The 46,710-nt window shown below is 64.3% G+C and carries 43 protein-coding genes and 1 pseudogene; 22 read left to right on the forward strand and 22 right to left on the reverse strand.

Annotated elements, in window-relative coordinates; all coding sequences use genetic code 11:
* Positions 1 to 435 precede the first annotated feature (435 nt).
* Positions 436 to 1,227, reverse strand: a complete 792-nt coding sequence (locus tag AC6LJ2_RS21550) for an AraC family transcriptional regulator (RefSeq protein WP_498152143.1) — start codon at positions 1,225 to 1,227, stop codon at positions 436 to 438.
* Positions 1,228 to 1,322: 95 nt separating this feature from the next.
* On the opposite strand from AC6LJ2_RS21550, the gene AC6LJ2_RS21555 reads away from it, so the two are divergent.
* The 3 genes and pseudogenes from AC6LJ2_RS21555 (at position 1,323) to AC6LJ2_RS21565 (ending at position 2,622) form a co-directional block, all read left to right on the forward strand.
* Complete coding sequence (locus AC6LJ2_RS21555) at positions 1,323 to 1,574, forward strand: hypothetical protein (RefSeq protein ID WP_263913121.1); 252 nt, start codon at positions 1,323 to 1,325, stop codon at positions 1,572 to 1,574.
* Between the two features lie 141 nt (positions 1,575 to 1,715).
* Positions 1,716 to 2,210, forward strand: a pseudogene (locus AC6LJ2_RS21560) (2-thiouracil desulfurase family protein); the annotation flags it as partial.
* Positions 2,211 to 2,295: 85 nt separating this feature from the next.
* Positions 2,296 to 2,622, forward strand: coding sequence for a hypothetical protein (locus AC6LJ2_RS21565; RefSeq protein WP_263913122.1), 327 nt, complete (start codon positions 2,296 to 2,298; stop codon positions 2,620 to 2,622).
* A 98-nt stretch (positions 2,623 to 2,720) separates the two neighbouring features.
* Here the strand turns inward: AC6LJ2_RS21565 and AC6LJ2_RS21570 are convergent, their stop codons facing one another.
* Both AC6LJ2_RS21570 and AC6LJ2_RS21575 read right to left on the reverse strand, forming a co-directional pair.
* Positions 2,721 to 3,275: a hypothetical protein gene (locus AC6LJ2_RS21570; RefSeq protein WP_263913123.1), complete on the reverse strand. Its 555-nt coding sequence runs from the start codon at positions 3,273 to 3,275 to the stop codon at positions 2,721 to 2,723.
* 114 nt (positions 3,276 to 3,389) lie between these two features.
* The gene (locus AC6LJ2_RS21575; RefSeq protein WP_498152144.1) at positions 3,390 to 3,959 is read right to left on the reverse strand and encodes a carboxypeptidase regulatory-like domain-containing protein; all 570 of its coding nucleotides are present in this window, start codon (positions 3,957 to 3,959) and stop codon (positions 3,390 to 3,392) included.
* Positions 3,960 to 4,064: 105 nt separating this feature from the next.
* Here AC6LJ2_RS21575 and AC6LJ2_RS21580 point away from each other — a divergent pair, with 105 nt between their 5' ends.
* Positions 4,065 to 4,628 carry a TetR/AcrR family transcriptional regulator gene (locus tag AC6LJ2_RS21580; protein WP_263913125.1) on the forward strand — a complete coding sequence of 188 codons (564 nt, stop codon included), beginning with the start codon at positions 4,065 to 4,067 and terminating at the stop codon, positions 4,626 to 4,628.
* Between the two features lie 53 nt (positions 4,629 to 4,681).
* Here the strand turns inward: AC6LJ2_RS21580 and AC6LJ2_RS21585 are convergent, their stop codons facing one another.
* Together AC6LJ2_RS21585 and AC6LJ2_RS21590 are read right to left on the reverse strand one after the other, a co-directional pair.
* Entirely contained in the window at positions 4,682 to 5,758 is a 1,077-nt protein-coding gene (locus AC6LJ2_RS21585; protein WP_498152145.1) for a tripartite tricarboxylate transporter substrate-binding protein, read from the reverse strand.
* A gap of 68 nt (positions 5,759 to 5,826) precedes the next feature.
* Positions 5,827 to 6,264, reverse strand: coding sequence for a hypothetical protein (locus tag AC6LJ2_RS21590; protein WP_445656573.1), 438 nt, complete (start codon positions 6,262 to 6,264; stop codon positions 5,827 to 5,829).
* Between the two features lie 246 nt (positions 6,265 to 6,510).
* Here AC6LJ2_RS21590 and AC6LJ2_RS21595 point away from each other — a divergent pair, with 246 nt between their 5' ends.
* Positions 6,511 to 7,395, forward strand: coding sequence for a LysR family transcriptional regulator (locus tag AC6LJ2_RS21595; protein WP_498152146.1), 885 nt, complete (start codon positions 6,511 to 6,513; stop codon positions 7,393 to 7,395).
* A 75-nt stretch (positions 7,396 to 7,470) separates the two neighbouring features.
* Here AC6LJ2_RS21595 and AC6LJ2_RS21600 read toward each other — a convergent pair whose 3' ends face one another.
* The 6 genes from AC6LJ2_RS21600 to AC6LJ2_RS21625 all read right to left on the reverse strand — a co-directional run bounded on the left by AC6LJ2_RS21600 (position 7,471) and on the right by AC6LJ2_RS21625 (position 14,001).
* Entirely contained in the window at positions 7,471 to 8,403 is a 933-nt protein-coding gene (locus AC6LJ2_RS21600) for an ABC transporter ATP-binding protein (protein ID WP_445659174.1), read from the reverse strand.
* Between the two features lie 220 nt (positions 8,404 to 8,623).
* Entirely contained in the window at positions 8,624 to 9,610 is a 987-nt protein-coding gene (locus tag AC6LJ2_RS21605; RefSeq protein ID WP_498152147.1) for an ABC transporter ATP-binding protein, read from the reverse strand.
* Between the two features lies 1 nt (position 9,611).
* The gene (locus tag AC6LJ2_RS21610) at positions 9,612 to 10,505 is read right to left on the reverse strand and encodes an ABC transporter permease (RefSeq protein ID WP_263913130.1); all 894 of its coding nucleotides are present in this window, start codon (positions 10,503 to 10,505) and stop codon (positions 9,612 to 9,614) included.
* 1 nt (position 10,506) lies between these two features.
* Positions 10,507 to 11,424: an ABC transporter permease gene (locus tag AC6LJ2_RS21615; protein WP_025138347.1), complete on the reverse strand. Its 918-nt coding sequence runs from the start codon at positions 11,422 to 11,424 to the stop codon at positions 10,507 to 10,509.
* A gap of 27 nt (positions 11,425 to 11,451) precedes the next feature.
* Positions 11,452 to 13,047: an ABC transporter substrate-binding protein gene (locus AC6LJ2_RS21620; protein ID WP_498152148.1), complete on the reverse strand. Its 1,596-nt coding sequence runs from the start codon at positions 13,045 to 13,047 to the stop codon at positions 11,452 to 11,454.
* A gap of 183 nt (positions 13,048 to 13,230) precedes the next feature.
* Entirely contained in the window at positions 13,231 to 14,001 is a 771-nt protein-coding gene (locus AC6LJ2_RS21625) for an FCD domain-containing protein (RefSeq protein WP_263913133.1), read from the reverse strand.
* 200 nt (positions 14,002 to 14,201) lie between these two features.
* Between AC6LJ2_RS21625 and AC6LJ2_RS21630 the strand changes: the two genes are divergently transcribed.
* From AC6LJ2_RS21630 to AC6LJ2_RS21640, 3 genes are all read left to right on the forward strand, one after another.
* Positions 14,202 to 15,383 (forward strand): pyridoxal-phosphate-dependent aminotransferase family protein, encoded by a 1,182-nt coding sequence (locus tag AC6LJ2_RS21630; RefSeq protein ID WP_498152149.1) that lies wholly within the window; start codon positions 14,202 to 14,204, stop codon positions 15,381 to 15,383.
* A gap of 71 nt (positions 15,384 to 15,454) precedes the next feature.
* A complete protein-coding gene (locus AC6LJ2_RS21635) occupies positions 15,455 to 16,513 on the forward strand; it encodes a serine hydrolase domain-containing protein (protein ID WP_498152150.1) in 1,059 nt (352 codons plus the stop codon).
* A 140-nt stretch (positions 16,514 to 16,653) separates the two neighbouring features.
* Positions 16,654 to 17,664 carry an aldo/keto reductase gene (locus AC6LJ2_RS21640; RefSeq protein ID WP_498152151.1) on the forward strand — a complete coding sequence of 337 codons (1,011 nt, stop codon included), beginning with the start codon at positions 16,654 to 16,656 and terminating at the stop codon, positions 17,662 to 17,664.
* Between the two features lie 90 nt (positions 17,665 to 17,754).
* Here the strand turns inward: AC6LJ2_RS21640 and AC6LJ2_RS21645 are convergent, their stop codons facing one another.
* Positions 17,755 to 19,086: an MFS transporter gene (locus AC6LJ2_RS21645; RefSeq protein ID WP_498152152.1), complete on the reverse strand. Its 1,332-nt coding sequence runs from the start codon at positions 19,084 to 19,086 to the stop codon at positions 17,755 to 17,757.
* Between the two features lie 107 nt (positions 19,087 to 19,193).
* Positions 19,194 to 20,861 (reverse strand): GMC family oxidoreductase, encoded by a 1,668-nt coding sequence (locus AC6LJ2_RS21650; RefSeq protein WP_498152153.1) that lies wholly within the window; start codon positions 20,859 to 20,861, stop codon positions 19,194 to 19,196.
* A 205-nt stretch (positions 20,862 to 21,066) separates the two neighbouring features.
* On the opposite strand from AC6LJ2_RS21650, the gene AC6LJ2_RS21655 reads away from it, so the two are divergent.
* Entirely contained in the window at positions 21,067 to 21,909 is an 843-nt protein-coding gene (locus AC6LJ2_RS21655; RefSeq protein WP_263913139.1) for an IclR family transcriptional regulator domain-containing protein, read from the forward strand.
* A gap of 25 nt (positions 21,910 to 21,934) precedes the next feature.
* Here AC6LJ2_RS21655 and AC6LJ2_RS21660 read toward each other — a convergent pair whose 3' ends face one another.
* The 3 genes from AC6LJ2_RS21660 to AC6LJ2_RS21670 form a co-directional block, all read right to left on the reverse strand.
* Positions 21,935 to 23,116, reverse strand: a complete 1,182-nt coding sequence (locus AC6LJ2_RS21660) for a low temperature requirement protein A (RefSeq protein WP_263913140.1) — start codon at positions 23,114 to 23,116, stop codon at positions 21,935 to 21,937.
* Between the two features lie 69 nt (positions 23,117 to 23,185).
* Entirely contained in the window at positions 23,186 to 24,616 is a 1,431-nt protein-coding gene (locus AC6LJ2_RS21665) for an MFS transporter (RefSeq protein ID WP_263913141.1), read from the reverse strand.
* 43 nt (positions 24,617 to 24,659) lie between these two features.
* Positions 24,660 to 25,088 (reverse strand): VOC family protein, encoded by a 429-nt coding sequence (locus AC6LJ2_RS21670; RefSeq protein WP_263913142.1) that lies wholly within the window; start codon positions 25,086 to 25,088, stop codon positions 24,660 to 24,662.
* Between the two features lie 291 nt (positions 25,089 to 25,379).
* On the opposite strand from AC6LJ2_RS21670, the gene AC6LJ2_RS21675 reads away from it, so the two are divergent.
* From AC6LJ2_RS21675 to AC6LJ2_RS21735, 13 genes are all read left to right on the forward strand, one after another.
* Positions 25,380 to 26,270, forward strand: a complete 891-nt coding sequence (locus AC6LJ2_RS21675) for a nitrilase family protein (protein ID WP_263913143.1) — start codon at positions 25,380 to 25,382, stop codon at positions 26,268 to 26,270.
* Positions 26,271 to 26,331: 61 nt separating this feature from the next.
* Positions 26,332 to 27,510 carry a substrate-binding protein gene (locus AC6LJ2_RS21680; protein WP_498152154.1) on the forward strand — a complete coding sequence of 393 codons (1,179 nt, stop codon included), beginning with the start codon at positions 26,332 to 26,334 and terminating at the stop codon, positions 27,508 to 27,510.
* A gap of 59 nt (positions 27,511 to 27,569) precedes the next feature.
* Positions 27,570 to 28,403: a branched-chain amino acid ABC transporter permease gene (locus AC6LJ2_RS21685; RefSeq protein WP_025138367.1), complete on the forward strand. Its 834-nt coding sequence runs from the start codon at positions 27,570 to 27,572 to the stop codon at positions 28,401 to 28,403.
* Positions 28,396 to 30,219, forward strand: coding sequence for an ABC transporter permease subunit (locus tag AC6LJ2_RS21690; protein WP_498152155.1), 1,824 nt, complete (start codon positions 28,396 to 28,398; stop codon positions 30,217 to 30,219). The genes AC6LJ2_RS21685 and AC6LJ2_RS21690 overlap by 8 nt, the downstream gene beginning before the upstream one ends.
* Complete coding sequence (locus AC6LJ2_RS21695) at positions 30,216 to 30,929, forward strand: ABC transporter ATP-binding protein (protein WP_263913146.1); 714 nt, start codon at positions 30,216 to 30,218, stop codon at positions 30,927 to 30,929. The genes AC6LJ2_RS21690 and AC6LJ2_RS21695 overlap by 4 nt, the downstream gene beginning before the upstream one ends.
* An 87-nt stretch (positions 30,930 to 31,016) precedes the next feature.
* Positions 31,017 to 32,177, forward strand: a complete 1,161-nt coding sequence (locus AC6LJ2_RS21700) for a transporter substrate-binding protein (RefSeq protein ID WP_263913147.1) — start codon at positions 31,017 to 31,019, stop codon at positions 32,175 to 32,177.
* A gap of 2 nt (positions 32,178 to 32,179) precedes the next feature.
* Positions 32,180 to 32,827, forward strand: coding sequence for an ANTAR domain-containing response regulator (locus tag AC6LJ2_RS21705; protein WP_025138371.1), 648 nt, complete (start codon positions 32,180 to 32,182; stop codon positions 32,825 to 32,827).
* Positions 32,824 to 34,317, forward strand: coding sequence for a M81 family metallopeptidase (locus tag AC6LJ2_RS21710; RefSeq protein WP_498152156.1), 1,494 nt, complete (start codon positions 32,824 to 32,826; stop codon positions 34,315 to 34,317). The genes AC6LJ2_RS21705 and AC6LJ2_RS21710 overlap by 4 nt, the downstream gene beginning before the upstream one ends.
* A gap of 253 nt (positions 34,318 to 34,570) precedes the next feature.
* Complete coding sequence (locus AC6LJ2_RS21715) at positions 34,571 to 34,978, forward strand: carboxymuconolactone decarboxylase family protein (RefSeq protein ID WP_498152157.1); 408 nt, start codon at positions 34,571 to 34,573, stop codon at positions 34,976 to 34,978.
* Positions 34,979 to 34,987: 9 nt separating this feature from the next.
* Complete coding sequence (locus tag AC6LJ2_RS21720; RefSeq protein ID WP_498152158.1) at positions 34,988 to 35,596, forward strand: LON peptidase substrate-binding domain-containing protein; 609 nt, start codon at positions 34,988 to 34,990, stop codon at positions 35,594 to 35,596.
* 124 nt (positions 35,597 to 35,720) lie between these two features.
* Entirely contained in the window at positions 35,721 to 36,542 is an 822-nt protein-coding gene (locus tag AC6LJ2_RS21725; RefSeq protein ID WP_498152159.1) for a ParB N-terminal domain-containing protein, read from the forward strand.
* Positions 36,543 to 36,558: 16 nt separating this feature from the next.
* Entirely contained in the window at positions 36,559 to 36,732 is a 174-nt protein-coding gene (locus AC6LJ2_RS21730) for a hypothetical protein (protein WP_498152160.1), read from the forward strand.
* A 127-nt stretch (positions 36,733 to 36,859) separates the two neighbouring features.
* Positions 36,860 to 37,423 (forward strand): hypothetical protein, encoded by a 564-nt coding sequence (locus AC6LJ2_RS21735; RefSeq protein ID WP_498152161.1) that lies wholly within the window; start codon positions 36,860 to 36,862, stop codon positions 37,421 to 37,423.
* Between the two features lie 203 nt (positions 37,424 to 37,626).
* Here the strand turns inward: AC6LJ2_RS21735 and AC6LJ2_RS21740 are convergent, their stop codons facing one another.
* From AC6LJ2_RS21740 to AC6LJ2_RS21765, 6 genes are all read right to left on the reverse strand, one after another.
* Positions 37,627 to 38,544, reverse strand: a complete 918-nt coding sequence (locus tag AC6LJ2_RS21740; RefSeq protein WP_498152162.1) for an HNH endonuclease — start codon at positions 38,542 to 38,544, stop codon at positions 37,627 to 37,629.
* Positions 38,545 to 38,935: 391 nt separating this feature from the next.
* Positions 38,936 to 39,538: a DUF4145 domain-containing protein gene (locus AC6LJ2_RS21745; RefSeq protein ID WP_498152163.1), complete on the reverse strand. Its 603-nt coding sequence runs from the start codon at positions 39,536 to 39,538 to the stop codon at positions 38,936 to 38,938.
* Positions 39,539 to 39,997: 459 nt separating this feature from the next.
* The gene (locus tag AC6LJ2_RS21750) at positions 39,998 to 40,969 is read right to left on the reverse strand and encodes a hypothetical protein (RefSeq protein WP_498152164.1); all 972 of its coding nucleotides are present in this window, start codon (positions 40,967 to 40,969) and stop codon (positions 39,998 to 40,000) included.
* Positions 40,970 to 41,054: 85 nt separating this feature from the next.
* Positions 41,055 to 42,215, reverse strand: a complete 1,161-nt coding sequence (locus tag AC6LJ2_RS21755; protein WP_498152165.1) for a hypothetical protein — start codon at positions 42,213 to 42,215, stop codon at positions 41,055 to 41,057.
* 141 nt (positions 42,216 to 42,356) lie between these two features.
* Entirely contained in the window at positions 42,357 to 44,078 is a 1,722-nt protein-coding gene (locus AC6LJ2_RS21760; protein WP_498152166.1) for a UvrD-helicase domain-containing protein, read from the reverse strand.
* The gene (locus tag AC6LJ2_RS21765) at positions 44,075 to 45,796 is read right to left on the reverse strand and encodes an ATP-dependent nuclease (RefSeq protein ID WP_498152167.1); all 1,722 of its coding nucleotides are present in this window, start codon (positions 45,794 to 45,796) and stop codon (positions 44,075 to 44,077) included. Before AC6LJ2_RS21765 ends, AC6LJ2_RS21760 begins: the two co-directional genes overlap by 4 nt.
* Positions 45,797 to 46,710: the final 914 nt, after the last annotated feature.

Raw genomic sequence — 46,710 nt, forward strand, 5'->3', positions numbered from 1 at the left:
TTGATAGTGCTCAGTTCTGATGTTTTTTAACAGGAAAGAGCACACCCAGCACAGTACAGTAGCCCGTTTGCGCGAGAGGGACAGGTGTGTAAAAAGAGAGAGGACGCGGCGCGGCCCCTCCAGCCCGCGGGGCGGGGGTGGGCCCCGCCCAGCGCCGCTCCCGCCGCGGCAGCGTCTGCCCCGGAAACCGGCCGCAAGCCGGCGCGCGCCGCGAAGTCCGGCCGTCGCACGTCCGCGGGGGCGTCAAAGCCAGCGGATGCCTCGGCCTCGGAACCGGCCGCCGAACCCGCGGCCAAGCCCGCCCGCAAGACGGCGCCGCGCGCCCGTCGCCCGCGCAAGGCGGCCGACGCCGAGTGATCGGGGTGCCGTGACAGGCAACGAGGCCTGGCGCATGCGCCAGGCCTCGGTCATTCCTGCCGCGACGGTGGGTCTGGTTCAGTCGCCGCCGGAGCGCCCCGGCGTCACGCCATATTCACGCTTGAACATCGCGATGAACGCGCTCACGTTGTCGTAGCCGGATTCCAGCGCGGCGGCCGTCACGCTGTGGCCGGCGGCCAGCATTTCCTGGGCGCGCATCAGCCGCGCCTGCTGGCGCCAGGCGCCCAGGGTCAAGCCGGTTTCTTCCAGGAAACGCCGCGCCAGCGTGCGCGGCGCCATGCCGACTTCCACGGCCCAGGCGGCCAGCGGGCGGGTGTCGTCGGGGGTATCCGACCAGGCCAGCGCCAGTCGCTGCAGGCGAGGGTCGCGCGGCAGCGTCAACCCGTCGCCGGCGCGCGGCAGGGTGCGGATTTCATCGCGGATGAGTTCCACGATGCGGGTGCGGGCGGCGTCCGGGGCCTCGGCCATGTCGCTCCAGGTGGCCGCGCGTTCCACCGCGGCCAGCAGCAACGCCGATGCCTGCAAGGCGCACGGGTTTTCCGGCAGGCCGGCGCAGGCGGCGGGGCTGAGGTAGGCGCTGTAACCCGCATACGGGCCATGCGAGCGCAATCCGTGCGGGCAATCGGGCGGAATCCAGAGGGCATGCGCCGGGGGCGCCACCCATTGGCGGTCGCCGGCAACCACCGTCAACAAGCCGCGAAACGCGCCGAACAATTGGCCGCGCGCGTGATGATGCAGGGCGGTGTGCCGCAGCGTCGTTTCGTGTCGCCGCACCGCCAGCAGGCGGGGGCCGCGGGGCGAGCCGGCCAGATCGGGGGCGATCAAGGGGGGCGAGGCGGGGTCGGTCATATGGCATAAATGCGGTATCGATTGACCAAATTACCGCAGATTTGCCGCCGCTGCCCGACTATCGTGATGCCTGTGCCCCTCAACAGGAGAAAACCATGAAAGCACAGGACGTCTTGCCCGACGACCAGAACGTCGGCAGTTTCCAGGGTGTGGCCGTGCGCAAAGGCACGGTGGGCGCCTTCCTGGCCAACGCGCGGGTCTGGACCGACCCCGCCGCCACGCCGCAGGCACGCGACGACGCACAGCGGGACATGCGCGACGCCTTGCCCGCGTTGCGTGCGCTGGGCCTGTTCGACGTACTGCAGGTGCGCGACCCGGTGTTGCGCCAGTGGCTGGACGCGGCCTGACGCGTCCGCCTGGCGTGCCCCCGCACCGCGCCGTGTCGCGCCGGCCGGTGTTCTAATCGGGCATTCACGGGCGTCAGCCCCTTGATGCGCCACGGGCCGCGGGTCGTCGCGGCCGCTGGCGCATCGCTTGCCGGATTTTTCATGCAATACGTTCTTGTCAGCGCCTGTCTCCTGGGCAAGCCCGTGCGGTACGACGGGCGCGCCGTGCCCAACGACCATGCCGTGTTGGCGGGTTGGCTGGCGGGCGGCCGGGTGGTGCCCGTCTGTCCGGAAGTCGCGGGCGGCATGCCGATTCCGCGTCCCCCCGCCGAAATCGAACCCGGCGCCACGGCGGCCGCCGTGCTGGCCGGCCGCGCCCGGGTGGTGGCGGTGTCTGGCGACGACGCGACCCTGCCGTTCGTGACCGGCGCCCGCGAAGCGCTGGCGGCGGCCCGCAAGCACGGTATCCGCGTGGCCGTGCTCAAGGAAGGCAGCCCGTCCTGCGGCAGCGGCTATGTCTACGATGGCCATTTTTCGGGCGTGAAGCAGCCGGGGGTGGGCGTCACCGCGCAGTTGTTGGCCGATGCCGGCGTGCGCGTCTTCAGCGAACATCAGTGGGCCCAGGCCCAGGCCTGCCTGGCGCAGATGGAGGCGCAGGCCAATGGCCTGCCGCCGTCGTCGGCCGCCAGCCACGACCCGACATCGCCACCCGACCAGGCCCGTTCGTCAGCGGAGACGGGCGATGGGATTTAACGTCGGCGACTGGCTGATCCTGGTGGCCGTGGCGGCCGGCGTGGTGTCGGCCTGGCGCCTGGTGACCGGCATGGCGCGCGGGCGCTTGCTGGCGCGGGTCGGCGCGGGCCTGTCGGCGGTGTTTTCGGCGTTTTTCTTCTGGCTCTGGTACGCCATGTACCTGAAATGGGACTTCAACGAGCTGGGCCGCTACTACGATCCGGACGATGGCGTGGTGTACACGGATTCAGGTTTCGTCTGGGTGCTGCCGGCAGCGCTGGCCTTGTTGGCGGCAATTTTCTTTGCCTGGCGCGGCTGGGGCGGCCGGCGCGGCTGACGGTCGCCTGATGCACCGCCCTGTGGCGGCGGTCAGCCAGACGACGGCGCCGGACCGACGGATCGGCCGGCCCGGCGCAAGGGGGCGTGACGGAAGCTTCAGTTGGCCCGATAGCCCCGGCTGTTCATGCAGGAATCCAGCGCCCGGTTGTAGGTGTCCACCATGACCTGCGTGGTCCATTGCGAGATCGTGGCGGGGTCGTAACCGCTCTGGTTCATGGCCCAGCGATGGCATTCGTTGGACGCGCTGGCCTGGGCCTTGTCCACCGGTGCCGCGGCGGCGTACTGCACGGGCGCGTATTGCGGCTCGGGCGCGGCGTAGACGGGGGGCGCCGAATAGACCGGCGGGGCGTCATAGACGGGCGCCGTGTACACCGGCGGGCTGTAATAGGCCACGCCCGGCGCGTAGGTCGCCGTCTGCACGTAGGTGGGGCCGGAATTGGCGGCCAGGATCAAGCCGGTGGCGGCCAGCGCGAGGGCGCCGCCGACCCACCAGCCGCTGCTGCCGCCGCCATGGGAGTGGTGATGCCCGCCGCCGTGGTAACCGCCGTGATAGCCGCCGTGGCCACCCCGGTAACCGCCGGCGAGGGCGGGAGAACTTGCGACGGCCAATGCCAGCGCAACGCCGACCATCCGACCTGTGAACCGCTTCATGATCTTGCTCCTGATCCGCCAGACCGTGCCTGTTGCCGCAGCTGGCGATACCCGTACTGTAACGCCGCCGGCGCGCAATAGTTGTGTCAAGAACTACGGAGATTTCAAGTGATTTCAGGGCCTTACGGCAGGAGCGGGGCCGTTCGTTGCGCGATCCGGCTCGGGGGCGGGCGCGGGTCGGGCGTCGGTCGGCGCGGCAGGCCGGGCGCCGGGCTGACCGGGTGCCGGCGGCTTGCGCATGAATGGCGATCCGCCCGGGTTGTTGCAAGAACGCGACTCTCCGGCCTTGAGATGAATGACGGCATTGTCGTCAAACGTGTCAGCGTTGCGGTCGTGGGTCTCGTAGGTTTCGTACCCGGGTTTTTCGACGCACCAGTTCCAGAAAAAGACTTCCGAGCCGTGGATCGCCAGGACCTCGACGCGCCATTCGTGGTGCGCGTCGAAATGGGCGCGACCGTCCGCGGACGTGCGCGCTTCCTCGCGAAAACGGTCGTAACCGTAGGGGTAGGCGCCGGATATCAACACCACCCGCGCATCGCCAACGGGTTGCGCGGCGACATCCAGGACGGTGATGTTCGCGGCAGGTTGCAGGGTCTTGTGGGTGGGGTAGGGAATGCAGCCCGAAAGCGCCAGGATCAGCGCTGCGCCGCAACATATAAAGAGAGATCGCAACAATCGCAACATTACCCGCTTCTATGTATGTAGGAATGTATGGCAAAAATTTTGGAAGGATAGTAATTTCACGCGATGACGACGGCACCACCCCCCTCAACACCGCAAGACAAGCGTTTGACCAAAGGTGAACGCACGCGCCTGCATCTCCTGGAAGTCGCGGCGGCGGAGTTCGCGGAACGCGGTTTCCAGCATACCCGCATCAGCGACATCGTCGCCCGGGCGGGCGTGACGCAACCGGTGTTCTACCAGTACTTTGCCAGCAAGCAGGCGGCCTACGACGAGCTCGTGGGCATGTTTGCGCAGCGATTGCGGCAAGAGGTCTGCCACGCGCGGCTGGACGACGACCTGCAAGGCCTGCCGCAGGACGTGCGCGTGCGGCGCGGCGTCAGCAACTGGCTGGCGATCCTGCAGGAAGATCCCAACCTGACGCGCATCGGCTTTTTCCAGGTCGAGGCGGCCGAGGCCTTGAAGGACGAACTGGTGGTGATGATCGCCGAAAACGTCCGCATCGAGCAGCGCGCCGGCCTGTTCCGCCAGGACATCGCACCCGAATGGCTGGCCCATGCCTTCATGGGCGTGATCGAACGCTTCACCCGGCAGATGCCGGACGAGCAGCAACGCGAAGCGCTGGCCGACTTCATCACCAATATGTTCCTGGAAGGCGTGCGGCAGCGCTGAAGCGGCCGGCGCCACGGCGCCGCCCGGGCGCCGTTCCCCGGACGACCCGTCGTCTATTCGACCCGGGCGCCCGATGCGCTGACCAGCTTGCCCGCCGCGTCCCAGTCCGCCTTGAGCAGGTCCTGGAATTGCGCGGGCGCCCTGGCGTCGGCTTCGACGCCCAGCGACGCCAGGCGCGTCTGCACCTTCGGGTCGGCCAGCACCTTGTTCACCGCGGCGTTGATCTTGTCGCGTTCGGCGGGCGCAATGCCGGCCGGCGCCAGCAGGCCCAGCCACGAATCGAAGGCATAGCCGGGCAGGCCGCTTTCGGCCACGGTCGGCAGGTCCGGCGCAAAGCGCGAACGCTGCTTGCCGGTGTAGGCCAGGAACACCACGCGCGGGTCGTTGCGGTAGCCGGTCACGCCGATCGTCGCGGCCGTCACGGCGGCCACCCGGCCGGCCAGCAATTCGGTCACGGCATCGCCGGTCGACTTCATGGGAATGTGCTGCATCTGCGCGCCCGCGGCGGTCAGGAACGACGCCATGCCCAGGTGCGAGGCGCTGCCGTTGCCGGCCGACGCGTAGTCATAGGCGCCGGGCTTGGCCTTGACTGCCTGGATGAACTCGGCGGTGTTGGCGGCCTTCAGCGCGGCGGATGCCAGGATGATGTAGCCGGTGTTGCCCAGGTAGGCCACGCCGGTGAAGTCCTTGTAGGGATCGTAGTTCAGGTTCTTGTACAGGTAGCCCGCGATATGGTGGCTGGCCGCGGCCAGCACCAGCGTATTGCCGTCGGGCGCGGCGCGCGCCACCTGGGCGGTGCCCACGGTGCCGCCGGCGCCCGCGCGGTTTTCCACCACGATCGACGCGTTCAGCGCCTGGCCCAGCTCGTCGCTGATGGCGCGGGCAATGGTGTCCTGCACGGCGCCGGTGCCGTACGGCACCACGATGCGGATGACGCGCTGCTGGGCGTGGGCGGTGCCCAGGCCGGCGCCGGCCAGGGCGGCAGCCAGGGCCAGCACGACGGCGCGGCGGGCGGGGAAGCGGGTCCGGTCGGAAGTCGTGGGGCGGGCAGGGGCGGTGCGGGAAGGGGCGAGGCCGGACGGAATGAGGCGGGAAAGAATGAGGCGGGGCGGGATGCGGCGGGTAGGCATGGAACGGGCAGCTCGTGGAGTGATATGCGGCGTCGGACTCTACCGGTCCGGTCCGCCAGCACCAACGATTAATTCCCCGCTTGCTTATTCCCGTGCGTTATTGGGGCGGTCGCCACCCAGGTTTCGTGCAGGTGCCGCCATCGGGGGTGGCCGTCCGCATCAGCGATGAAGGCCGCGGTGGCCCGTCGCACCGTCGCGCCGCCGTGCCAGGCGTGCGACTCGCGATAGGTCAACACCGCGGAACCTGCGCTGGCGTGCAGCACCGCGAACTCGTCTATGCGGATGGAAAGCCCGGGCCGGCTGCCGGCCAGGCGCGCGAACAGGCCGGGCAGGGCGCCGTCGGGCAGGCGCTGCCCGTCGGTCGTGACCATGCTGAAGTCGTCGGAAAAATACGCCAGCAGGCGCGGCAAGGTATCGGACGGCAGGGCCGTCTGGCCGATCCATTGTTCGATCAGGGCGTGGGCGGCATGCGCCGCATCGCGGCAACGGTCGGAAAAATCAGGCATCAATGGGGGCTCCGGCGGGGCGCCTGCTGCCAGGGCGTGCGCCGCAATGGGGAAGGGGCTGTGGGGCCGCCCGCGCGGGCGGGATGGCCGGTGTCCGTGGGGGTCGCGTCGCCTGACGCGCGGTGAGGGGCAAGGCGACCCGGCGGCAGGATCACGGAGCGCCATTCTAGAAAGCCGATTGTTCGATAAGAAGCCCCGTTCCATAGATATACTGTTCGTATTTATTTGACAATTGACGGGGCGCCCATGATCAACCTGAACCGACTGGCAATGCTCGTCGCGGTGGTCGACGCCGGCTCGTTCACGGCCGCAGCCCTGGCGCTGGGCACGACCAAGGCCGTCGTCAGCTTCAATATCAAACAGCTGGAACACGAATTGGGGGTGGCCTTGCTGGTGCGCAGCACCCGGCGGCTGGCCCTGACCGAAGCGGGGGAAGGGTTCTACGCCGATTGCGCCAGGCTGCTGCGCCAGGCCGATGCCGCCGTCGACCAGGCGCGCGCCGGGCAGGGCGACCTGTCAGGCAGCCTGCGCGTGACGGCCAGTGTCGACTACGGCAACCGCGTCGTGGCACCCGCGCTGGCGGCGTTCGCGCGGCAGCACCCGGGCTTGCGCATCCACTATCAGGCGGGGTCGGCGCACGCCGACCTGATATCCGAACGGCTGGACCTGGCCATCCGCGTGGGGGCGCAGGAAGACTCGAACCACCGCGCCACGCGCATCGGGGCATTCAAGCTGTGGCTGGTGGCCGCGCCGGACCTGCTGGCCCGTCATGGCATGCCGCGCACGGCCCCGGCGCTGGCCGCGCTGCCGTGGCTGGCCAACCGCCCGGGGCGCAGCGATCATTGGCGGTTGACCGACGGCAAAGGACGCGAACACGACCTGCGCGTCGAGCCGGTGGCGCAGGCGGATACGGCGTCCGCGCTGCTGGCGTTTGCCCTGGCAGGCTGCGGCGTGGCGGCGCTGCCGGACTGGCTGCTGCAAGAACCGCTGGCGCGCGGTGAATTGCAGCGGGTGCTGCCGTCGTACACCCTGCCGCCGCAGCCGGTATACGCGGTGTACCCGGACACGCGCCACGTCAGCGCCAAGGTACGGCAGTTCATTGATTTCCTGCGCGAACGCAGCGGGGGCTGACGCGATCGGCGCAATTCCAGCCATCAGCCCCACCCGCGCAGTCGCTGCAATCTGCAACCCGCGACGCAGGGCGGACTACGCCACCGCGACCCCGCCATGGTTCGCAGCGCGCACTTCATCCACCGGATAAAGATGGCACGCCACCACCGCCCCGTCGCGCGGCGTCAGCGCCGGCCGGTCCTGGCGGCATTGCGGCATCGCATGGCGGCAGCGCGGATGGAACGGGCAGCCGGAAGGCGGATGCAGCGGATCAGGAAACGATAGCCCCAGCCCGGTATCGGGAATGCCCAACCCGGGCTCGGGCGTCAGCACCGACGCCAGCAATGCCTGGGTGTAGGGATGGCGCGGGTCGTGGAACAGGCGTTCGGTCGGCGCGGATTCGACCACCCGGCCCAGGTACATCACCGCGACATGGGTGGCAATGTGTTCCACCACCGCCAGGTTGTGGCTGATGAAGACATAGGTCAGGTTGAATTCCCGCCGCAGGTCCATCAGCAGGTTCATGATCTGCGCCTGCACGGACACGTCCAGCGCGGATGTCGGCTCGTCGCAGATGACCAGTTCGGGGTGCATGACCAGGGCGCGGGCAATCGCCACGCGCTGGCGCTGCCCGCCGGACAGCTGCCCGGGCGTGTTGTGGGCCAGCCGCGCCGGCAGGCCCACGCGTTCGAGCATCTCGATGGCGCGGCGCATGCCGGGGTTGGGAATGCCGTGCACTTCCAGCGGCAGCGACACGATGGACGCAATCGAGCGGCGCGGGTTCAAGGACGAATACGGGTCCTGGAAGATGGGCTGCACCCGCCGGGCCAGCGCGCGTCGGCTCAGTTGGCGGATGTCCTGGCCGCCCAGGTGAATGGCGCCCTGGGTGGGCGGAATCAACCCCAGCAGCACGCGCGCCAGGGTGGACTTGCCGCAGCCCGATTCGCCCACGATGCCCAGCACCGAGCCGCGCGGCACGTCCAGGTCTACGCCATTGACGGCCTGCAAGGTGGTGCGCGGGCGGAACATGCCGGTGCGGATCGAAAATTGCCGGCTGACTGCCCGGGCTTGCAAGAGCGGCACGGCGTCTGCCGGCGCGGGGGCGGCCGCGTCGAGCACGCCGGCGGGCGAGGCGGCGTGATCTTCCGTGGCGGATCGATTCAAGGGCGTGTTCATGCCAAGCCTCTGTGCGTGCGGATCATGGGCGCATTCGTACCCAGGCTTTGTTCGTGCGGATCAAGGGCGCCGTTCATGCCGTGCCCCCCTCCGTGCGGATGCAGCGCCATTGCGGCCCGGGCGCATGCCCATGCACCGGCACCGTGTCGCGGCATTGCGGCTGGGCGTGGGGGCAGCGGTCGATGAAGGCGCAGCCGCGCAATTCGCCCACCAGCGACGGCACCACGCCGGGAATGGTGCCCAGCGGCTGGCCCGGCGCGGTGCGCCCGGGCACGGGTATACAGCCCAACAGGCCCTGCGTATAGGGATGCCGCGGCGCGGCGAACAGGCCGGCCACCGGGCCTTCTTCGACGATCTGGCCGGCGTACATCACGGCCACCTGCCGGGCGATGCGGGCGACTACGCCCAGGTCGTGCGTGATAAGCACCATGGCGATGCCCAGCTCGGCCTGCAGGTCGGCCAGCAAGCGCAGGATCTGCGCCTGGATGGTGACGTCCAGCGCGGTGCTGGGTTCGTCGGCGATCAGCAGTTCGGGCCCGCACATCAGCGCCATGGCGATCATGACGCGCTGGCGCAAGCCGCCGGACAATTGATGCGGGTACTGGCCCAGGCGCTGCGCGGCCGACGCGATGCCGACCTTTTCCAGCAGCTCGACCGCGCGGTCGCGCGCCTGCGGGCCGCTGGCCCGGCGGTGGTGGATGTAGTGTTCGGTCAGTTGGTCGCCGATGGGGTAGGCGGGGTTCAGCGCGGTCATGGGTTCCTGGAACACCATGGCCATCTTGTTGCCGCGCAGCGCATTGACGCGGCGCGGCCGGGCGCCGGACAGGTCTTCGCCCAGCACCGCCAGCCGGCGGGTGCTGCGGCGGGCCGCCTTGGGCAACAGGCCCATGATGGCGAGCGAGGTCATGGACTTGCCACAGCCCGATTCGCCCACCAGGCACAGCGTTTCGCCGCGCGCCACCTGGAACGACACGTCGCGCACCGCGTGCAGCGTGCCGCGCGGGGTGGCGATGTCCACGGTAAGGCCTTGTACGTCCAGCACGATGTCCGTGGCGCTCATGTCAGGCTCTCTCTTCGGGGGTCAGCAGTTGATGCAGGCCGTCGCCCGCCAGGTTGATCGCGAAGATCAGCAGCGCCAGGGCCGACCCGGGAATGGCGATCAGCCAGAACGAAAAGAACATATAGGCCTTGGCCTCGGAAATCATCAGCCCCCACGAGGGCAGCGGCGGCTGCACGCCCAGGCCCAGGAACGACAGCGAGGCTTCCAGCAGGATGGCGCTGGCGGCTTCGAGCGTGGCGATGACGATCAGGTGCGGCACCACGTTGGGCAGCACTTCGCCCCAGACGATGCGCCAGGTGGACGCCCCGGCCGCCTGCGCCGCCGACACGTATTCCAGCGCCCGCACCTGTTGCGTGGCGCTGCGCATGACCACGGCGTAGCGGTCCCACTTGAGCAGGCCCAGCACCAGGATCACCACCCAGAGCGAGCCGCCGACGATGGCCACGGTGGCCAGCGCCACCAGGATCACGGGCATGGACAGGCGGGTGGTCACCAGGAACGACACGGCCATGTCGACCTTGCCGCCGAAGTAGCCGGCCGCCATGCCCATGGCCGTGCCGATCAGGCCGGAGATCAGTGCCACCGACAGGCCGATCAATAGCGAGATGCGCGCCCCGTAGAACAGGCGCGACAGGTAATCGCGGCCCAGCTGGTCGGTGCCCAGCGGATGCAGCCAGGTACCCTTGGCGTACCAGACCGGCGGCGCGGTGCGGTAGGCCAGGTCCTGGTAGTAGGGGTCGTGCGGCGAGATCCAGGGTGCGAACAGCGCGATCAGGGTGATGAGCAGCAGGATGCCGCCGCCGGCCAACAGGGCCTTGTTGCGGCGCAGGCGGCGCCAGCGCAGGGCCGATGCGGTCAGCTCGGGCGATTGGGGGGCGAGGGTAGCGGTGGTCATGTCAGGACACCCGGATGCGTGGATCGAGCCACGCGTTGGCGATATCGGCAGCCAGCGTCAGCAGCACGTACAGCACCGACAGCAGCAGCACGATCAGCTGCATGACGGGGTAGTCCTTGTAGGTGATGCTCTGGTAGGCCAGGTAACCCAGGCCGTCCAGCGCGTAGATGGTCTCGATGACCACCGACCCGCCCAGCAGGTAGCCCAGCTGCACCGCGGCCAGCGCCACCACCGGCACGATGGCGTTGCGCAGCGCATGCTTGAAGATGATCTTGCGGGCCGGCAGGCCCTTGGCCCGCGCGGTGCGGATGTAGTCGGCCCCCAGCACTTCGACCATGCCGGCCCGGATCAGCCGCATGAAGGCCGGCGCCACGTAATAGCCCAGCGCGATGGCCGGCATCACGAAATGCTGCCAGCTGCCGCTGCCCGATACCGGCAGCAGCCGCAGCGAAATCGAGAACAGCATGATCAGGATCAGCGCGAAGAAGAAATTGGGCAGGGCCTGCCCCAGCACCGCCACGGCCAGGCACAGGCGGTCGATCCAGCTGCCCTTGTAGAGCGCGGCCAACACCCCCAGCGGAATGGAAATGGCCAGGGCGAAGGCCAGCGCGCCCAGGCCCAGCAGCAGCGTGGTCTTGAGCTTGGACAGGATCAGCGGCCCGGCGTCGGTCTTGAAATACACCGACGTGCCGAAGTCGCCTTGCAGGATGTGCCACAGCCAGTCGGCATACTGCACCACCAGCGGCCGGTCCAGCCCGTAGGTCTTGCGGATCATGTCGATGTCGGCCTGGCGCGCGCCTTCGCCGGCCAGCGCCAGCGCCGGGTCGCCCGACAGGTGCAGCAGCAGGAAGGCCAGCACCGACACCGTCAGGGCCACCAGCACCGCCAGCCCCAGCCGCCTGATCGTGAAATAAAGCATGCGTGAATCTCCGCCTGCGTCAGCCGATTACTTCCAGCTCATGTCCCAGAACCGGATCAACTCGTCCGAATAGGGCTTGAAGTTCAGGTCCTTGGTGGCCACGTAATAGGCCGGCAGCGTCCAGAGCGGCACGGCGTAGGCCTTTTGCGCGATCAGGTCCAGCGCCTGCTTGTACAGGCCGTTGCGTGTGGCGCTGTCGATGGTGTGGTCGCCCTTGTCGAGCAGCTCGCGCACCTGCGCATCGCGGGTGACGTCGTCGTTGCCGAAGGCGAAGTACACCGGGGTGGACGCCGACACGTCGTTGACCAGGTTGGACGCCCAGGTCTGGTGGGTCAGCGCCGCCTTGTTGGCGCGGATCATGTCGCGCATGGCGGCGTATTGCAGGAAGTTGAGCTTGGCGCGGATGCCCACGGCCTGCAGGTAGTTGATGATGGCTTCGGTCTGGTTGCGTTCGCGGTAGGCGACGATGTCGATGTCAAAGCCATTGGGGTAGCCGGCCTCGGCCAGCAGCTTCTTGGACAGGGCCGGGTCGTACTTGTACGTGGGGGTGACGTCCTGCGTGCAGCCCGCTTGCGACGGCGTGCAGATGGCGTTGATCAGCCCGCCGCCTTCGCCCACGATGTTCTTGAGCATGGCCTGCCGGTCGATCGCGTGGATGATGGCGCGGCGCACCCGTTCGTCTTTCAGTTGCGGGGCCGGCGTGCCTTCCTGGATGTTCATCTGCATGAAGACGATGCGCATGGTGTTGCCGGTGACCATCTGCAGCGGCGGCAGGCCGCCCAGCTGTTCGGCCTGGTCTTTGGGCACGCTCATGATCAGGTCTTCGCCGCCCGAGATGACTTCGGCCATCTGCGTCTGGCGGTCGGGGATGAAGCGGATGACCACCTTGCCGATCTTGGGCTGCGCCTTGGGCGAGTCCTTGAAATAGTCGGTGTTGCGTTCCAGCGTGATGGACTTGCCGGGCTGGTAGTCCACCACCTTGTAGGGGCCCGAGCCCACGGGTTTCGCGTTCATGCCCTTGGGGCCGACTTCCTGGTAGTACTTGGCCGGGTGGATGGCCGCGGTGGTGGACAGGTATTCCTTGGCGCCGGGGAAGGGTTCCTTGGTGGTCAGGCGCACCTTGTACTTGCCCAGCTTTTCGACCTTGTCGATCCAGGCCACGTTCTGCTGCGTGACGGCCTTGTTCTTCGGGTCGGCCACATAGTTCAGCGTATACACGACCGAATCGGCGTCGAATTCTTCGCCGTTGTGGAATTTGACGCCTTCGCGCAGCTCGAATTCCAGGGTCTTGTCATCGACCTGGGTAAAGCTCTTGGCCAGCTGCCCCTTGTATTCGTTGGTGACCGGGTCGCGGTACAGCAGCGTGTCCCAGACGTTGGCGGCGATGATGACGCCGATGCGCACGTTGTTGTAGTACGGATCGACGCTTTCGGGCGCCTGGTCGTAGGCCATGCGCAGGGTGTCGTCTTTCTTGCCGGCGTGGGCGGGCAGCGCCGTGAGCGCGGCGGCGCCCAGCAGCAGGCTGGCCAGGGCGCGCCAGGGCAGGCGCGGCAACGGCCCGCGCAACAGCGGCAGGTGCGACGGAAAGCGGAACGGAACGGAATTGACGCGGCGGTCGGCCATGGCGAGGCTCCTGTGGACCGGAACGGTGGAACGGAATACTGCCGGGTGCTGCATGAACCGAAGCGGCGCCTGGGGCCGTCGGTTCACATGAATCAGTCACTGCGGTACTGCGTATCTAACGTCTCTGGGCCGGGATGCGCCACCCCGATTCTTATAGGTTTTGTCCTCGCGCCTGGGGAATGCTTATGAAGAATCAGACGGGCTTACTTGCAGGGGCGCCACGCTTTTCAGGGCCGCCTCGCATTTGCGCTGCAGGTGTTCGCGCATGATGCCGGCCAGCCGGTCGGCGTCGCGCGCTTGCAGGGCGTCGGCCATGTCGATGTGCTCGCGCATGGCCTGGTCCCACTTGCGCTGGTCTTCGTTGGACACGAAGCGCAGGTTCTGGATGCGCGCGTTCTGCGCGTCGTACAGCTGCTTGAGCAGGTGGTTGTGGGCGGCCAGGCTGATGCGTTCGTGGATGTCGCGGTTGGTGCGGAAATACGTGGGCAGGTCGCGGCGCGCATGGCTGGCCATCATCTCGAAGGTCAGTGCGCGGATCTCGGCGATTTCGGCGTCGGTGGCGCGTTCGCAGGCCAGCCGGCACGACATGGCTTCCAGGCCGCCGATGACCTCGAAGGCCTCGCGGATGTCGGCCACGCCCAGCGCCACCACCTGCGCGCCGCGGTTCGGTTCGATGCGCACCAGGCCTTCGGCGGCCAGCACCCGGAAGGCTTCGCGCAGCGGCGTGCGGGACACGCCCAGCAGGTCGCACAGGGCGCGTTCGTTCAGGCGGGCGCCCGGGGCGAATTCACCCTGGATGATGCGTTCGCGCAGTTGTCCGGCCACGGTGGCGGGCAGGGTGCGGCCGGCCCCAGGCGCCGGGCGCGGCAGGTCGGCGGGCGACCCGTCAGGGACGACGCCGGCAGCCGGGGCTGCGGGCGCGGTGTCCGGCATGAGGCTGGGATTGCTGCGCATTGGTATACAAAAATTCCCCGTGTTTTTTCCGACTATAAACCGTGTGCCAAGGCTTTAATCATGGGTGAATACCCTAGCTTATAGGCGTAAAAACAATGGGATAGAGTGGCGCATGACGTAGCCGGGTTTGCCCCGATTGCGCCGTTGAATCGCTGCGCCTCTTTCATTGGTATACAAAAAAATCCCCTCCAAGGCTACGCATGCACCCCCTTGAAACCTCTCGTTCCGGCCGGCATTTCCTGCAGATTCCCGGGCCCACCAACGTGCCCGACCGGGTGCTGCGCGCCATCGACCAGCCCACCATCGATCACCGCGGGCCGATGTTCGGCCAGTTGGGGCTGGCGGTGCTGGCGGCGCTCAAGCCTGTGTTCCAGACCGAGGCGCCGGTGATCATCTTCCCGTCGTCCGGCACGGGCGCCTGGGAAGCCGCGCTGGTCAACACCCTGTCGCCCGGCGATCGCGTCCTGATGGTCGAAACCGGCCACTTCGCCAGCCTGTGGCGCAAGCTGGCCGGCCGCCTGGGGCTGGAAGTCGACTACCTGCCCGGCGACTGGCGCCGGCCGGTGGACGCGGCGGCCATCGGCGCGCGGCTGGCGGCAGATAGCCAGCACGCCATCAAGGCGGTCTGCGTGGTGCACAACGAAACCTCCACCGGCGTCACCAGCGACATCGCCGCGGTACGCGCCGCCATCGATCGCGCCGGGCATCCGGCCCTGTTGATGGTCGACACGATTTCATCGCTGGGCTCGGTGGACTACCGCCACGACGAATGGGGCGTGGACGTCACCGTGGCCGGCTCGCAAAAGGGCCTGATGCTGCCGCCCGGCCTGGCCTTCAACGCCGTCGGGCCGCGCGCGCTGGCGGCGGCCGACTCGGCGCGGCTGCCGCGTTCGTACTGGGACTGGCGCGAGATGCTGGCCGCCAATGCACGCGGCTATTTCCCGTACACCCCGTCCACCAATCTGCTGTACGGCCTGCACGAGGCGCTGGCCATGTTGCAGGCCGAGGGCCTGCCGCAAGTGTTCGCGCGCCACCAGCGCCATGCCCAGGCCACGCGGCTGGCGGTGCAGGCCTGGGGGCTGGAACTGCTGTCGCTGGACCCGGCCGCCCACAGCCCCGCGCTGACGGCGGTGCTGATGCCGGCCGGCCACGGCGCGGATGCCTTCCGCAAGGTCGTGCTGGACCGCTTCGACATGTCGCTGGGGCAGGGCCTGGGGCAGTTGTCCGACCGCATCTTCCGCATCGGGCACCTGGGCCACTTCAACGACCTGGCGCTATGCGGCACGCTGGCCGGCGTCGAAATGGGCCTGGCCGCGGCGGGCGTACCGCACCGGCCCGGCGGCTTGCAGGCCGCCATGGAATTTCTGGCCAAGGCGCCCTGATGGCGCCCGGCCTCGCTTTCAACGGCGGCTGGATGGCACAGCGTCCGGCCGCGTCATAACCAGGAAATGCAATGAACGCGCTTATGCAGCAGGCGATCCAATTCGCCAACGACCATGAATCCACCTGGGACCGCAGCGTCAACGGCGTCTTCGGCGTGCACCAGAACGACCCGCCGCCCTGGAACCGCCTGCTGGGCCCCATCCACGATCGCGGCCCGGTGTCGGGCGTGGTGGTGGTGAACGGCAAGACCGTGGCCGAATGGGGCGAACCCGAACGCGCCGACCTGACCTTCAGCGTGGCCAAGCTGTATCTGGCCATCCTGGCCGGCGTGGCCCACGACCGCGGCCTCTTGCCCGACGTGGACGAGCCCGTCGGCAAGCGCGTGCCGGGCATCGGCTTTGACGACGGCCAGAACGCCCGCATCACCTGGCGCCAGCTGCTGCAGCAGACCAGCGAATGGGAAGGCGAACGTTTCGGCGTGTCGGACCAGGCCGACCGCTACCGCGCCGTCACCTTCGGCGTGCCGCCCGACGGCAAGAAGGGCGATGCGCGCCCCTTGCAGGCGCCCGGCACGTACTGGGAATACAACGACGTGCGCATCAACCAGCTGTCGTACGCACTGCTGCACCTGTTCCGCAAGCCGCTGCCCGAGGTCTTTCGCGAAGCCGTCACGCGGCCCCTGGCCGCCAGCGAAAACTGGCAGTGGGTGGGCTACGACAACGCCTGGGTCGAGATCGACGGCCAGCGCATGCCGTCGGTGCCGGGCGGCTCGCACTGGGGCGGCGGTATGTCCATCAGCGCGCGCGACCAGGCGCTGATCGGCCAGATGCTGCTCAATGACGGCTGCGCGGCCGATGGCCGGCGCATTCTGTCCAGCGAATGGCTGGCCGCCATGCGCACGCCGTGCGCCATCGCGCCGTACTACGGCTATCTGATCTGGCTGAACCACGAAGGGCGCGTGTTTCCCAGCGTGCCGGCGTCCAGCTTTTTCGGCGTGGGTGCGGGCAGCTCGTTCACCTGGGTCGAACCCGAACGCAAGATGGTCGTGATCGTGCGCTGGCTCAATTCGGCGCATGCCGATGCGCTGTTCGGCAAGATCCTGGCCGCCGTCGACGCGCCGGCCAGCTGAACGAGCCTTGCCCCGGAATCCCTGCGGCCCGCAGGGATTTTCCGCGGCCTGTCAGCATTCTTCTGGCAACATGACCCATCCGCTCGCCGGGCAGCCGGCGGGCGTGTTCGCATTTGCCAAGCAACCAAGGACACATTGCCATGAACTACCGCCGACTGGGAACCAGCAATCTTCGCGTTTCGCCCCTGTGCCTGGGCACCATGATGTTCGGCGAGCAGACGCCCGACGATGACGCCGCCCGCATCGTCGCGTCCGCCCGCGACCACGGCCTGAATTTCATCGATACGGCCGACGTCTACAACGACGGCCGATCCGAAGAAGTGGTGGGCAAGCTGCTGGCCGGGCAGCGCCACGACTGGGTGCTGGCCAGCAAGATCGGCAACCCGGTGGGCAAGGGCCCGAACCAGTCGCACTACTCGCGCCAGTGGCTGATCCGCGGCGTCGAACAGAGCCTTTCGCGCCTGGGCACCGATTTCCTGGACATCCTGTACCTGCACCGCGACTACCACGAAGAAAACCTCGAAGAAGCGCTGTTCGCGCTGGGCGACCTGATCCGCGCAGGCAAGCTGCGCAGCTTCGGGCTGTCGAACTTTCGCGGCTGGCGTATCGCCGAAACCCTGCGCCTGTGCGAAAAGCTGGGCGTGCCGCAGCCGGTGGTGTGCCAGCCGTACTACAACATGCTCAATCGCGGCCCTGAAGTCGAGATCCTGCCGGCCTGCCAGCATTACGGGCTGGGCGTGGTGCCGTACAGCCCCATCGCCCGCGGCGTGCTCACCGGCAAGTACCTGCCGGGCCAGGCGCCCGCGGCGGATACCCGCGCCGGGCGGGGCGACCGCCGCATCCTGGCCACCGAATTCCGCGAAGAATCGCTGCAGATCGCCCAGCAGCTGGTGCAGCACAGCGCCGCGCGCGGCGTGCAGCCGGGCCACTTCGCCACGGCCTGGGTGCTGGCCAACCCGATCATCACCAGCGTCATCGCCGGCCCGCGCACCCTGGCGCAGATGGACGACTACTACGCCGCGCTGGACGTGAAGATCACGCCCGAAGACGAAGCCCTGGTCGACACCTGGGTGACCCCGGGCCATGCGTCCACGCATGGCTACAACGACCCGAACTACCCGTTCTTCGGTCGTCCTGTCACGGTGGCCTGAAAGCGGCGAGGGCGGGTCCGTGAGGGTCCCGCCCGGGCAACCGCGCCGCATCCGCGGGGGGCGCGCCTGACGGGCACGAACCCGCCGCGCTCAAGCCTTGCGCAGGCCGCCGGCGGCCCGCAGCGTCGTTTCCTGCGTGGCCGTCCGGCCGCCGCGCCCGATCAGCCACGCGCACAGCGCCGACACCACGCCCGCGAACAACACGTACAGGCAGATCAGCCAGGGCTGGCCGCCGCCGCTCTTGAGCAGGGCGGTGGCAATGATGGGCGTGATGCCCGAGGCGAAAATGCCCGAGAACTGATACACGAACGAGATGCCGGTGTAGCGCACCTTGGCGTCGAACAGCTCGCAGAACAGCGCGGCCTCGGGCCCATAGACGGCGGCATACAGAATGCCCAGGGGAATGATGATGGCCAGCCACACCAGCATCATGTTGCCCTGGCTGTTGAGCATCAGCCAGAATCCCGGAAAGGCGGATATGGCCGTGATCAGCGAGCCCCAGCAATACACCCGTGAGCGTCCGATCCGGTCGGACAGCCGCCCGAAATAGGGAATGAAAAAGCACATCACCAGCGCCGCGGCCATGACGCCGATCAGCGCCTCGGTGCGCGATATCTGCAGCGTCTGCGTCAGGTACGAGATCGAGAACACGCCGAAGACGTTGAAGAACACGCCGTCGATGTAGCGCGCGCCCATGCCCTTGGCGACGTTGCCGGGGTAGCGGCGCATCATGTCCATGAAGGGAATGCGGCTTTCGGCATTGTCACGCTTGACCGCGGTGAACTCGGGTGTTTCCTTGATGTTCAGGCGGATGTACATGCCCACCCCCACCATCGCGGCCGATGCCAGGAAGGCGATGCGCCAGCCCCAGGCCATGAACTGCGCATCGGTCAGCAGCGTGGATAGCAATGCCACCGTGCCTGATGCCAGGCACAGCCCGATCGCCAGGCCGATCTGCGGCAACGACGCGTAGAAGCCCTTTTTGCCGGGCGGCGCATATTCATACGCCATCAGCACCGCGCCGCCCCATTCACCGCCCAGGCCGATGCCCTGGAACACGCGCAACAGCAGCAGCAAGATGGGCGCCCAGATGCCGATGGTGTCGTAGGTGGGCACCAGGCCGATCAGGAAGGTGGACACCCCCATGATCATCAGCGTCATCACCAGCATGCTCTTGCGGCCGATGCGGTCGCCGAAATGGCCGAAGATCAGCCCGCCCAGCGGGCGGGTCACGAAGCCCACCGCAAAGGTGGTGTAGGCCAGCATGGTGGACACCAGCGGATCGCCCGTGGGGAAGTACAGCTTGTTGAACACAATGCCGGCAACCACGCCGTACAGGAAAAAGTCGTACCACTCGATGGTGGCGCCGATCAGCGACGCGGCGACGACTTTGCGCACCGCGGTTTCGTTCTGCTTGGCCATGCCTGTCTCCTTTGGTGGGGCGGGCGGCGCTCTGTGGCGCCGTTCCGCGGAAATCGCTATCTCATGCGGTTCGATCCTGAGGGTTCATCGGCGTTGTCTCGTTGCCATCACGCGGCTTGCTTCTGGGGCGGGCGCTCGGCCTGCGGCTGCGCCTGGGCACGTCGGCGCGCGGCTTGCAGGTCCTGCAGGATGAAGTCGGCCGCGCGCTCGGCCAGCATCACCACCGGCACATTGGTGTTGCCCGACACCAGCGTCGGCATGATCGAGCAATCCACCACCCGCAACCCGTCCACCCCGTGCACGCGCAGGCGTTCGTCCACCACCGCCAGCGGATCGCTGCGCGGCCCCATCCTGGCGGTGCCGGACGGGTGGAAGATGGTCGCGCCGTACTCGCGGCAGAAGTGCAGGATCTCGTCGTCGCTGCGGACCTCGGGGCCGGGCCGGAATTCCCGTTTCATCAGGCCGGCCAGCGGCTCGGTGGCGGCCAGGCGGCGGGCGTACTTCACTGCCGCCACCGTCATGCGGCGGTCCAGTTCGGTGGACAGGTAGTTCGGCTGCATCGACGGCGCCTCGAACGGGTCGGCGCTGCGCAGCCGCACCGCGCCGCGCGACGACGGCCGCAACTGGCAGACCGAATAGGTGCAGCCCGAAAACGGATGCACCTTGCCGCCCGCCATGTCGGCCGACAGGGTGGCGAAATGAAATTGCGTGTCGGGACTGGCGCTTGCCGGATCCACCCGGCAGAACAACCCGCCCTGGTTGATGCCCACGGCCAGCGGCCCGCCGCGAAACAGCAGCCATTGCAGTCCCATGCCGACGCGGCCATGCAGGGTGCGCAGCTGGTCGTTGGTGGTGATGGGCTGGCGGGTTTCGTAGATCAGCCGGATCTGCAGGTGGTCTTGCAGGTTTTCGCCCACGCCGGGCAGGTCGCGCACCACGCGTATGCCGAACGGGCGCAGCAGCGCCGCAGGCCCCACGCCGGACAGCTGCAATAGCTGCGGCGACTGCAAGGCGCCGGCGCACAGCAGCACTTCGCGCCGCGCTCGCAGCGTGCGCATCTGGCCGCCCTGGCGGTAGCGCACGCCGACCGCGCGGCTGCCTTCGAACAGCACCGCCATGGCGTGCGCATCGGTCTCGATACGCAGATTCGCGCGGCCCTGCGCCGGGCGCAGGTAGGCCACGGCGGTCGAGCAGCGGCGGCCGTTGCGGGTGGTCAGCTGGTAATAGCCCACGCCGTCCTGCTCGCCGGTATTGAAGTCGCGCACCTGCGGCACGCCCAGCGCCTGGGCCGCGCCGATCAGGCCTTCCACCAGCGGGTGCGGCGTCTTGATCGACGTGGCGTTCAGCGGCCCCTCGGTGCCGCGCGTGTCGCCCGGCCCCAGGTCGTTGTTTTCCAGCTTGCGAAAGTAGGGCAGGCAGTCGTCCCAGCCCCAACCCGGGTTGCCGGCGGCCGCCCAGGCGTCGTAGTCGCGCCGCTGGCCGCGAATGTAGATCAGCCCGTTGATCGCGCTGGACCCGCCCAGCGTGCGGCCGCGCGGCCAATAGATGCGGCGGCCCAGCATGTTGGGATCGGGGTCGGTGTAGTAGCCCCAGTTCACCACTTTGTGGAACATGGTCTTGCCGTAGCCGATGGGAATGTGGATCCACGGCGAGCGGTCCGGCGGACCGGCTTCCAGCAGGCAGACGGTGTGTTCACCGCTGGCGGTGAGGCGGTTGGCCAGCACGCAGCCGGCTGAACCGGCCCCCACCACGATGTAGTCCACGGCATCAGACATCTCTGGTTTTCTCCCTGGTGTGGCCGATCTGGCGCGGGTTGCGTAACCCGGACGGATGGCGCGTTTACCCTGCGTGCCGCCGCGCCGCGCACTTATATACTGGCCCGCAGGACGGGATCGGCGCGATGCGCGCGCTGGCTGCATCTGTGGCGATTCTAGGAAGCGATCAGACGAAAGAAAGCGCGATCCGCGCGCCAACGGGGAAATGGAACAGAACATGCCTCTTCGGTTTCAAAATCGCAGTGCAGCATCGCCGCAGGCGGCGGCCGAAGGCGCCGAGGCGCCCGACGATGCCCGGTCCTTGCGCGCGCTGCGGGTGCTGGACTACCTGGCGCGGGCGCAGCATCCACCCACGCTGGCGCAATTGGCGCAGCGGCTGGAGATGCCCAAGTCCACGCTGATGCGATTGCTGGCGGCGATGCAGCGCGCCGGTTACGCCGCCGCCACGCCGACTGAAAACGGTTTCGTCCCGGGCCCGCAAGCCACCGCATTGGCGCTGTCCACGCTGCGCGCGTCCGCCTTCACCCGCGCCTGCCGCGCCGTGCTGGCGCAACTGGTGGGCCAGCTGGGCGAAACCTGCAACCTGACCGCGCCCGACGGCGACCAGGTCCTTTACATGGAACGCGTCGAAACGGCGGAACCGCTACGGCTGTTCTTCGCGGTCGGCAGCCACGTGCCGATGCATTGCACCGCCAGCGGCAAGCTGTTCCTGGCGTCCATGAACCGGCTCGAACGCGGCCGCGTGCTGGCGCGCTTGCCGCTCACCCGCAACACCCCCCGCACGTTCACCGACCCGGCACGGCTGGAAGACGAACTGGACCGCCTGGCCGCCCGCGGCATCGGCATCGACAACGAAGAATTCGTGCGCGGCATGAGCGCCGTGGCCGTCCCGGTGCGCGACGCGCAGGACCGCGTGGTGGCAGCGGTGGCCTGCCACGCCCCGACGGCCCGGCTGATGCTGGACGATCTGCTGCGCGCGGTGCCGGTATTGCAGGACGCGGCCCAGTCGATGCGCGAGGTGCTGGCGCAGCACCGGCCGGGCGCGTGAGGGCGCGCCGGGCCGCGAGCCGGGTCTACAGTGAAGCGTGGCGATGCGCTCCGCGCCGCGACAGGCTTTCCCAGGTGGCCACCGCGATCATGATCAGCGTCGTCAGCCCGCCCACCATCAGGTTGTCGGTCACGAAGGCCACCGGCGCCAGCACCGCCAGCAGCACCAGGCCGACGACGTGCGACAGCGGAAAACGCCCGTACACCACCGTTTTGTAGATGCCGTTGCCCAGCAGGTACAGCGCCGGGCCGCCCACCAAGGCCGCCGCGGCCGCCGGGGTGATGCGTCCGTCCGGGTGCAGAATCACCAGTTCATTGGCCACCGCCGACACGATCACCCCGGCAATCAGAATCACGTGCACATAGTGGAAATAGGCGCCGACCCGGCCCGGATCGGCGTGGTGGGCGATGGCATGGCTGCCGTCCTTGCTGCTGGTGTCGAAGTACACCCACCACATGGCGGCTGTGCCCAGAAAGGCCGCCAGCAGCGCGATCAGGGTGGGCGCATCCCAGTGCGGGTGCTCGCCCAGCGTAGCGCCGGTGATCAGCAGCGTTTCGCCCAGCGCCACGATCACGAACAACTGGCAACGTTCGGCCAGGTGGCCGCCTTCGATGGTCCAGTCGCGCGTGGTCGAGCGGCCCAGGCCCGGCAGCCAGAACCCCGTCATGGGCGACAGGTATTCGCAGGCCACCGCCAGCGCCCACAGCACCAGCCGGGCATTGCCTTCTGCCAGCCCGCCCGCGATCCACAGCACCGCTGAAATGCACAGCCAGCCCAGCATGCGGCGAAAGTTCGGCGCCAGCGGATGCGACGGCCCCAGGTGCAGCACCACGAACAGCGTGCGTCCCACCTGGATCAGCACATAGCTCACCGCGAAGATCAGCCCGTTATCGCCAAACGCGCCCGGCAGCACCGCGGCGGCCACCAGGCCCGCCAGCATCACCGCGAACAGCATCAGGCGCATCGGCAGCGCGTCGGGGTCGAACCAGTTGGTGACCCAGCAGGTGTACTGCCACCCCAGCCACACCGCGAACCACAGCACCAGCGTGTGGAGGGCGCCCATCAGCGTCAGGTCGTGCAGCAGGCTGTGGGACAGCTGGGTGACCGCGAAGACGTAGACCAGATCAAAGAACAGCTCGACGAAGGTCACGCGGGCTTCGTGGCCGTCCCGGCGGCGCAACAGGTTGGCGCTGGCAAGGAATGTCATGGCGGTGGGCTTCCGGTAGAAGGGGCGTCGCCAGATTACTGCAAGCCCCTTGCCGCCGCCGTCAAGAATTTAAAAGTCGTGGGCCGGCAGCTCGCGGTTGCGCGACCGCACCAGCGCGCCGCTCAGCAAACCGGCCACCGCGGCGATCCCGGCGCCCGCCAGAAAGGTCAGCTGGTAGCCGCCGTTAAGCGCCACGACCGGCGCCGCGCCGCCTGCCGCCAGCGCCGTGGTGCGGGCCGCGGCCAGGCTGGCCAGTACCGCCAGCCCCAGCGCGCCGCCCATCATGAACGCGGTGTTCACCACGCCCGACGCCAGGCCGGACTGGCTGGGTTCCACATCGCTCATGGCCGCCAGCAGCATGGGGTTGAAGGCAATGCCCGCACCCAGCCCCAGCAGCAGCATGCCCGGCAGCACGTCGGCCACGAAGCTGCCGTCGATGGGCGCGCGGGCAAACAGCGCCAGCCCCAGCGCCGCCAGCAACAGGCCCGTGGTCAGCGGCCCGCGGATGCCAAAGCGCATCACCAGCTTGGCCGACAGCCCCAGCGAAAACGCCGCCATGATCAGGTTGGCCGGCAGAAACGCCAGGCCCACCTGCATGGCGTCGTAACGCAGCACCTGCTGCATGTACAGCGCCGATACGAAAAACCAGGCAAACATGGCCGCCGCCCACAGCACGCCCACGACATTGGCCGTGGCCACGTTGCGCAGCCGGAACAGCCCCAGCGGCATCAAGGGCGCCGCCACGCGGGCTTCGATCCCCAGAAACAGCGCCATCAACAGCACCGCCGCGCCGATCAGGCCCAGCGACTGCGCCGACGTCCAGCCGGCCTCGTTGCCGTTGACCACGGCATACACCGCCAGCATCAGCGATGCCGTGACGGTCACCGCGCCCGCCACGTCCAGCTTGCCGCCCGCCGCCTGCGCCTTGGCCGCCGGCAGCAGCCGCAGGCACAGCGCATACACCAGCACGCCAATGGGAATGTTGACCAGGAAGATCCAGTGCCACGACAGCGCGCTGGTCAGCAAGCCGCCCAGCAGCACGCCGATGCTGCCCCCGCCCGCACAGACAAAGCCGTACACGCCCATGGCGCGGGCGCGTTCGCCGGCCTCGGTGAACAGGTTCATGATCAGCGACAGCGACACCGCCGACACCACCGCGCCGCCCAGCCCCTGCGCCGCGCGGGCTGCGATCAGCAGGCCCTGGCCCTGCGCCAGGCCACAGGCCAGGGACGCCACGGTGAACAGTGTCAGTCCCGCCAGGAACATGCGGCGATGGCCCAGCAGGTCGCCCAGCCGTCCGCCCAGCAGCAGAAAGCCGCCGAAGGTCAGCATGTAGGCGTTCACCACCCACACCAGCGACGTTTCGGTGAAATGCAGGTCTTCGCGTATCGAGGGCAGGGCGACGTTGACGATGGTCGTGTCCAGCACGATCATCAGCACGCCCAGGCAAAGCACCATCAGGGCCCACCAGCGTTGCTTGCCGTGTATGCCATGCGTCATGGGTTGGATCCTTCGCCGCGCGGGCGGGTAGTGTTGGATGGCCCTAGTGCGTCAAGCGCCCGCCGCTGATCATCCAGCGGGTCTCAAAGCGGTCGATCAGCGCGCCATGCGCTTCGGCCCAGAAGGTTTTCTGCAGCGGCATGGTAACGCTGCCGCCTTCCGCCAGCATGTCAAAAATGCGGTGCGCGTCCGATACCGTGGGGTAGGCCAGCGACAGCGCCATGCCCTGCTTGCCGGGGTAGGGGTGCCCGGCGGTGGCGTCGCTGGCCATCAGCAGCTGGTCGTCCAGCGCCAGGCGGGCGTACATGATGCGTTCGGAATCCTGCGTCGACAGGTCGGGCATGGCGGCGTCCAGCGGCGCGTCCTTGTAGCGCAGCAACGCTTCGATCCGCCCGCCCAGCACGCGTTCGTAGAATTGCATGGCCTCGGCGCAGTCGCCGTCGAAACTGAGATAGGCGGATAGTCTGGGCATGGGGTTCCTCCGTGGGCCGTGACGCGTTCGGGGACGCAATCCCGCATTTTCACACTGGATGCCGAGTCCGGGAAACCTCTTATTGTCCGCGGCGCCGGCGCATCCCTATGATTCGCCACAGGATCAGCGTTGATCCGAACGCGCAGGGCCCCGGCCCGCGCCGCAGCACCCGGCAACACCCCGCAGCAATGATTGCTGCCCGAACTTTCCGTCTGGCTATAGCAGCCCCCGACTCACACGCACTGCGTGGTCGGGGGCTTTTTCGTTTTCAAATCCGCAACAGGAGACCGCATGCAAGTTTCACAGCCGCAGGACGACGCCCCGTCCGCGATCCGGGTGGCCAGCGTGCAGACCGCCCCGCAGATGGGGTGCGTGGCCGCCAACCTGGCGCGTTCCATCGAACTGGTCGAACAGGCCGCCGCCCAGGGCGCGCAGCTGGTGGTGCTGCCCGAACTGGCCAACACCGGCTACATGTTCGAGAGCCGCCAGGAAGCCTTTGCGCTGGCCGAAACCGTGCCGGACGGCCCCAGCGCGCAAGCCTGGATCGCGCTGGCGCAGCGGCTGGGCATCTATCTGGTGGCCGGCATTGCCGAACGCAGCGGCGACCGGCTCTACAACGCCGCGCTGATCGCCGGCCCCGCCGGCTACCTGGGCACCTACCGCAAGCTGCACCTGTGGGGCGACGAAAACCTGTTCTTCGAACCCGGCGACCTGGGCCTGCCGGTGTTTCACACCGAACTGGGCCGCCTGGGCGTGGCCATCTGCTACGACGGCTGGTTTCCCGAGGTCTACCGTCTGCTGGCCATGCGCGGCGCCGACATCGTGGCCGTGCCCACCAACTGGGTGCCCATGCCCGGCCAGACGCCCGACGGCCCCGCCATGGCGCATGCGCTGGCGATTGCCGGCGCCCACAGCAACGGCCTGACCGTGGTCTGCGCCGATCGCGTCGGCACCGAACGCGGCCAGCCCTTCGTGGGCCGCAGCCTGATCGTCGGCTCGCAAGGCTGGACGGCCGCCGGCCCCGCCAGCTTCGACCAGGAAGAAGTGCTGGTCGCACCCGTCGACCTGGCGGCCTCGCGCCGGGCGCGGCAGCTCAACGCCTTCAACCACGTGCTGCGCGACCGGCGCTGCGACCTGTATGACGAACTGCTGGGCGCCACCGACGCGCCCCGGCAGGGCTGAACCCGACTCTCTTCACACCCCACGTACAACGGCGGATAGCCGGCCCCCAAGGAGAAATTCCATGACGTTCTTGCAGCGCAGCTTCCCCAGCAGTTTCCTCACCCGACTTTCCTTCGTCGCCTTGCTCGCCGGCGCGGCCGGCGCGCAGGCCGCCGAGCCCTTGCGCATCGGCGTGCCGGTCGGCCTGTCCGGCGCCAACAGCGTGGTCGCACCCGGCGTGGTGCAGGCCTCGCAACTGGCCGCCGACGAAATCAATGCGGCCGGCGGCATCCTGGGCCGCCAGGTCGTGCTGGAAATCGCCGACGACGCCTCGGGCGCGGTCGGCGCGCAAAAGGCCTACGACACGCTGGTGTTCCAGAAAAAGGTGGATGCCATCATCGCCATGGAAACCAGCGCGGCCCGCAACGCGGCGCTGCCCATCGTGTCGCGCGGCAAGGTGCCGTACATCTACACCTCTTTCTACGAAGGCCGCTCGTGCAACCGCTGGATGCACGTCAATGGCTGGGTGCCCGAGCAGCAGGTGGCGCCGGTGGTCGACCACTTCATGAAGGAGCGCGGCGCCAAGACCTTCTTCCTGGTGGGCAGCGACTACGCGTTTGGCCGCGGCATGCTCAAGTTCACCCGCGAATACATCGAAAAGCAGGGCGGCCGCGTCGTGGGCGAGGAATACCTGCCCATCGACGGCTCCGACTGGACGCCCGTCGTGTCCAAGATCCGTTCGGCCAACCCCGACGCGCTGATCAGTTCCACGGCCGGCGGCGGCCCCAACGTCAGCCTGGCCAAGCAGGTCAAGGCCGCCGGCCTGACCATGCCCTATGGCAACCTGGCCATCGACGAAGCCACCGCCAAGACCATGGGCGACACGGCCGTCGGCATGTACCTGTCGGCGTCGTACCTGACCAGCATCGATACCCCGCAGAACCGCAAGTTCCTGGACGGCCTGAAGGCCAAGTTCGGCGCCGACGCCAAGACCGCCAACGAATTCTCGGGCCCGCAGTACGAAGCCTTCTTCCTGTACAAGGCCGCGGTCGAGAAGGCCGGCAGCACGGATTCGCAGAAGGTCGTGCAGGCCCTGAGCGAAGTCTCGTTCGACGGTCCGCGCGGCCCGGTCAAGATGGATCGCCAGCGCCACGCCGCCCTGACCATGCGCCTGGGCCAGGTGCAGCCGGACGGTTCCATCAAGATCCTGCAGACCTTCAACCAGGTGGACCCGGGCGCGCAATGCCCGGACCTGAAGTAACGCTTCCTGGCATGACGCAACACGCGCCGCCGGCCGGGCCGGCGGCGCTGGAGAGCACTATGGGTTTGATGCTGGACATCCTGAGCACGGCCGCCATGCTGTTCATCGTGACGGCTGGGCTGATGATCATCTTTGGCGTGATGAAGATCGTCAATTTCGCGCACGGCGCCATCATCACGCTGGGCAGCTACGCCAGCCTGGTGGTCACGCAGCTGGGGCTGGACCCCTGGCTGGCGCTGCCCTGCGCGCTGGCGGCCGGCGTGCTGGTGGGCATGGCGGTCGAACGGCTGATCGTGCAGCCGCTGTACAAACGGCCGCTGGACGCGATCCTGGCCACCTGGGGGCTGGGCATCGTCATCGGCCAGCTCATCACCATGGCCTTTGGCCGCGAGGTGCAGTTCGTGGATTCCCCCATCCAGGGCGCCGTGCCGTTCCTGGGCACCGAATATTCCGCCTACCGCCTGTTCCTGGTGCCGTGCGCGCTGCTGCTGTATGCCGCCATGACGCTGCTGCTGAACGGCACCCGCTTCGGCGTGCGCACCCGCGCGGTCATCATGAACGAAGATCTGGCGCGCGGCCTGGGCATCAACGCCGAACGCATCCGCTTCACGACCTTCGGCCTGGGCGCCGGGCTGGGCGCGCTGGCCGGCGCGCTGATCACCCCGCTGTCCAGCGTGGACCCCGGCATGGGGCTGCCCTGGCTGGTCAGCGCCTTCATGCTGGTGATGGTGTCCGGCAACTCGATCACCGCGCTGCTCGTGACCTGCCTGGTCTACGGCGCCTGCCAGGTGCTGGTGAGCGTGTACGTCAGCCCCATCCTGGGTGGCGTCACCATCGCCGTGCTGGCGGCCCTGACCCTGCGCCTGCGTCCCAAAGGATTCGCCCATGACTGAACCCTCTCTAGCGCAACAAGCGCCGGCCGCACCCGCCGCCGACGCCCGCCGCAGCGCGCGGGGCCGCGACCTCTTGTGGCTGTCCGTGCTGTGCCTGGCCCTGACGGTCGCCGGCCCGTGGCTGTTCGACACCTACCTCTTGAACGTGCTGATCAAGGCGCTGTTCTTCGCCGTCGCCGCCGTGACGGTGGACATCCTGTGGGGCTACACCGGCTACCTGACCTTCGGCCAATCGGCCTTCTTCGGCGTCGGCGCCTATGCCGCCGGGCTGGCCTTCACCCACTACGGCTTTTCACCCGCCACGGCCGGGCTGGCCGTGCTGGTGGCCGTGGGCGGGGCGGCCCTGCTGGCCCTGGTCACCGGCTGGCTGTCGTTCTACCGCGGCGCCTCGCCGTTCTTTGCCACCGTCATTTCGCTGGTGCTGCCCATCGTGCTGACCCAAGTAGCGTTGTCCGGCGGCACCTACACCGGGTCGTCCTCGGGCCTGACCGGCTACGACACCTTCGACCTGTCGCTCGAAGCCTGGTACGTCATCGCCGCCGGCGGCCTGTCGATCGTGTCGCTGCTGGCCTGGGTGGCCGTGCGCAGCGACGGCGGCCGCATCCTGGTGGCGCTGCGCGACAACGAGGCGCGTTGCAGCTACCTGGGGCTGAACACCGCCCAGTGGCGCATCGCGCTCTTGGTCGTGTGCGGCGCGGTGGCCAGCCTGGCCGGCTTTGGCTACGGCGCCTTCAGCGGCGTGGTCGCGCCGGAACTGACCGGCTTCGTCTTCGGCACCGAACTGATCATCTGGGTGGCGCTGGGCGGGCGCGGCACCATCTGGGGCCCCGTGCTGGGCGCCATCCTGATCAACGTGGCCGGTTCCTACCTGAGCGGCAACCTGCCGTTCGTGTGGCAGCTGCTGCTGGGCGTGACCTTCATCCTGGTCATCCTGCTGCTGCCGCGCGGCCTGTTGCCCTTGCTGCTGGCGCCGCTGCGCAAGCGCCGTCCGGCCCCGGCGCCGCACCTGGCGGCCCGCCCGCTCGCGGCCGCAGGGCAGGGCGGGCCGGCCGCCCCGCGCGCCCTGGCCCTGTCCGGCGTCGCCAAGCGTTTCGGCAGCCTGAAAGTGCTGGAAGGCATCGACCTGCAAGCGCGCGGAGGGGAACTGCTGGGCCTGATCGGCCCTAACGGCGCCGGCAAGACCACGCTGATGCGCTGCATCGCCGACGGCGCCGAACGCACCGACGGCCAGGTCGAACTCTGCGGCCATCCCGTGCGCCGCGATGGCCCCGAACAATGCGTGCGCTTCGGCCTGGGCCGCAAGTTCCAGAACGCCAACATCTTCGACACCCTGACCGTCGCCGAAAGCCTGCGCATCGCCACCACGCTGCGCGAGCGCCCCTCGTGGCTGCGCCGCGCGCCCCAGCTGGCGCTGCCCGCCTACGCCCTGGAGGTCCTGCGCATGACCGGCCTGGACCAGCAGTTGGACAGCATCGCGCGCGACCTGTCGCACGGCCAGCAGCAGGCGCTGGAACTGGCCATGGTGCTGGCCCTGGAGCCGCGCGTGGTGCTGCTCGACGAACCCACCGCCGGCCTTTCCAAAGACGAACGCGCCCGCATCGGCCAGGTGCTGGCGTCCCTGGCCCACACCCACGGTCTGTGCTGCCTGCTGGTCGAACACGACCTGGACTTCGTGGCCGAAGTCGCCACCCGCATCATCGTGCTGCACCAGGGCCGCATCGTCATGGACGGCAGCTTCCGTGAAGTCGTCGAATCCGAACTGGTGCGCACCATCTACGCCGGCAATGCCCCCACGCCCCAAGGAGCCCCGACATGACCCCCGCCACCCCGGCCCTGCACCTGGAAGGCGTCGCCAGCGGCTACAAGGGCGCCGTCGTGCTCAACGACATCTCGCTGTCGGTGCCCAGCGGCGCCTGCGTGGCGCTGTTGGGCAAGAACGGCATGGGCAAGAGCACGCTGCTCAAAACCGTGATGGGCTACCTGCCCAAGCTGCGCGGCCGCGTCCAGGTGGGCGGCATCGACGCCACCCGCCTGCGGCCGCACGAGGTCGCCCGCTGCGGCGTGGCCTACGCCGCCCAGGAACAGCCGCTGTTTCCCGACCTGAACATTCGCGACAACCTGCGCCTGGGCCTGGCCCACGACAAACTGTTCGACGAACGCTTCGGTGAAATCGCCGACCTGTTCCCCGTCTTCGCCAGCCGTTTGCGCCAGCAGGCCGGCACCCTGTCGGGCGGCGAACAGAAAATGCTGCTGGTCGCCCGCGGCCTGATGCAGCGGCCCGCCTTGCTGCTGCTGGACGAAATCACCGAAGGCCTGCAACCGTCCGTCATCGACCGCCTGGGCCGCGCGCTCAACTGGGAACGCGAACGCCGCGGCACGTCCATGTTCATCGTCGAACAGAACGTCGCGTTTGCCCTGGACGTCGCCGACCGCTACCTGGTCTTAAAGCAAGGCGCCATCGTCGACCAGGGCGAGGCTGGCGCACCCCAGGCGGTCGGCCATATCATGGACCACTTGAAGGTATGAAACCCGCCCGCATGAACCTTGACGCGTGGCCCCCAGGCCGCCCCGTTCCCGCAGCCCCCGCGCCGCGACTTTGCAAAGGATGCCGTTATGACCCCCCGCAATGACAGTGACGCCGCCGGGCAGGGGTGGCGCATCGGCGTGCTGTACTCGCGCAGCGGAGTCACCGGCACCACCGAATCCCAGCACTTCTTCGGCACCGTCCTGGCCGTCGAAGAAATCAACGCCCTGGGCGGCGTGCTGGGCCGCCCGCTCGAACCCGTCGTCTACGACCCCCGCAGCGACAGCGAAGAATACCGCCGCCTGGCCGCCCGCCTGCTGCTCGACGACGAAGTCAGCGTCATCTTCGGCGGCTGCACCTCGCACTGCCGCAAAGCCATGCTGCCCGTCGTCGAACGCAGCAATTCGCTGCTCTGGTACGCCTCGGTCTACGAAGGCTTCGAGTATTCCCCCAACGTCATCTACACCGGCGCCGCGCCCAACCAGGGCAGCATGCAGCTGGCCGCCTACCTGATTCAGCACTGCGGCTCGCGCATCTTCCTGGTCGGCGCCGACTACATCTACCCCCGCGAAACCAACCGCATCATGCGCGACACGGTGGAAGAACACGGCGGCGACATCCTCGACGAAACCTACCTGCCGCTGGGCTGCGACGAAAGCGACATCATCGACGTCGTGCGCGACATCCGCCGCATCCAGCCCGACGTCGTCTTCTCCACCCTCATCGGCGACGACGCCCAGCGCTTCTACCGCCGCTACCACGAAGCCTGCCAGGCCGACCCCGCCGCGCCCCACATCCCCATCGCCAGCCTCACCATGGCTGAATCCGAGGTCGCCGAGATCGGCGCCGAACTGTGCGTCGGCCACATCACCGCCGCCACCTACTTCAACACCGTCGACACCCCCGCCAACGCCCACTTCCTGGCCCGCTGGCACGCCCGCTTCGGCGACCGGCCCGCCAGCGTCTACGCCGAAAGCGCCTACAGCCAGGTGCACCTGTTCGCCCGCGCCCTGCAACGCGTCGGCAGCATGGACACCCGCAAACTGGTCCAGGCCGTGCACCAGGTGGGCTTTGACGCACCCGAAGGCCGCCTGTCCATCCTGGCCGAAAACAACCACTGCGTCCTGACCCCGCGCATCGGCGTCTGCCGCGCCGACGGGCGCTTCGACATCGTCTGGCAAAGCGGCGAACCGGTAAAGCCGGACCCCTACCTGACCGCGTTCGGCCTGGACGAATTCTGGTTGAAATAAGCATGGACCATAGCCTTCGCCGCCTTTATGAAGACCTGCGCAGCGTCGCGGTCGCCGTGGCCTATCCGCCCGGCGAAGACCGCGACCTGCTGGTCGAACAGCTCAAGCGCATCGGCTGCCGCATCCACCTGTGCTGGCCGTTCCCCGACAAGCCCCCGGCGGGCGCCGACGTCGTCTTCTTCCAGGTCTCGCAATGCGGCCAGAACAGCTCGGCCTGGTCCGCCAGCGAGGTCGAGGCCACCCTCATCGCCCTGTCCGAATACGAAACCCCCACCACCTTGAAGCAACTGCTCAAGAGCAACGCGCACGGCGTCCTGACCCGGCCGTTCCGGTCCGCCGGCATTCTCAGCACCCTGGTCCTGGCGCGCTCCGCCAAACAATTCCAGAGCCGCCAACAGAACAAAATCGACAAACTCGAAAACACCATCAAGGCACGCCGCGTCATCGAAAAAGCCATCCGCGTGCTGATGGACCACCAACGCCTGGACGAGCGCGCCGCCTACGAACACATGCGCACCCGCGCCACCGGCCTGCGCGTCAGCGTCGCCGAGGTCGCCGCCATGATCATCGAGGCCAGCGAAGCCATGGAAAAACTGGGGCTGGGCGGCGCTGCACGCCCCGACCCCACCCCCGGAGGAGGCAAGGCATGAAAGTCCTGATCGCCCGCATGAACCACGAGACCAACACCTTTTCGCCCGTGCCCACGCCGTTGTCGGCCTTTGGCAACGACGGCCCCACCTACGGCGCCCAGGCCTACGAAGAAAACAAAGGCAAGCGCACCGCCATGTCCGCCTTCATCGACCTGGCCGAGGCGCGCGCCGCCACCCTCGTCACCCCCGTGTCCGCCACCGCCTACCCCAGCGGCCGCGTCGACGGCGACGCCTACCGCCAGCTGTGCGACCGCATCGTCGCCGGCGCCCACGGCTGCGACGCCATCCTGCTCGACCTGCACGGCGCCATGGCCGTCGAAACCACCGACGACGGCGAAGGTGACCTGCTTGAGCGCCTGCGCCAGCAAGCCCCCGACGTGCCCATCGCCGTCGCCCTGGACCTGCACGGCAACGTCACCCAGAAAATGGTCGACAACGCCGACGTCATCATCAGCTTCAAGACCTATCCCCACATCGACATGTACGAAACCGGCGAACACGCCGGCCGCATCCTGTTCGACTGGCTGTCCGGCGGCCCCCGGCCCACCATGGCCTGGCGCCGCCTGCCGCTCATGAGCCACACCCTGCGCAGCAACACCGCCGAAGGCGCCATGCGCCGCGCCGTGCAAGCCGCCCGCGGCGCCGAAGCCGGCGGCATGCTGGGCGTGTCCGTGCTGGCCGGCTTTGCCCTGGCCGACATCCCCGATCCTTGCCTGAGCGTCATCGTGGTTGCCGCTGGTGATGCCGCCGGGGCCGATCGCGTCGCCGCGGGTCTGGCCGCCGCCATCTGGGAAGACCGCGACGGCTTTGTCTATGAAGCCGAACCCCTGGCCGCGTCCCTGGACCGCGCCGTCGCCGCGGCACGCGGCGCCGATCGCCCCGTGCTGCTGCTGGATCATGGCGACAACTGCATGTCCGGCGGAACCTGCGACACCATGGACGTCCTGATGGCCGCCGTCGACGCCGGCCTGACCGGCATCGTCGCCGGCCTGTACTGCGACCCGGAAGCGGTCGAGGCCATGATCCAGGCAGGCGAGGGCGCCCGCGTCGAATTGCCCGTCGGCAACAAACGGCCCATTCCCTCCATCGGCCGCCCCGCCGCGCCCGTCACCCTGCGCGGGGTTGTGCGCGCCATCACCGACGGCACCTACGTCATCACCGGCCCCACCTACACCGGCCAGTCCGCCTGCATGGGCCGCAGCGCCGTCCTCGACATCGGCGCCGCCCAGCTGGTGGTCACTGAAAGAACCCACGAACCCTGGGACCTGGGCGTCTTCGAAAGCCTGGGTATCAACCCGCGTGAGGCTCGCTTCATCCTCGTTAAGTCGCGCATGTACTGCCGACCGGTGTTCGTGCCGATTTCGTGCGCCTTGATTGAATGCGACAGCCCGGGGGTGACCAGCTCGGATTTCTCGTTGTTTCCGTATCAACGGAGAAATCGACCGCGCTATCCGCTGGATCCGTTCAAGCCGGCGTCGGTTTCGCCGTGACGGTGTTCGGTTTGTCTACATGACGCTGTTCAGCATGTTTCCCTGAAGCCGTAGGGCACTTTCGCAGGGGGATGCCTTGCAGCTTTTACAAGAAGTCGCCGGGTGCCCCCCTCAGGATGGCCGTGTCCAATATTCCCTCCTGAATGCGTCAGACGCTCGGCCCGCAGCTTGAACCGCGCCAGCCTTTCCAGTTCAATGGAACATTGCGCGGGCGGCACTCCGCCGCCCGCCGGTTTTCCTGTCGGAGTGGCGTATGGCAACGGTGCATTTGCTGTCGGACGAAGAAGTCCGCAAGAATCCCCAGGCGTGGGCGGTGTTCGAAGATATCCGCGCCACCCGCAAGTCCGATTTCGTCAATAACTTCTGGCGCGCCCTGGCCAACGACCCGCCGCAACTGGAGCGCGTCTGGGCCCAGCTGAAACAAGTCATGATGGCCGAAGGCGAACTCTCGCCCCTGGTCCGCGAAATGATCTACATCGCCGTCTCCACCGCCAACGGCTGCACCTACTGCATCCACTCCCACACCGCCGCCGCCCGCGCCAAGGGCATGACCGACGGCCAGCACGCCGAACTTCTCGGCGTCATCAGCATGGCCGCCCAGACCAACGCCCTGGTCACCGCCATGCAAGTCCCCGTCGACGACGCCTTCGCCGTGAAGTAGGGCGGCGCCGTGGCCACCATCCCGCTGTTCCCGCTCTCCAACGCCCTGTTCCCCGCAGGCGTCATGCACCTGCGCATCTTCGAAGTCCGCTACCTGGACATGATCCGCCGCTGCATCGCCGACGGCACCGAATTCGGCGTCGTCGCGCTGCTGGCGGGCAACGAGGTGCGCTCCCCCGAAGGCACCGAGACCCTGGCGCCCGTCGGCACCCTGGCCCGCATCGACACCTGGGACGCGCCCATGCCCGCGCTATTGCAGTTGCGCTGTGTAGGGACAAGCCGTTTTCGGCTGGTTTCCAGCCAACTGGCAAAATACGGTCTTTGGATGGGCGAAATCGAACCCATCCCCGACGACCCGATCCTTCCCGTACCTGCCGCCTTGCAACCCTGCGCCGACGCGCTGGGCAGTTTGGTGGCCCAATGGCAGCAAGAAGGCCTACCCGCAGAGAGCATGCCCCTAGCGCCGCCGTACCGCCTGGATGAGTGCGCTTGGGTGGCTGATCGCTGGTGCGAATTGCTGCCGATGCCGGCGGTTGAGAAGGTTCGGTTGCTGGCGCTGACGGATCCGGAGGCGCGTCTGGCGGCGGTGCATGCTGCGCTGGATGGTCGGCTGCCGTAAAGCGGGGTTGACGTGAGCGACCGGGGAAGGGCGGCCTAGCCACAGCAGAAGCTTGGCCTCAACCGGCCGTAACGGGTCGCGGCGGAACCGCAGCGGGTCGGGCAAGCATTATTTTTTGGACACCATGAATATAAGAATCGACGAAGGCCTGCGCGCCTATATAGACCCCTTGACGGACGACGAGCGCGAGGCCCTCGAACGCAGTCTGCTGGCTGAAGGCTGCCGCGACGCCCTGGTCCTGTGGGGCGATTTGCTGGTCGATGGTCATAATCGCTACGCCTTGTGCATGAAGCACGGCATTCCGTTCGAGACCCGTCAGAACACCTCGTTCAAGTCCATGGAAGACGTGCATCTTTGGATGATCGAAAACCATCTGGGCCGGCGCAGTGTCTCCGATTTCCAGCGCGGGGTGTTGGCCCTGCGCAAGAAAGAAATCCTGCAGTCCCGCAGCGTGCCGCCTTGGGAAGACGACGGCAGCACCCCGCCGCCTCCGATTCCCCCCGCGCCGCCGGCTGCTGCGATCAGTCGCCAGACCTTGGCGCGCGAAGCGCGGATCAGCAGCAGCACTTTGGGCCAGATAGAGAAAATCCAGAAAGCCGCCGCGCCGGAGTTGGTGCAGGCGGTCAAGGATGGAGCGATTTCCATCAACGCCGCTGCGGCAGTGTCCACATTGCCGCCAGAACGCCAGGCTGCCGCGGTAGCGGGCGGCAAGAAAGAACTACAACAAGCCGCCCGAGAAGTCCGCCAGGCCAAAGCGCCGCCGCCGCGTGAAGCGGTGCCGGATATTCCGATTGAGAATATTGCTGACCTGCCGGCGGAAGTGGCCAGGTTGCGGGAGTTGCTGGCGCGGTTGACGGATGAGCGGGATCAGTTGAAGAAGAAGATCATGCATTTGACCGTGGCGCTGGCCGAGGCGCGCAATGCCACCGGCAGCGGCGACGACTGAAAGCCTGGAGAAAACCGTGCCCCAATTTTTTCCTGAAGACCGTCTCGACGCCTGGTTCGACGGTTCGGCTATATGCGTCGTGGCGGTTGGTACGCATGGAGATCCGTTGGATCTGGGCGAGGAAGAGGTTAGGGCGCTGATTGCGAAGCTTGAGGTTTGCTTGGCGCAGGCTAAAGGCGTTGATCAATAAGCCACGTTTGCATCGAGCCGGGGGCAATTTCGGCTTCCGGCCAGGAGCCGTTGATCGTGAGCGTCGGCATTTATATGGCCTGTCGAATCAGCCAACGTAATCAGCATGACAAATGCTAGGCATAAAAATGGACACTCTCGACTTCGCTTTCGCTGAATCTCATGAGTCCAATGACCACGAGGTGCGTCCACTGGTCACGGACATTGATATTTTGAAATCGCTTAGTCCAAACGATCTTGGTCTCGACCCGCCTGAGTTCTTTGGCCAGTCCGCGCTTTGGGCTGGCGGGAAGCTTCTTATCGGAAGATGCCGTTGCGGTGTCATTGGCTGCGGAGATCAGATTGCAGACGTCGAAGTGCGCAGCGATCAGGTCGCTTGGCTTCTGCCCCAAGGTCGTCGCGTCGTCTTCAACAAGCAGCAATACGAAGCGGCTCTCGCGCAGGGCGCAGTGTCGACTAGTTGGGAGTCACTAGAGCGAACGGCTGAAAGACTCGTCAGCGGCCTGGACTTTTCCAAGCGGGCCGAGCGTGGCTATGTCTTCCAATGGGCCTCAGCGAGAATCAACAAGGGACAGATAACGCTTTCGTTTGGTGTCGGCGAGCGCCAGGCAATAATCGATGTTGGATGGAATCAACGGGATCCAGAAGACGCCCGAAACAGCGTTCTGTCATGGATCGCTGCTGATGCTTAATCCGTTATTCCCGTGCATCTCTTGGTCGATCACTGAACGCAGTTGACAGGTTGAAGGACCGGAGCGGGAAATCGTAGTCTGACACCATTTTTTTGTAGGCCGGCAACCCTACAAAAATATAGCCCGACACCATCTTTCAAAAACGTAGTCTGACACCTTATTCTTGAGGGTTCCGGCCCAAAAACCGTAGCCTTAGGCCACTTTCATGGTGGGCTGCTGGAGTGTGTACGTCTGCGCTGGATATGTCTCGCCAATGTAGGAATGGAAATCATTGGATTGTTTCTATGAATCATTCGATGGCAATTCGAGCAAACTATTGCCAAATCTTTTAGTTCTGTTTTTACTAAGCCGTCTGCTTGAGATAATGGTTTAAGGTGATGTACCTCGCAAAACTCATTTCCAATTTCTCCGTACGTTTCTTTGAAGTCAAAACCACATGCCTCGCAACAGAGTTTCCCTTTCGCAAGGATTGTTGCGTGCTTCTTAGCCTTAATGATCGCATTATTTCGCTCTCGTCGTAGATGCGCTACGAGGCGAGGATTCCCTTCAAGAGTAGATTGGGATTGATCTAGGTCGGGAAGAGCAGAAGTCGTTTCACTATTGATAAGGGAAATAACGCGATTCACTATAGCTTGGCTCTCCTCTTTATCTGCGTACCAGACATTACTTTGGCCAATTCCACCTTTTACTGCTCGTGGAATAATTAATTCTCTTTGGTTAGTCGGGAGTAATACCGCTTGATCGGCAGGGGCCTTGATTCGGAAGCTGTGTATTCTATTTTTTTTCTGAAGAGCATTTGGCCTAGAGATTTTCTGAGTCTCGCGAAATACTGTTGCGTGGTTGTACCAACCAACGACAACGGTTCCCCCACTCGCAGGTCCGGCTGTCCAGACGACCGTTATGTCACTTACAAATTCGTCTTTTTTGCCAGCACCCAATTTTTCAATCTTGATCTTGCCAGTAGGTTGTACGTATCCGTAGACAGTGCCAGCGTTATTGCTGAAGTTGCAGACTTCATGGCCCGTTGAATGCTGATTGTATTCACCCCCTCGTTCGATTGTGTCGCCGTCAATGCCGTTGTAGTAGTTCATCCATCCGATATTGCAGAACAGGAGCGGCATATTGATTTCCAAGGGCTAAAAGGTAAAAATTTCAGTTTCAGTCTATATCTTTTATGGGGTTGTGACTAAATATTTTACTATTGTCGTTGCTGAAGATTAATTTCAATTATTGTGAGAATAAGGCGTCAGGCGATGTCTTGGAAGAACGCTCGTCTCGAAATCGTAGTCTGATACCTTATTGCTGCTCAATTTGCACACGCCAAGACCTTTCTTGCGTGGTCAAGCTGCGCGGGCTAGGTCCAGGAAGCTCTGCTGTCCGACGCTATGTATTGGAGAGGATGTCCCGTGGGTGTCGATTTCCGCCCAACAAACTAGGAGCGTCATATGCCGTATTTCTGATGCTTCATGCATGAATTAAGCTGGCGCCGATGACGGTCCGCCGGAAAAAAAATTATGCAGCATTGCCACGACGCTTCTTGAACTGCTCGAAGCGATCTCGATAGGAAAAGAGGTAGTCGAGAATAGCATTGGTGAATTCGATCGCGTCTTTGGCATCCAGCTGGGAAATCGCGACATTAACCCCATGTGCCGCTTCGTTTCCGACCGCTCGAAGAGCATCGGACCACTCAAAAAGGCGGTCATCGATGAGAGTCTGTTCTTTCATCTTTTTTAACGACGCGCTGAGGCTGCGCTCCTCGACACCATGGGCCGCGCAAATTCCTTCTAGCGTCTTACGGCACATTATTGCGGATGCTGTGAATGCTTGTGCGCGATAGCATGTGCATGCTTCTTGAAAGGCAGCTCGAATTTCAGTCGGAGCACTCGGATTTACACGAATGTCACCCTGAGGGAAAACCACAAAAGGCGTATCCAATTTGTCACCTTCGGCCATATTCCCTATGTTGGTTTGACCAACAAGAATTGGTTCTTGGCAAGACGTACAGGCGAGCAAGGAATAGCGTCTAGAAGGCTCCAGCCCTTCGAAATGGCGCCAATAGGATCCAGCTTCCTTTGCTTCAATGTACTGCCGGCAGTTCGAACATTCGACGATCATGCAACGCCTTTCTGTGCGACGTAATGTATTTAGACTGCGAAACCCGCAGGATAAGCTGAACCGTGCTGGACAGTATGAGCACTGATTGCACCTGGAAGTACGTTATCACCCAGGCTTGTATCCAAGTATACAAATTCCGCAAAGCTGGGCAAGCATCTGCCAGCGCATTGTAGCTTGCCGGCAGGCAGGGACAGGGTTCTCCAATATTACGTTTCGAGCCGCGATCAAGCCGCGATTTGAACCAATGACAACTTTGAGATCAGGCAGTATCGTCGGCTTAGCGTCGGACGTCTATCGTTAGAAATAAGTAAAATAACGTGTGAGACTACGTTTTTCTGGAAGTTCCGAATACAGTTTTGACGATTGCCCTCGTCACACCGTCTACACGAATAAGGTGTCCGACTACGTTGTAGATTTTCTTCTAGGCAGGGGCTTCGAAAACGTAGTCTGACACCATTTTTAGCAATTCCCTTTGAGTGTGCCCCATGCGCTGCAAATTCTCCCCCAGCCTGTCAGTTTATAACCCATCCCGGTATACGGGTAAGGAGTGGCAGGTGGTTGAATAGCTCCAATATGAATCGGCGTATAGTCATTCAGGAATTTGCGAGCATGATTTGGGTTTTTGTAGTAATCCCATGGTTGTAATTTTTTCTCATCAAAACGAATGGCCTCGATAGGGATGGTTATTGCTCCAGTTGGGGAGCGGTTGATAATCAGCCATTCGCCGGATTCCCCCCCTCTATCGCTAAAGCTGCTTCCGGGTGATTCCATGCTCTTGATAAGATTTGAGCAGCACAATACATCGGAGGCCGGAATGCACAGATGCAAAGAAATGGGATAGTGAGCATATGCGCCATCATCACCAAATTGGTTGAGTGAATCCATGTTGATATCAATTGTATCTAGGCCAAGAGTTTTTGCCGACTGCCAAGCTGCGATTATGGTATGCCCGTAGTTACTGATATGCGTGCGCGAGTCTGGTGCACAATAAAGTCTGCGCCCTAGAGTGATGGATTTCAATCCGACTTCTGTGAGGTTCTTCTGAGTGTGTAAATAGATGTTGCGTGTCTCTTCAATCAATTTATTCACGCGGGCAGGGGTAAGGTCGGGTAGTAGCGTTCTCATACTGACTTTGCTTGAATCGGCGATGGGACCAGACAAGATTCGATCTTCGCAATATGGAAATCTATAAAGGTCAAGGGCTTGACGAACGAGAAAGGTAAGCAACGCATAGCCGGTTGATTGTTTTGAATACCATACACCATGCATGTATTCGCCACTGTTGAGCCTTGTCGACCACATCAGTGCAGCTTGTAGAATCTCATCGTGGATGAAGAACTGTTGTTTTTTAATCCGCGCTTTCCATTGATCTAGCGATTCCTCCTTGAGACGATTCAGCGAGAAATATTCATCTTGGCTAGTGAAGGGCATCTTAATATGAGATTATTTTCTGATGTGGAGTGAGTTCAATATTTTTTTATGGCTACATGGCACGACATCTCTCCAAAGTCTTTTTTTAGGATGAGATTTGGAGCTTCCGCACGACCACCGGAACAAAAGTAGTCTCCGGGTCTTTCTCTTTTAATTCGAAACGAAGTGAGCCGCTCACTATGCTGGTATCTTGCTTTCGAATGATCATCGTGTGTTTTTTTAAAGCTACCCCTTGCCCGGTAAGCCATCTCAGCACTTTGTTTGCTTCTTCTCGAATTAGTGGTTCATCTGCTGTTTTGTAAGACCGAGTGTAGTAGTGCTCTATAGAGCCCGCAACGACGTCCGCGGCACTTAGGAGATCGAGGTGTTGGGGATCTGCCTCTTCAAAGGGAACTGCGCCACCGATAGTTCCTAATTCATGCTTGCAGTAGTGTGGAAGCAGATTCCCAAATAGGTTAAGCACATTCATGTGCTGCTCTTCGGTCGGTGCGATTGAGTCGTGGTCTGTCATCCAGAATACGTGTTGTCCCGGCTTGGATAACAACGCTACCAAGTAGGCTGGGAAATGCACGATGCGTAATATTTTTTCCGCTACGTCCGGCTTCCACGATCCAAAGCCAGCATCTCCGAGCGTTTTTGTTATGAATTGGTGTGCGATTTTTTCTTCTTCCCCAAAAACTGAGCCAACAGATTTTTCTATTACGACAGTTAGCAAAAGTCCGTTGACGAGGTTGCTAAGGTTTTTCAGGTAGTCGTCTAATGCACGGCTTATTGGACCATAACGAAAGTCCTTAAAGGATATTTCTTTAAATGGCTCGTTAAGCTTGAATTTTTCGCGAAGCTGCTGCATGAATTTATGAAAAACACCAGTTTGGTTCCATGCGCAAATTAGAAAACTATATGTGAGGTATTTGCTGTCATGGCTTTCTCCACCGTAGTCGGAATAAATCGCGATGCTGGAGTTTTCATCTCGCAAGTTGGGAAGAAGTAGTTCTTTTCGCGTCTCTTGAGCTATTAACTGTTTCTGAAACTCTCGGATAAACCAGGGGTAGTCCTCACTATCAGGAATGACGTGGAGGTTTGCGCCATGTAGGGTTAGTTTCTCGGCGAGTTCGATCAGATTCTTTGGTGCGCCTGTGGATGAGACGGGCGACTGCTTTTTTCCTGAAAATTCATGCTTTCTTGTGAAAGGCGAGCCAAGCATTCGTATTGCTTTGGTAATTTCGTGAAGTTTGAAATTTTTCATGCTTATGTTCTTTTTCTTGTTCACGCTATGAGGTCCCCCGTGAAGCCATCGCTACGTTCAGCCTTCTTCTTCAACGGCACTACCATAATCTTGGTTCCCATGATATGCCCCGCGTACAGAATCATGAATAGTTCCGACAATTCAGGACCAATCGCGGAAGCCGGCGTCCCTGAAGCGCTTGATTGACGCAGCCTTTGTTGTGTCTGGCAGGGCTACTACCAACAGATCTCTCGCTCTCGTCAGGCCAACGTAGCCGATCCGCCCATCCTCGTGGATCGGCCCGGCAAGAAGCTTGGATACGTCGATTGACCGCAGTAAGTACAAGACCGCATCGATGCTCTGTCCTTTTGCTTGATGAACAGTTCTGACGGGGGGAAGTGGCACGGTCGAGGTGGCGAGGTCCTGGGACCACAGCGGTTCGCCGGTCAGTTCTTTTGACGTGACCCCGTGCCCCCACTTTGCGATGCAAGGCAAACTGCATTTCGTTTCCAGCGTCGCCAGCAATGGCGTTAGATTCGCCTTCAACTTCGGGAGCCATTCACTTTTGGCGTTCAATGACGCCGGCGGGATACCCGTGGCAGGCGTCCTGAGGAAGGCCCAGATGATGCGTCGCACGGCTTTTGCCAGAAGGTCGTCGGTGCCGTTCAGCACTGCGGCCCTGAGGGTCGACGGAGGCCTGTCTAGCAACCGAAACACGCCGTCAACTGCGTGGGTGAAGGCGTCCGAGGCGTCATCGTCTCGATCGCGACTGAGGGCCGCGCGCGCGAAGTGCTTCGTGGCTCCCTGACCACAGCTGCTCCCCGATCCTGCGATGAGAGACATGGTGTCTCTGGCTCTGCAGAGTACCGCAGCCGAGTCGTGGGCATATCCGTGGTTGGCAAGTACTTCAGCAAACGTTGAGCGGACCTTAAAGAGTTCTTCGTCTTTGTAAGTCATCAGATACGGCCCATTCTTGCGATTTGGGGCGGGTCTAGCGGAGAAGTATTTCGTTCCGCTAAGTTTGTTGGTCACGTCCACCAGCGACTGGATCGAGCGACGGTTCTCCGACAGCGTTTCCTTCTGACCCGTGATCCCAGGATCAAAATTGCGTAGAAAGCTGCCGTCAGCGTGGGCGAACTCATAAATTGCCTGGTTAGGATCGCCCACAAGCGAGACAGTCACCCCTTCTGCGATGAGTAGCTCCAGCAGGTATTCGTGTACGCTACCGACGTCCTGTGCTTCGTCGATCAGTATGAAGGGGTAGAGTTGCGCGAGAATTCTGAGCAATCGCGGCCGATCCTCCAACGTGTTGATCGCCCAGTAGCGACCAAGGTCGTGGGTATAAGCGCCTGCCTTGCCCAATTTCCCAATCGCTGCGCGCGCTGTGGAGTCGTTGACGGGAACAGTGTTACCACGCATGGCCGTGTTGAAGAAGTTCCACTTGGTCCCGTTTAAGGCAGCGGAGAGGAACTGGATCTCTTCGTTGAATTTCCCGTTGAAGAAGGTGAAACCCTTCAGAAATGGTTCGTGACCGTTCACTAAGTACGGCCTTTGAGCGCACTGCATCGTTGACGCCGCATGGGGGGAGATGATGTGCGACGTTACGAAGGCGTCGACCGTGCATATCAGTACTCGGCTCGACAATCCGTGCTGCCCAGCAGTCAACTTCGCGTATTCGGCCCGGAAGGTTTCAACTGCGACGTTTGAATAAGAGAGCAGAGCCACGTATTGCCGAGAGGCGCCAAGCTGCCGGCGGATTTCGGCGAGCCTCCGTACAGCCGTCGCCGTCTTTCCGCTGCCGGCGCAGGCTATGACGCGCTGACTAACGAGGCCTGCCTCAATGATCAGCTTCTGCTGCGGAGACGGCACAAACGGCCCTGTCATGGCGCTGTCACGTACGCCAGTGCATCGGCGATATAGGTCGGCGTTGTAAACGACACCGCTGAATCTTCGATGACGGCTGCAAGTGCCTGTGCAAACTCGCCCTTCTTAACGTTACTGACAGTAGGGCCGCGATCGAACATTCCGCGAAACAATTCGCGCGGCTTGTCTGCGGCCACTGCTGCATCGACTTTGGCCTTTAGATCTGCGGCAATGCCAGGATGGATATCTGCCAAGGCAGTCAGCATGTGCGTCTGGTTCGCAGGAAGCAACGCCAAGTCGTATTCCAGCGTGCGCGCGGCGAAGTACACCTTGATGTGGGTGTTTGCGAGCTTGGCAATCGCCGTTGCTGCCGCAGACAGTGTCAGCGTAGCACTTGGGGCAGGGTAACCTGGTGTGTCAGCGTCGGTCAGTATGGCAACTCGGACTGGGATCGCACCATTGCCGAATAGGGGAGCGAAGCAATCGAAGTTCAGCCCTTCTGTACTCAGGATCGTCACAGAGTGCTCACGCAACTTGATGCCCATCTTTGCTGCAATGGCGTCGACCAGAAAGCGCTCGGCCGCTCCCTCGACGAGAATGAGCCGACGCGCAAAAAACAAGTCCGCACGCGTCACGTCGAGGTAGCGCTGGAGTTTCTCTTTTTTCTTTGGCAGGAAGGTGGCTTCCCTCGGAAAGAACGCGCCAATCTTACCTTCGCCCTGATGCATGCAGGTCAATGAATCGAGCTTCGCCGCGCTAGCGAAATGTGGAGAATGGCTTGTGACGAAGACCTGAACTGGTTTTTGTCCCGGTACGGGCGCTTCGATGGCCTGTAGGTGGTCCAGCAGCACGATCTGCAACTGAGGGTGCAGGTGAGCCTCAGGCTCTTCGACAATCAAAGCCTTGTACGCTGCATCTGGGTTTAGGGCTAGCTCGCTCAGGACAACCGCCATGTAGATCAGGTTGTTGTACCCCAGTCCGTTCTGCTCGATGTCGAGCCCTTCGACTGCAAGCGCTAAGCGCGCCGCCAGGCGTTGAAACTCGGGTGGCGTCAGGCCGATCTTCAGTGCCTGTTTGAGCGTTGAGCCAAGCATCGCAACATGGCGAGTTTCAATCGCAGATTGGGTCTTCGCGACGGGTTTCTCGACTTCTAGCTTCTCTTCGAATTCTTTCAGCAGCTTGACGAGTTCTTCCTTCTCGCTGTCGCTGGCGAGCCGATCAATGAGGCGTGCTAGCTGGCTGCTACGGCTGGGCTTGAGTCCGGACGCTGGATCGCGCAAGGGAGGCAGATAAACTGCCCGGAGATCTTCGAGCATCTCTGTAGTGATGCTGTTCTCTTCATGGTCGCCGCACCAACGTTTGGGACGCATGCGACCGGTCGTTCGATTAGTGCTGTATCGCACCCACAGATGTGCTTCGTACTTGTCGGGCGCATCCGGTGCGGCTGGCATTGGCTTCAAGGCCGGGAGAAAGTCCGCCTCTTCATCCAGCGAGAGATCTCTGAACACATAGTGAAAGGTGATCTCGGTAGCGGCGTGTCCGCTCGATGTGTGGAGGTCGTAGAGATCCACTCGGAGAGCACCTTCTTCCGCAGTTGTAAGTAATGCGCGCAGGCCATCCACTACCGCAGTCTTGCCGACGTTGTTGGGACCGACCAGCACATTTAGTCCTGGTTTGAATCGAAGATCTAGTTCTTCCACCCGTCGAAATCCTTTGACATTCAAGGCAGCCAAATACATTTATCCTCCCTGTTCTGACATCAGATAGACTGTCCTTCTCGTTGAAATAAAACCGTGCCGAATGGCTAATTTGCTCTTTGGGATTGCCCGCCTAAAGGCACCATCTAGGATAATAAATGGAATATTAAATTTCTGAAACGGCCGTGCGCCCTGGGATTTGCGGAGTGGTGTTCAGCTAAACCTGCCACACGGTTAGCCGTGAGCTGCTTCATCCGCCGAGAATCGATCTCTTCCATCTGAGCTTTCACTTTCGGCCAGAAGTGGAAGTGGGTTATCGGAAAAAATAGAAGCCATAATTAGCCAAAATTAGGAGACGTCAACAAAAATGACAACGACTGGCGTAGTGGCGCCTTTGCATGGTTTCCAGTGGAATGAAGCCGAGGGTGATCCAGGGTTCAATCGCGGAATGCTTACGCTGATTGCTTTAAGGTAGTGAGACTACGACTTTCGCTGAAAGCTTTTGCCGGTATAGAGCTACTGAAGGTTGGATCGAAGGGTTTTAGGGAAAAGGCCAGACGCTTGCACTGGGTCATGGTCAGCAATCCCGGCCATTGCGAACGATTCCGCCAGCAGCAAAAATGTCCCACTCTGCAACTCCTCCTTATCAAAGTAATTGTGTCAGACTACGGTTTCGTCGGCCAAGTTATGAATATCCGTCGACCGTTGCTTGATAGACTTCTCGTGTATGTGGAAACGAAAGATTTGATCTGCGGGCTCTAGAGGAAGAGGCGGGTTGCCCCGACTGGATCGTAGCCAGCAATCTTGGCTACTGCGAACGCTCGGCAAGGGGACTGTCAGTATTTTTGTGTTTAAGGCAGTAAATGCCTGACCGAGGTTTGGTCAGGCCTATCGATGCTATCTCAGCGATACGGGTCAGTGAAGCGTTCGGCATAGATGATGGCGAACTGGTTCAT

It is taken from the genome of Achromobacter sp. 1014246743 (genome assembly GCF_059760725.1).

Bases quoted from the DNA above. Each gene is read 5' to 3' on its own strand.
- AC6LJ2_RS21550 (WP_498152143.1), bottom strand. From the start codon at position 1,227: ATGACCGACCCCGCCTCGCCCCCCTTGATCGCCCCCGATCTGGCCGGC.
- AC6LJ2_RS21555 (WP_263913121.1), top strand. From the start codon at position 1,323: ATGAAAGCACAGGACGTCTTGCCCGACGACCAGAACGTCGGCAGTTTC.
- AC6LJ2_RS21565 (WP_263913122.1), top strand. From the start codon at position 2,296: ATGGGATTTAACGTCGGCGACTGGCTGATCCTGGTGGCCGTGGCGGCC.
- AC6LJ2_RS21570 (WP_263913123.1), bottom strand. From the start codon at position 3,275: ATGAAGCGGTTCACAGGTCGGATGGTCGGCGTTGCGCTGGCATTGGCC.
- AC6LJ2_RS21575 (WP_498152144.1), bottom strand. From the start codon at position 3,959: ATGTTGCGATTGTTGCGATCTCTCTTTATATGTTGCGGCGCAGCGCTG.
- AC6LJ2_RS21585 (WP_498152145.1), bottom strand. From the start codon at position 5,758: ATGCCTACCCGCCGCATCCCGCCCCGCCTCATTCTTTCCCGCCTCATT.
- AC6LJ2_RS21590 (WP_445656573.1), bottom strand. From the start codon at position 6,264: ATGCCTGATTTTTCCGACCGTTGCCGCGATGCGGCGCATGCCGCCCAC.
- AC6LJ2_RS21595 (WP_498152146.1), top strand. From the start codon at position 6,511: ATGATCAACCTGAACCGACTGGCAATGCTCGTCGCGGTGGTCGACGCC.
- AC6LJ2_RS21600 (WP_445659174.1), bottom strand. From the start codon at position 8,403: ATGTTCCGCCCGCGCACCACCTTGCAGGCCGTCAATGGCGTAGACCTG.
- AC6LJ2_RS21605 (WP_498152147.1), bottom strand. From the start codon at position 9,610: ATGAGCGCCACGGACATCGTGCTGGACGTACAAGGCCTTACCGTGGAC.
- AC6LJ2_RS21610 (WP_263913130.1), bottom strand. From the start codon at position 10,505: ATGACCACCGCTACCCTCGCCCCCCAATCGCCCGAGCTGACCGCATCG.
- AC6LJ2_RS21615 (WP_025138347.1), bottom strand. From the start codon at position 11,424: ATGCTTTATTTCACGATCAGGCGGCTGGGGCTGGCGGTGCTGGTGGCC.
- AC6LJ2_RS21620 (WP_498152148.1), bottom strand. From the start codon at position 13,047: ATGGCCGACCGCCGCGTCAATTCCGTTCCGTTCCGCTTTCCGTCGCAC.
- AC6LJ2_RS21625 (WP_263913133.1), bottom strand. From the start codon at position 14,001: ATGCGCAGCAATCCCAGCCTCATGCCGGACACCGCGCCCGCAGCCCCG.
- AC6LJ2_RS21630 (WP_498152149.1), top strand. From the start codon at position 14,202: ATGCACCCCCTTGAAACCTCTCGTTCCGGCCGGCATTTCCTGCAGATT.
- AC6LJ2_RS21635 (WP_498152150.1), top strand. From the start codon at position 15,455: ATGAACGCGCTTATGCAGCAGGCGATCCAATTCGCCAACGACCATGAA.
- AC6LJ2_RS21640 (WP_498152151.1), top strand. From the start codon at position 16,654: ATGAACTACCGCCGACTGGGAACCAGCAATCTTCGCGTTTCGCCCCTG.
- AC6LJ2_RS21645 (WP_498152152.1), bottom strand. From the start codon at position 19,086: ATGGCCAAGCAGAACGAAACCGCGGTGCGCAAAGTCGTCGCCGCGTCG.
- AC6LJ2_RS21650 (WP_498152153.1), bottom strand. From the start codon at position 20,861: ATGTCTGATGCCGTGGACTACATCGTGGTGGGGGCCGGTTCAGCCGGC.
- AC6LJ2_RS21655 (WP_263913139.1), top strand. From the start codon at position 21,067: ATGGAACAGAACATGCCTCTTCGGTTTCAAAATCGCAGTGCAGCATCG.
- AC6LJ2_RS21660 (WP_263913140.1), bottom strand. From the start codon at position 23,116: ATGACATTCCTTGCCAGCGCCAACCTGTTGCGCCGCCGGGACGGCCAC.
- AC6LJ2_RS21665 (WP_263913141.1), bottom strand. From the start codon at position 24,616: ATGACGCATGGCATACACGGCAAGCAACGCTGGTGGGCCCTGATGGTG.
- AC6LJ2_RS21670 (WP_263913142.1), bottom strand. From the start codon at position 25,088: ATGCCCAGACTATCCGCCTATCTCAGTTTCGACGGCGACTGCGCCGAG.
- AC6LJ2_RS21675 (WP_263913143.1), top strand. From the start codon at position 25,380: ATGCAAGTTTCACAGCCGCAGGACGACGCCCCGTCCGCGATCCGGGTG.
- AC6LJ2_RS21680 (WP_498152154.1), top strand. From the start codon at position 26,332: ATGACGTTCTTGCAGCGCAGCTTCCCCAGCAGTTTCCTCACCCGACTT.
- AC6LJ2_RS21685 (WP_025138367.1), top strand. From the start codon at position 27,570: ATGGGTTTGATGCTGGACATCCTGAGCACGGCCGCCATGCTGTTCATC.
- AC6LJ2_RS21690 (WP_498152155.1), top strand. From the start codon at position 28,396: ATGACTGAACCCTCTCTAGCGCAACAAGCGCCGGCCGCACCCGCCGCC.
- AC6LJ2_RS21695 (WP_263913146.1), top strand. From the start codon at position 30,216: ATGACCCCCGCCACCCCGGCCCTGCACCTGGAAGGCGTCGCCAGCGGC.
- AC6LJ2_RS21700 (WP_263913147.1), top strand. From the start codon at position 31,017: ATGACCCCCCGCAATGACAGTGACGCCGCCGGGCAGGGGTGGCGCATC.
- AC6LJ2_RS21705 (WP_025138371.1), top strand. From the start codon at position 32,180: ATGGACCATAGCCTTCGCCGCCTTTATGAAGACCTGCGCAGCGTCGCG.
- AC6LJ2_RS21710 (WP_498152156.1), top strand. From the start codon at position 32,824: ATGAAAGTCCTGATCGCCCGCATGAACCACGAGACCAACACCTTTTCG.
- AC6LJ2_RS21715 (WP_498152157.1), top strand. From the start codon at position 34,571: ATGGCAACGGTGCATTTGCTGTCGGACGAAGAAGTCCGCAAGAATCCC.
- AC6LJ2_RS21725 (WP_498152159.1), top strand. From the start codon at position 35,721: ATGAATATAAGAATCGACGAAGGCCTGCGCGCCTATATAGACCCCTTG.
- AC6LJ2_RS21735 (WP_498152161.1), top strand. From the start codon at position 36,860: ATGGACACTCTCGACTTCGCTTTCGCTGAATCTCATGAGTCCAATGAC.
- AC6LJ2_RS21740 (WP_498152162.1), bottom strand. From the start codon at position 38,544: ATGCCGCTCCTGTTCTGCAATATCGGATGGATGAACTACTACAACGGC.
- AC6LJ2_RS21745 (WP_498152163.1), bottom strand. From the start codon at position 39,538: ATGATCGTCGAATGTTCGAACTGCCGGCAGTACATTGAAGCAAAGGAA.
- AC6LJ2_RS21750 (WP_498152164.1), bottom strand. From the start codon at position 40,969: ATGCCCTTCACTAGCCAAGATGAATATTTCTCGCTGAATCGTCTCAAG.
- AC6LJ2_RS21755 (WP_498152165.1), bottom strand. From the start codon at position 42,215: ATGAAAAATTTCAAACTTCACGAAATTACCAAAGCAATACGAATGCTT.
- AC6LJ2_RS21760 (WP_498152166.1), bottom strand. From the start codon at position 44,078: ATGACAGGGCCGTTTGTGCCGTCTCCGCAGCAGAAGCTGATCATTGAG.
- AC6LJ2_RS21765 (WP_498152167.1), bottom strand. From the start codon at position 45,796: ATGTATTTGGCTGCCTTGAATGTCAAAGGATTTCGACGGGTGGAAGAA.